47 protein-coding genes and 1 tRNA gene (1 of these 48 running past the window's edge) are annotated in these 57,671 nt (G+C 48.3%); 24 read left to right on the plus strand and 24 right to left on the minus strand.

The window, feature by feature from the left end; genetic code table 11:
- Positions 1-451 precede the first annotated feature (451 nt).
- The 3 genes from EKK48_29705 to EKK48_29715 all read right to left on the minus strand — a co-directional run bounded on the left by EKK48_29705 (position 452) and on the right by EKK48_29715 (position 3,190).
- On the minus strand, positions 452-1,606 hold the full coding sequence (locus EKK48_29705; protein RTL35069.1) for a DUF4238 domain-containing protein: 1,155 nt from the start codon (positions 1,604-1,606) through the stop codon (positions 452-454).
- A gap of 148 nt (positions 1,607-1,754) precedes the next feature.
- Complete coding sequence (locus tag EKK48_29710; protein RTL35070.1) at positions 1,755-2,285, minus strand: hypothetical protein; 531 nt, start codon at positions 2,283-2,285, stop codon at positions 1,755-1,757.
- A gap of 5 nt (positions 2,286-2,290) precedes the next feature.
- Positions 2,291-3,190 (minus strand): tyrosinase family protein, encoded by a 900-nt coding sequence (locus EKK48_29715; protein ID RTL35071.1) that lies wholly within the window; start codon positions 3,188-3,190, stop codon positions 2,291-2,293.
- 457 nt (positions 3,191-3,647) lie between these two features.
- Between EKK48_29715 and EKK48_29720 the strand changes: the two genes are divergently transcribed.
- Positions 3,648-4,738 (plus strand): IS3 family transposase gene (locus EKK48_29720; GenBank protein ID RTL35072.1). Its coding sequence is split into 2 segments (ribosomal slippage): positions 3,648-3,909 and positions 3,909-4,738, totalling 1,092 coding nucleotides; the frame shifts between segments, so codons are not numbered across the junction.
- On the opposite strand, the gene EKK48_29725 is transcribed toward EKK48_29720, so the two are convergent.
- On the minus strand, positions 4,718-6,694 hold the full coding sequence (locus EKK48_29725; GenBank protein ID RTL35073.1) for a S8 family peptidase: 1,977 nt from the start codon (positions 6,692-6,694) through the stop codon (positions 4,718-4,720). The genes EKK48_29720 and EKK48_29725 overlap by 21 nt on opposite strands.
- 11 nt (positions 6,695-6,705) lie before the next feature.
- Positions 6,706-7,683: an ATP-binding protein gene (locus EKK48_29730; protein RTL35074.1), complete on the minus strand. Its 978-nt coding sequence runs from the start codon at positions 7,681-7,683 to the stop codon at positions 6,706-6,708.
- A 378-nt stretch (positions 7,684-8,061) separates the two neighbouring features.
- Between EKK48_29730 and EKK48_29735 the strand changes: the two genes are divergently transcribed.
- Positions 8,062-9,111 (plus strand): hypothetical protein, encoded by a 1,050-nt coding sequence (locus EKK48_29735; protein ID RTL35075.1) that lies wholly within the window; start codon positions 8,062-8,064, stop codon positions 9,109-9,111.
- 616 nt (positions 9,112-9,727) lie between these two features.
- Here EKK48_29735 and EKK48_29740 read toward each other — a convergent pair.
- A tRNA-Leu gene (locus EKK48_29740) sits at positions 9,728-9,810 on the minus strand.
- Between the two features lie 94 nt (positions 9,811-9,904).
- A complete protein-coding gene (locus tag EKK48_29745) occupies positions 9,905-11,047 on the minus strand; it encodes a serine/threonine protein kinase (protein ID RTL35076.1) in 1,143 nt (380 codons plus the stop codon).
- Between the two features lie 278 nt (positions 11,048-11,325).
- Here EKK48_29745 and EKK48_29750 point away from each other — a divergent pair, with 278 nt between their 5' ends.
- The 3 genes from EKK48_29750 (at position 11,326) to EKK48_29760 (ending at position 16,872) form a co-directional block, all read left to right on the plus strand.
- Positions 11,326-13,713: a phosphoketolase family protein gene (locus tag EKK48_29750; GenBank protein RTL35077.1), complete on the plus strand. Its 2,388-nt coding sequence runs from the start codon at positions 11,326-11,328 to the stop codon at positions 13,711-13,713.
- A 180-nt stretch (positions 13,714-13,893) separates the two neighbouring features.
- Complete coding sequence (locus EKK48_29755; protein ID RTL35078.1) at positions 13,894-14,637, plus strand: tetratricopeptide repeat protein; 744 nt, start codon at positions 13,894-13,896, stop codon at positions 14,635-14,637.
- A gap of 165 nt (positions 14,638-14,802) precedes the next feature.
- Positions 14,803-16,872: a methyltransferase domain-containing protein gene (locus EKK48_29760; protein RTL35079.1), complete on the plus strand. Its 2,070-nt coding sequence runs from the start codon at positions 14,803-14,805 to the stop codon at positions 16,870-16,872.
- 75 nt (positions 16,873-16,947) lie between these two features.
- Here EKK48_29760 and EKK48_29765 read toward each other — a convergent pair whose 3' ends face one another.
- Positions 16,948-18,627, minus strand: a complete 1,680-nt coding sequence (locus EKK48_29765) for a WG repeat-containing protein (protein ID RTL35080.1) — start codon at positions 18,625-18,627, stop codon at positions 16,948-16,950.
- Between the two features lie 17 nt (positions 18,628-18,644).
- Entirely contained in the window at positions 18,645-20,312 is a 1,668-nt protein-coding gene (locus EKK48_29770) for a WG repeat-containing protein (GenBank protein RTL35081.1), read from the minus strand.
- A 169-nt stretch (positions 20,313-20,481) separates the two neighbouring features.
- Here EKK48_29770 and EKK48_29775 point away from each other — a divergent pair, with 169 nt between their 5' ends.
- The 4 genes from EKK48_29775 (at position 20,482) to EKK48_29790 (ending at position 23,828) form a co-directional block, all read left to right on the plus strand.
- The gene (locus tag EKK48_29775; protein ID RTL35082.1) at positions 20,482-20,712 is read left to right on the plus strand and encodes a hypothetical protein; all 231 of its coding nucleotides are present in this window, start codon (positions 20,482-20,484) and stop codon (positions 20,710-20,712) included.
- A 24-nt stretch (positions 20,713-20,736) separates the two neighbouring features.
- Positions 20,737-21,489, plus strand: a complete 753-nt coding sequence (locus tag EKK48_29780) for a hypothetical protein (GenBank protein RTL35083.1) — start codon at positions 20,737-20,739, stop codon at positions 21,487-21,489.
- Positions 21,490-21,516: 27 nt separating this feature from the next.
- On the plus strand, positions 21,517-23,037 hold the full coding sequence (locus EKK48_29785) for a HAMP domain-containing protein (protein ID RTL35084.1): 1,521 nt from the start codon (positions 21,517-21,519) through the stop codon (positions 23,035-23,037).
- Between the two features lie 230 nt (positions 23,038-23,267).
- Positions 23,268-23,828: a 5'-3'-deoxyribonucleotidase gene (locus EKK48_29790; GenBank protein RTL35085.1), complete on the plus strand. Its 561-nt coding sequence runs from the start codon at positions 23,268-23,270 to the stop codon at positions 23,826-23,828.
- Between the two features lie 319 nt (positions 23,829-24,147).
- Here the strand turns inward: EKK48_29790 and EKK48_29795 are convergent, their stop codons facing one another.
- From EKK48_29795 to EKK48_29805, 3 genes are read right to left on the minus strand one after another with little or no spacing between them, the layout of a single operon-like run.
- The gene (locus tag EKK48_29795) at positions 24,148-26,181 is read right to left on the minus strand and encodes a glycosyltransferase family 39 protein (protein RTL35086.1); all 2,034 of its coding nucleotides are present in this window, start codon (positions 26,179-26,181) and stop codon (positions 24,148-24,150) included.
- Positions 26,168-26,650 carry a hypothetical protein gene (locus tag EKK48_29800; protein ID RTL35087.1) on the minus strand — a complete coding sequence of 161 codons (483 nt, stop codon included), beginning with the start codon at positions 26,648-26,650 and terminating at the stop codon, positions 26,168-26,170. Before EKK48_29800 ends, EKK48_29795 begins: the two co-directional genes overlap by 14 nt.
- Positions 26,651-26,675: 25 nt before the next feature.
- Complete coding sequence (locus tag EKK48_29805; GenBank protein ID RTL35088.1) at positions 26,676-27,548, minus strand: acyl-CoA desaturase; 873 nt, start codon at positions 27,546-27,548, stop codon at positions 26,676-26,678.
- Between the two features lie 400 nt (positions 27,549-27,948).
- On the opposite strand from EKK48_29805, the gene EKK48_29810 reads away from it, so the two are divergent.
- Positions 27,949-29,097 carry a hypothetical protein gene (locus EKK48_29810; GenBank protein ID RTL35089.1) on the plus strand — a complete coding sequence of 383 codons (1,149 nt, stop codon included), beginning with the start codon at positions 27,949-27,951 and terminating at the stop codon, positions 29,095-29,097.
- A gap of 5 nt (positions 29,098-29,102) precedes the next feature.
- Here the strand turns inward: EKK48_29810 and EKK48_29815 are convergent, their stop codons facing one another.
- The 3 genes from EKK48_29815 to EKK48_29825 form a co-directional block, all read right to left on the minus strand.
- Complete coding sequence (locus EKK48_29815) at positions 29,103-30,665, minus strand: DUF2357 domain-containing protein (GenBank protein RTL35090.1); 1,563 nt, start codon at positions 30,663-30,665, stop codon at positions 29,103-29,105.
- Positions 30,628-31,566: a hypothetical protein gene (locus tag EKK48_29820; protein RTL35091.1), complete on the minus strand. Its 939-nt coding sequence runs from the start codon at positions 31,564-31,566 to the stop codon at positions 30,628-30,630. The genes EKK48_29815 and EKK48_29820 overlap by 38 nt, the downstream gene beginning before the upstream one ends.
- 182 nt (positions 31,567-31,748) lie before the next feature.
- Positions 31,749-32,942 (minus strand): aminotransferase class V-fold PLP-dependent enzyme, encoded by a 1,194-nt coding sequence (locus tag EKK48_29825; protein RTL35092.1) that lies wholly within the window; start codon positions 32,940-32,942, stop codon positions 31,749-31,751.
- A gap of 519 nt (positions 32,943-33,461) precedes the next feature.
- Here EKK48_29825 and EKK48_29830 point away from each other — a divergent pair.
- The 4 genes from EKK48_29830 to EKK48_29845 all read left to right on the plus strand — a co-directional run bounded on the left by EKK48_29830 (position 33,462) and on the right by EKK48_29845 (position 38,720).
- Complete coding sequence (locus EKK48_29830; protein RTL35093.1) at positions 33,462-34,691, plus strand: DUF4102 domain-containing protein; 1,230 nt, start codon at positions 33,462-33,464, stop codon at positions 34,689-34,691.
- A gap of 285 nt (positions 34,692-34,976) precedes the next feature.
- A complete protein-coding gene (locus EKK48_29835; GenBank protein ID RTL35094.1) occupies positions 34,977-35,348 on the plus strand; it encodes a hypothetical protein in 372 nt (123 codons plus the stop codon).
- A 160-nt stretch (positions 35,349-35,508) separates the two neighbouring features.
- The gene (locus EKK48_29840) at positions 35,509-35,715 is read left to right on the plus strand and encodes a hypothetical protein (protein ID RTL35095.1); all 207 of its coding nucleotides are present in this window, start codon (positions 35,509-35,511) and stop codon (positions 35,713-35,715) included.
- A 605-nt stretch (positions 35,716-36,320) separates the two neighbouring features.
- On the plus strand, positions 36,321-38,720 hold the full coding sequence (locus EKK48_29845; protein ID RTL35096.1) for a DUF3987 domain-containing protein: 2,400 nt from the start codon (positions 36,321-36,323) through the stop codon (positions 38,718-38,720).
- A 509-nt stretch (positions 38,721-39,229) separates the two neighbouring features.
- Here the strand turns inward: EKK48_29845 and EKK48_29850 are convergent.
- A complete protein-coding gene (locus EKK48_29850; GenBank protein RTL35097.1) occupies positions 39,230-40,285 on the minus strand; it encodes a hypothetical protein in 1,056 nt (351 codons plus the stop codon).
- Positions 40,286-40,408: 123 nt separating this feature from the next.
- Here EKK48_29850 and EKK48_29855 point away from each other — a divergent pair, with 123 nt between their 5' ends.
- Positions 40,409-44,119, plus strand: a complete 3,711-nt coding sequence (locus EKK48_29855; GenBank protein RTL35098.1) for a hypothetical protein — start codon at positions 40,409-40,411, stop codon at positions 44,117-44,119.
- A gap of 261 nt (positions 44,120-44,380) precedes the next feature.
- Here the strand turns inward: EKK48_29855 and EKK48_29860 are convergent, their stop codons facing one another.
- Together EKK48_29860 and EKK48_29865 are read right to left on the minus strand one after the other, a co-directional pair.
- Entirely contained in the window at positions 44,381-44,872 is a 492-nt protein-coding gene (locus tag EKK48_29860) for a hypothetical protein (GenBank protein ID RTL35099.1), read from the minus strand.
- A gap of 42 nt (positions 44,873-44,914) precedes the next feature.
- A complete protein-coding gene (locus EKK48_29865; GenBank protein RTL35100.1) occupies positions 44,915-45,145 on the minus strand; it encodes a hypothetical protein in 231 nt (76 codons plus the stop codon).
- 250 nt (positions 45,146-45,395) lie between these two features.
- Here EKK48_29865 and EKK48_29870 point away from each other — a divergent pair, with 250 nt between their 5' ends.
- The 6 genes from EKK48_29870 to EKK48_29895 all read left to right on the plus strand — a co-directional run bounded on the left by EKK48_29870 (position 45,396) and on the right by EKK48_29895 (position 48,390).
- Positions 45,396-45,941 carry a hypothetical protein gene (locus EKK48_29870; protein ID RTL35101.1) on the plus strand — a complete coding sequence of 182 codons (546 nt, stop codon included), beginning with the start codon at positions 45,396-45,398 and terminating at the stop codon, positions 45,939-45,941.
- 41 nt (positions 45,942-45,982) lie between these two features.
- Positions 45,983-46,384: a hypothetical protein gene (locus EKK48_29875; protein RTL35102.1), complete on the plus strand. Its 402-nt coding sequence runs from the start codon at positions 45,983-45,985 to the stop codon at positions 46,382-46,384.
- Positions 46,385-46,400: 16 nt separating this feature from the next.
- Positions 46,401-46,715, plus strand: a complete 315-nt coding sequence (locus tag EKK48_29880) for a hypothetical protein (GenBank protein ID RTL35103.1) — start codon at positions 46,401-46,403, stop codon at positions 46,713-46,715.
- 599 nt (positions 46,716-47,314) lie between these two features.
- Positions 47,315-47,608: a DNA-binding protein gene (locus tag EKK48_29885; protein RTL35104.1), complete on the plus strand. Its 294-nt coding sequence runs from the start codon at positions 47,315-47,317 to the stop codon at positions 47,606-47,608.
- Between the two features lie 12 nt (positions 47,609-47,620).
- Positions 47,621-47,893, plus strand: coding sequence for a hypothetical protein (locus EKK48_29890; protein RTL35105.1), 273 nt, complete (start codon positions 47,621-47,623; stop codon positions 47,891-47,893).
- A gap of 50 nt (positions 47,894-47,943) precedes the next feature.
- Positions 47,944-48,390 carry a hypothetical protein gene (locus EKK48_29895; protein RTL35106.1) on the plus strand — a complete coding sequence of 149 codons (447 nt, stop codon included), beginning with the start codon at positions 47,944-47,946 and terminating at the stop codon, positions 48,388-48,390.
- Between the two features lie 527 nt (positions 48,391-48,917).
- Here the strand turns inward: EKK48_29895 and EKK48_29900 are convergent.
- Positions 48,918-49,631, minus strand: a complete 714-nt coding sequence (locus tag EKK48_29900) for an integrase (protein RTL35107.1) — start codon at positions 49,629-49,631, stop codon at positions 48,918-48,920.
- 104 nt (positions 49,632-49,735) lie between these two features.
- The gene (locus tag EKK48_29905) at positions 49,736-50,044 is read right to left on the minus strand and encodes a hypothetical protein (GenBank protein RTL35108.1); all 309 of its coding nucleotides are present in this window, start codon (positions 50,042-50,044) and stop codon (positions 49,736-49,738) included.
- A gap of 920 nt (positions 50,045-50,964) precedes the next feature.
- On the opposite strand from EKK48_29905, the gene EKK48_29910 reads away from it, so the two are divergent.
- Together EKK48_29910 and EKK48_29915 are read left to right on the plus strand one after the other, a co-directional pair.
- Positions 50,965-51,753 carry a hypothetical protein gene (locus EKK48_29910; protein RTL35109.1) on the plus strand — a complete coding sequence of 263 codons (789 nt, stop codon included), beginning with the start codon at positions 50,965-50,967 and terminating at the stop codon, positions 51,751-51,753.
- 153 nt (positions 51,754-51,906) lie between these two features.
- Positions 51,907-52,155 carry a hypothetical protein gene (locus EKK48_29915; protein RTL35110.1) on the plus strand — a complete coding sequence of 83 codons (249 nt, stop codon included), beginning with the start codon at positions 51,907-51,909 and terminating at the stop codon, positions 52,153-52,155.
- A 70-nt stretch (positions 52,156-52,225) separates the two neighbouring features.
- On the opposite strand, the gene EKK48_29920 is transcribed toward EKK48_29915, so the two are convergent.
- Together EKK48_29920 and EKK48_29925 are read right to left on the minus strand one after the other, a co-directional pair.
- Positions 52,226-54,175 (minus strand): hypothetical protein, encoded by a 1,950-nt coding sequence (locus EKK48_29920; GenBank protein RTL35111.1) that lies wholly within the window; start codon positions 54,173-54,175, stop codon positions 52,226-52,228.
- Between the two features lie 23 nt (positions 54,176-54,198).
- Entirely contained in the window at positions 54,199-54,738 is a 540-nt protein-coding gene (locus EKK48_29925) for a hypothetical protein (GenBank protein RTL35112.1), read from the minus strand.
- Between the two features lie 106 nt (positions 54,739-54,844).
- Between EKK48_29925 and EKK48_29930 the strand changes: the two genes are divergently transcribed.
- Positions 54,845-55,051, plus strand: coding sequence for a hypothetical protein (locus tag EKK48_29930; protein RTL35113.1), 207 nt, complete (start codon positions 54,845-54,847; stop codon positions 55,049-55,051).
- Between the two features lie 6 nt (positions 55,052-55,057).
- Here EKK48_29930 and EKK48_29935 read toward each other — a convergent pair whose 3' ends face one another.
- Together EKK48_29935 and EKK48_29940 are read right to left on the minus strand one after the other, a co-directional pair.
- On the minus strand, positions 55,058-56,785 hold the full coding sequence (locus EKK48_29935) for a hypothetical protein (protein ID RTL35114.1): 1,728 nt from the start codon (positions 56,783-56,785) through the stop codon (positions 55,058-55,060).
- A 359-nt stretch (positions 56,786-57,144) separates the two neighbouring features.
- Positions 57,145-57,671: the 3' portion of a hypothetical protein gene (locus EKK48_29940; protein ID RTL35115.1), read on the minus strand. 340 nt of this gene lie beyond the right edge of the window; the window shows 527 of its 867 coding nt (coding positions 341-867); the start codon falls outside the window, past its right edge; the stop codon is at positions 57,145-57,147.

Consider the following 57,671-nt stretch of genomic DNA (forward strand, 5'->3'; position numbering starts at 1 on the left):
AACGATGCTAACGAGACGACAAATCCGGCGCCAGTTTCATCCCGTTGAAAACTGGCCGCGATCAGCGGTTCTAGTGGCAGCTTTCAGCGAAATACACATTGTCGTCACTGCGTACTTCTAATTGTCGTTGATCAACAGTAATTGGAACTAAGCCTGTCTGCGGTTATAAAGGTCCTAAGGCAATCAAGCTGAACGATGATTGGATTTTATTGCAGCCATACTTGGGTTATTACTTTGGACGCTTTTGGTTTCTGCTAAATCAGATTTGTAAATTTGTCGGTTCAAACCTATCGTTGACTAAAAGTGGCTTTTCTTGGGTTCATCCGAGATTAGAAGCCGCCCTCAATATGGTTGAGGAGTCGATATCAGTTCTCGATGCTTGAAATGACTTAAGCGGGACGTGAATTTATCAACCAGTGGGTTCGGTGGTTGTAACTTGAACAATTCGAACCTATTCATTTATTGTTTTACCGAATTCTTCTAATAACTGTTGTCTAATGACTTGATACTTGTCAGGACTAGTGCGGTTTTCAAACTGTATAACGGCTTTCCATTCTTTCTTTGTGTAGTCAGAAATGCAGCCACTGAACATGATGAGTTCAAGAAGATCTGTAGGAACTTGAGTCGACCTGTATTCGGGTAATTCATTGCCGCTAATAATTTTTTGCGCGAGTGCAAATTTGGTGTCAGAAAAATCTCCATCACATGAAAAAATCTGCTTGTCTGATTCTAGTGTAAGGAATTGATTAAACTCGCTTACCTCTCTGTGCGTGAGTAAGCGCACGTATCTATGGAACGGCTTTTGATCAATGTAAAAGCTGGTGTCATAAAAAATAACGCACACATCGGGAGCGAGCGGATACACCAATCGAGACGATCTTGAATTGATCCCGTCCCAATTCGCCGATGCGTCAATGTAGAAACCGGTCCAGTGAACTGGGCTGTCCGAAGTAAGAAGCTTCTTCGTAGTTTTGTTTAAGCCAACAACCATCGTCTTATTTTTAAGCGCTTTTGAAAACGTCTGAAGCCGATCTCTCAGATACTCTATTAGCCACTCGGTCAAAAAATCTTCATTTACCGATTCAAAACAAACCTCCGGTTGGTCATCGGCATCAAATAATAAGTGGATTGTCTTATCCCAAATTTGTTGCAACCAGTCGTTCCACTTTAATCTTGCACGATCACGGTGTCGAGTGTCACGCAAAAACTGCACCACAGCAAGCCTAATGAGTCTGTCGGCAATTTGTTCTGAGATTCGAGTGAGTTCTCTGGGAATTAAAATCGAGCTATGCAGACGCCGTGCATTCGCCAGAACCGGAACAAAGACCTCGTGAATTTCGTTTTCTATGCGTCCAAACGTTTTTTCAAAAATTTGATAGTTCTCTGGATCGTTAGGATTGAGTGTATCAAGAGTGTCATAAATATGCTCGCGTGTTGCAGCGCTTTTAGGGCTCGGTGTCGAAACATAACCACCTTCAAGCTTGTAAGCATAAATTTTTCTTTCGGAATTGCACCAACGTTCTAAATAGCATTTGGGAACAACATGCTGATCCCTTACCGTTTGAATTTTGTTTGATCTTTTTTCTGTCAAATCTATTTCCCGCAATCATGCTTTGCGACGCAGTTCAATGAAATATACGAGTTGGCTGGTTAGTAAAAATTTGTGCGCGAGGCAACGTCTTCAAGGTTCTCAGCCGTACGCTGATTAACAGTTAGTGCCTTCGTGATCGAAGTCCATAAATCACAAAATCATGTCAACTTTCGTTTCTTACGGTCGACTCAATTCTTGTGGCGTCCTTCAATCTAGTTTGTCCCGGCTTTCTCAGCAATAACGCTGAAGACTTTGCCACAGGGTTTCTCAAAATATTTGTGTGCAAGGAATTTACTCTTTGTCCTTCGCTCGCATTCTCCCTAATTACCGGAACTACGGTAACGACTAATTTGTTATCACTGTTTTTGCAACGCTCTAGCATCTCAGGAGGAAGGGAAAACACCGCACTACCTGTTTTTTTGTGGTTTGGCCGTGCATCAAATTCTCGTTCTCCTGGCTTCCATTCGCAGTGTCCTTCGTCTCCTAAACATCCACCAAATCCGAAGACGAAAAATGACCCTGCATAACCGTACTCCGCCAACTTCGCCGTATCATGATTAGCGTCTGCATTATTTAGAAATACTCTCGCTTCATAAGACGGTCCGGACTGATCAATCCCGTCAAATTCAATATCCATCAGCCCTGCGCCGACCGTCACATTGTTCAAATCATAAGTGAAGACAAGGTTATTCATGGAAATCACAAATCATTAGGATAATTGTACCCTAACTTTTTAATGTCGAGCGTATCTCGCACGGTCATCGGGAAAGGTGCTAAAACCGTATCCAGAATTGAATTTGGAACGGTTGAGTTACCGTGCTTATTCTGCCAAACATGCCAAATTTTGTCGATCATGCAGTGATGGGCATAGAAGATTGGATCGTAGGCGGCGTACGCGACTTGCGCCATATCACCACCAATCCATCCGTGTACGTTATTGTGCGCACCGGTCTCTAGCTTATTGGAAAAGGCTAGAAAATCTGGTTCATTTAAGTACTTAAGGACATCTGCAAGCGAGGGAAGCTCTTCGGGCTTAAGGGGATTGCGAACCGAATCTCGATCTTGAGGTCCTGAAGCGTTTGCTCCGGATATCGATTTTATGCGTGATTTTGACAAACTATATGTATCAGGCAAGAGAAAACGCGATGGAATGCCCTCTCTATGTGAGTCTTGGCTGGTCCAGTCCCAGTAGCTCAAGGCTAGTGTTTTAAAATCAGTTTCAAAAGCAGATCCATCAAGAAAGTGAAGCTCCAACCAATAGAGATATGCTCTATGCCACGGCAAGAATGTATCGTAGGGAAATTGTTGGTGGCACCATTCTCCTGGAACACCGTGGAAACCGGCTATGTGATTAAAGCCTCGACTATCGCTAATTGTCTGCAATTCAGCAAAGCGTTCATAGTAAACTTTGAACTCATCAGGGGTCAAAGCGACGATAGACGTTCTTGTACGCAAAACAACTCTCCTTAAACTGATAGCGGTAGTGGTATCAGAGCGGATTTTACGAAAGTGTAAATCGGCACTTCTGGCACCTCGATTGAGATAACCAGAGAAAAATTCATCTGCTGAAATTGAAGCTGCTTTCTTACATTCCACCATCCTAGAATAGGATAGACTGCTATACGTTTCTTTCCGGCGAGATGACTCGCCGGACCCGTCCACCGATCGCTTTGAACTGTTCCTCGACTTCGGCGTTGGATGCCCACTTCCCAACCAAAACTTGCTGTTTCAATTTCTTCTTTTGGCGCTCGCAAATTCATGTTTATTCGTTTTGCAAAACTGTTAGTTGATTCTGCCGGACCTTGCATATCCCATTCAAGATCAAGTCCTCGGTAAAGTGTTCTACGGACCGTATTCGGTTCAGCAAAATACGATAGCGTGACTCGAAGTTTTACTTTAGTATCAAGGTTCAAAAGCTGATTGGAAGGAATTGGCAAATCAAAGAATTGCAACTGCCTTTTTACATTTTTTGATGTGCCCCCGACATTCGAACCAGCGAAAAGTTGACAGCTGACATCCCTAATCCTAGACTAGAAGGTCTAGAAAGGACATCAGCATGAAGAAAAGTCGTTTCTCAGAAGAACAAATTGTAGCTATCTTGAAAGAGGTTGAACTCGGATTAAGTGTTTCCGAGGTCTCGAGGAAGTACGCTATCTCGGAACAGACGTTCTACAACTGGCGCTCCAAGTACGGTGGCATGCAGGTTAGCGACGTCAAGAAGATGAAAGCCCTGGAAGAGGAGAACGCCACGCTGAAGCGCATCCTTGGACAAAAAGAACTAGAGCTTACCGCGGTGAAAGCGGTGCTCGCAAAAAAGTGGTGACCATTCCGCAGAAAAAGGAAGCTGCGGAAATTATGATTGGCACCGGATACAGTGAGCGAAGGACCTGCGATGTGCTTGGTCTCAATCGTTCGACGTGGCGTTATGAAGCCAGGCCGAAGAACGATGACGAACTGCGCGCGGAAATTCGTGAGCTTGCGTTCAAGCATCGCCGTTTCGGCTATCGACGGATCACTGCAAAGATCCGCAAGAAAAAGTGCGTTAATCCGAAAAAGGTGTATCGAATCTACACCGAAGAAGGGCTGAAGGTGCGCAGAAAGAAGAAGAAACGTCTCGCGCACAAACGCGGGCCGATGACAGTTCCATCCAGCCCAAACAAACGCTGGTCGATGGACTTCATGAGCGACAGTCTCTACGACGGTCGGCGCTTCAGAACACTGAATGTCGTGGATGACTTTACTCGCGAGTGCCTCTCGATGGAGGTCGATTTCAGCCTACCGAGCGCTCGAGTGACCAGGACCTTAGAACGATTGTTTTGGTGCTATGGAAAGCCGGAGCAAATCACATGCGACAATGGGCCAGAATTTCGGAGCAAGCACACGCAGAAGTGGGCAGAGGAACAGAACGTCTCGCTCGATTACATCGAGCCCGGAAAGCCGATTCAGAATGCGTTTGTTGAATCTTTCAATGGAAAAGCTCGCGACGAATGCTTGAGCGAGAATTGGTTCACCAGCTTGCAAGAAGCGCGTGATATCACTGAACAATGGAGGGTACATTACAACACAGACAGACCGCACAGCTCTCTTAATTACCGAACGCCGATGGAGGTCAGGCTAAGTTGGAAGCTACCAAGTAAAGCTGTCTAACTTTTTGACTGGTTCGAAAAAAGGGGAGCAGGTCATTTTGTCTTTGTCTAAAAATGCGTTTGGCATGCTGCCCTCTATCACAACGGTGGCTCGTTCTCTAGCACATCTTTCAGCGTATTGAAAATTCGGCTCACCATATCCAAAAAGTGCTAGACGGTCGTCTTTGACGGGCGCTTGCGCCATCATCGTTTCAGACCATTCTGCAGAATGAACCATCAACGCTCGAATAGTCTCGGCTTTCAGATGTGGGTGGGTTCGACGAAGATTCGCAGCGAAAAACGCGGCATTAGCAGCCGCAGCGCTCGTCCCATGCATCAATACTATTGGTGTACGAGTAAAATTTCGCCCTGTGCTAATTTGGGTCAACGTGGGAACCATCGGGTCAGGAACTTTTCCATCAAAAGCAACATTGCCCCCTTCAAGCACTAACTCTGGTTTGATTGGATGCTGCGGATAACCGCATCTTGAGTGTGGTGAAACTTCTCCTGTCTGGGCCACAGATTTGTGCCCAGGATAGTCTTTCACTGGAACTTTTGTCTTGTGAGTCAGAGCGCCTACAGTTAGTGCGTTAACTGATTGGGCTGGATCATCTATCTTTTCACCCAAATTAGTTTGTGGATAACCATGGACATGGGGAACCCTGTCAGTTGGTGCATTTCCAATAGAAACGATGAATAAACGACCTAGCCCATTGTTGTAACATAGCTGATTAATTGCTGTGCTCCAGGATGTTTCGCCTGGAGCTTTTATTGGCGCTGTTACGGTCGTTACGAACACGCGAGGACGCTCCTCCTCATCTGATTTTTCAGCTAGGTCCACAGCTTCTACCGCAAGTTGAGGCCAATAATGTCGGTTCTTTTCACTGTTGCTGCCAATCCCGCGCTGATTGAAAATTTTGACTGATTGTAGCCAATGCTCTCCAATTACGGAATTTTGACGGATTGCACCGCCCATGTCTCGATACAAGGATAAGCCAGCCATCGAAGTGCCATGGCCATTGGTGTCTATCGGCGAAGCATCTTCAGGCAGTGCGGATGACGTCGTCAACACAAAGTCCTTTAACATTGGGTGATTACTTGCAATGCCAGTGTCTACAAGCACTACAGCCGGTGCCAATTTCGCTGGTTTGCTGACAGAAAAACGATTTAAATTCTTTAGTGCTGATTGATCGTCTAGCTCTTTAAGCGTTACGAGATCGCGTACCTCTGATGACGCCAAATCTATTTCATAAACACAATCGACAAGTTCCGTTAACAACAACAGTTCTGAGATGCTAAGTTTTAGAAAGAACCATATTCGTTCTGCTGCTTCAAATTCTTCAACAATAGTTTCTATGCCAAGGACCTCTATGGCAGTTTGTATTTGATTTTTCGAATTTATTGAATCTTGAGGCGCACATCGGTGTCCCCCCCTGCATGCAATCTCAAGCCACATGGGCTCAGTAGAGGATGCCTCGTCAATCAGGAGCCGTAATTCGTCATTTGATCGTTCTTTGACTCCAGCCAAGTCAATGTCCATAATTGGAACAATCAAAGGTTCATTTTTTCGATTGTTTTTTTTGGTTAGCTTATTTGGGTCTATGTAGTCTTTCAATTTTTTTTTCAAAAATTCCAATTGAGCATTTGGAGCATCTATAAGCACAACACCGGTTGTCTCGTCTTGAGACACAAGACGCACATCTTCATCTTTATCCGAAAGTGATGCCGCCGGTATAGTCAATCCATCGCGAGGCACAACTTGCAAGATTTCGCGAGTTGCATCCTGTAATCGACTATCCAAAGTACGCTGAGACACTTTGAGTAGGAGTGCAGATAGTTTTGATTGTAGAAATTCTTGATGGCTATCAGCATCTATAGGAGGTAATGCAAGTTTTTTACCGCGGCCGGCTTTCGGGTTACGAAAAGGGTGTCGACTCGTTCGCATCTGTGCACGCAATAATGGAAATTCGTCAGCCACTCACAACTTTCCTAATTTTTGACTAGTCTGATTTTCAGATTGTGAAATGACTCCAATAGATCGCTCTCTGACAATGTTCTACGTTTTTCTAACGCCATCGTCCGTATGGAGTCATCACAAGCCCGTGCACAATCTGCAAATGACATGCCCGATGCCACTTGTGCACAACGCATTGCTAAGTCTTCCGAAATCTCAAAAATAGCCAGCCGAAGTGCTATCAATTTAGCAACCTGAGCGAGTGTAGGAAGTGGAAATTCCACGTGTCTGTCAAAGCGTCGGAGTAACGCTTTGTCTAGAGAGTCACCATTGTTAGTGGCTGCTACGATTAAGCTGTTACTCCTATCCGCATCCATTAGTTGCAAAAATGAGGTGACTACCCGCCTCAATTCTCCAATATCATGCGAATCATCACGGGTTTTGCCCAAAGCATCAAATTCATCGAATAAGTACACGGCCGGTCGGGAATTCATTTCCTCAAAAATTACTTTCAAATGATTAGCCGTAGCACCAAGGAAGCGAGAAAATAGTCCGTCTAGTCGCACCGTTAATATCGGTAATCCTAGTTCACCGGCCAAGACATTTGCAGCAAGCGTTTTACCGCATCCTGGGTTGCCAAAAAAAAGCAATTTGCGGGTCGCTCCTACGCCCCAGCTTTCGAGGTCCGTACGAGCCTTATTCTCTCGAAGAACACGCATCAGGACATTTTTCATTTCATCCGTCAGAACGATGTCCTTTAGTTTTTCCTCGCTATAACCACCGTCTAGAAGTCCAGCCAGCTCTTCTCGAGGTTGAGCCAGATCGACTACGCGTCTTCCAGCAATGGGAACCTCTGGCGTTATTTTGGCAATAATGTTGCGGAGCTCTTCCGCCAGTCTAACGTGGCCAGCCTCCTTTTCACTGGAAGCTAATTGCATAGCGGCCTTTTCAAATTCGGCTCGGTCTCCTTCTGCGTAAGCTTGCAGAAGTTTTCGTAATAGTGAACCGCGCATATTATGCTATCCAAATCTAGGTGAGGCGACCTGATTATTCAATCTTACCGACTGGAGCGAACTTTCGCAAAGCCATGACAAGACCATATTTGGTTCACGGAATCGCTCAAATATAAGTTCTGGATACAAAGGTCGTTCTGTCCCTGCGTCTAACTGTATCTGCTAGGAATATCTCGAAGGTGGTCTAAATAATTGATTCTGAGAATTGTTCCGACATGAAATTTGATGCATCCGCCAGTATCTTTGAAACGAGCATTTTGGATGTTAATTTATCGCTACTTCTGCACAATGCACTTGTGTAGGGGGGGTAGCCTGCGTTTATAAAATTAAACTGGTAAACGCTTCGACAATTTTTTGATTTCTGAATGGGATATTGAAATGGAAATTGAAGCGCGAATTAGGGGCATTCATTACACCTCAGTTCTTAATCGGGAACTATCGATATTCGATGAGCAACAATTCCCTGAAGCGCTACGGAGTGGTTCTTTTTTACTTCAAACTAGTACAAGTCAGAGTTTTGCCTGTAGCGTCTGGCTTACGCCAAAACGTAGCCGCACGCATCCATTGGCGCGTGTATACGACACCCTGAAAGGTGTTGAAAGAAAGGTGGCGTTTATTCCTCTCGTAAAGGACGAGGCCGACGGTGATTGCGATTACTTGCAGTGGGATACGGTTGCGCTTATGGGGCTACTAGGAATATATGTAATACCTGGCTACTACTCCGATGCCGAGCTAAGCGTGAGAAACACAAAAAAGCTAACCAATTTTGTTTGGGACGCGTGGTACCTAAAGCAGCAAATGGAACTTTTAAAGAACTATCACTCCTCTGCCGTTCATTGGAACATGGAACAGTTCAATAAACTGGCTGCACTCGCAGATAAGGCTTTGAATGCTCATTCGATGCTAAGCACCAAATTTGGTATCGAAATGCGCTCTCTTAAATCTCTTCCGAGGAAAATTGAAGAGTTGAAACTTGGACAACAAAATTTTTTGACGCAAGGAAGAATGCGATCAAAATCTGCACAAATGCGTGAAACCTCAACTGTGCAACCAAAAGAATTTTTTCTGGGAAACAAGGCGGGCATTACTATCACTGACCTTGTTGGCGGTGTTTATCATTTGACTGCTGATGATTGTCTGATAAGAGATGACACAATATTTTTAGTTGAATCGAAACACAGTGAAACTGCTGGTCTGTCTTCATCTGAATCGATAAAAGAAGGTCTGATTAAAATGGCTTTGTTTTGCAACATTATTGAAGTGCGCTGTCTTGAGAGATTTTATAAACCTGTAGCTGTTCTACGATTGGCTTGTGGAGATGCCGTGAAATCGCTAAGTTCTGCCCAGGCACAAACAGTCAACAATTTGAAATTGGAGTCCGAATTGAATGGATTTTTACTCGATCTGACAGACTTGCACAGCCTTTAACAGCTTTCATCAACTCTTATTCTTATAATCAACTAAACCAAAAACATTAGATTGGGAATACACAGTCTAATGTTTTTGGTTTAAGGGAGGACCTACGTTGAGATTAGCGCGAGTTCGCTAAATCAATTCCCGTCCATAACATTTTCAATTGACACCAAATGTGGTGCTCGAATTCAAAGCGATGCGTTTGCGGTTTGCAGGGTTCATCGTCTAACTTCGAAAACCCTTCTGTGAATCGGCTAGCCGATTGAACTAGAGAAATACACGACAAATGGTGTCCAACTTGGGACAAATTTGTTGATTTGGGCTTCGAGTTCAATCGGCTACGAATCGGCTAGAACCGTCTTCCCTACCCCAAAAAAAATACCGGCAAAAGCCGGTATCTCAGTATGATTGGGCGAGCAGGGACTTGAACCCTGACCCTTGCGGACTAGATCCTAAGTCTAGTGAGTCATACGATTCACCTCTGAAGACACGAATTGTCGGATTTCGTCGACAACAGTGTTCGACTTTTGGCAAGAGCGCTGCGATCGAGGGGATGCAGCGCTGAGTTTTAAAATACGCTAATCTGGCTCCATGCGGACAAAAGAAAATCAAGTTTCGGTTTGTGAAAGACTGGTGGGCGAGGTGGGACTTGAACCCACACCCTTGCGGACCAGATCCTAAGTCTGGCGCGTCTGCCAATTTCGCCACCCGCCCACAGTTGGTTGCTATATGCAGCATACGCCAGAATACCACGCCTTTTGCTGCTGGTCATCCGTGTTGCCATGCGGCGGTTTCTAGGTCCATCTGGTCACGTGACCGTGTTCAGCGCCCCCGCCAATTCACCGAAGCCGTTGTACCGACCCTTGGAATCCTTCTCCAAGCACTTCATGATAATCGCCTCGAGTTCCTTTGGAACCTTAAGCTCATCTGCAAATGGTTTCGGCCGTTTGCCCATGTGTTGAGTTAGTGTGTCAAAGTCGTTGTTGCCCTCGAACGGCTGCATGCCCTTCAGCACGTGATACATGATGCAGCCGAGTGAGTATATTTCTGACGCCACGGTGTTTTCACCGATGCTGCCGCCGCTTCCGGCAGCGCCCTCATCGCTGTTTCCTGCGTCCGCGCTGGTCTTGCTTCCGCCTCCGCCCGCCCCGAATGCCACTTCAGGTGCTATATAAGCAGCGTGGCCGTAAATGCTCGCAGTCTTCGTCGCGTTGGTCTCCCACTCCAGGCTGCGGAACATTCGTTCTGCAACTCCGAAGTCTGAGATTTTGACCGACACCTGCTCGCCTTCCAGCGAAATAAAGATGTTGCTAGGTTTCAAATCTTTGTGCAGCCATCCTTGCTCGAATGCATACTGCAAAATTTCGCACGCCTTCAACATCGTTTCAATCACCACATACGGTGCCATCGGTCCGGTCTTATGCAGTATGGTTTTCAGACTTTTATACGTTTTCAAATTCTCGACAACAACATAAACCTGCGGCGGTGCTGCTTTCGTTTCCGCCATAATCCCTGAATCGAGAACTTTCACGATACCTGGATGCTGCAGCGACATTGTCTCCTGCAGCGCATCGGCAAATCGACGAATCCGCCGTGGTGTTCCCAGCATGTGTGGCTTGATCAATTTGATCAACACTTCGCCCCAGGTCTCCATATCATGCGCGAGATAGACCTGTGTCAGGTCGCCTTCTCCGACGAATCTCTTGATCTGGTAACGTCTGGCAAAACGGCTTTCATTCAAAACACCGGTGGTTACCTGCAGGTGCTCACGGTCAATCATCAGCAGCGTGCGATCTTTTGTGCACACCGCGCTGAGTGAATCCTTCGGATACTTGCGATTGCAAGCTGGGCAAACTTTTCCACCGATGAGGCTCAAATCGGCTTGCTCCACCGTTTCGTCGCGCTCGAGCACCGCTTTTATTTTCCGTAATCCGTCAGATGCAGATGACATTGTGTTGCTGCCCCGCTACAAGTGATGAGCCACGTCGTATGAATCTTATGCCTGTCCTTATGCCACACCTGGGCATAACCCTACGCATGTTATGCCCATCCATATGCGCGTTATGCCTGCTCCTCGCCGGTTTTTTGCACATTGCCAGGCATCGCGCCGTCACAAATCGCCGCAAACCCTTGAACCCGCCCCATCCACCTGCCAGAATAATTCGCGTTAATGTTGGCGTTGCCCAGTTTCCGCGCGAGACGAGTCAATCGTCGCGCCCCAGGAGTGTTATGACAGCTACTCGCGAAGATGCCCAGGTTACTATGTCCGGACCGCTCTCGAGCGACGAACTCAATAAGATGAATGCCTATTGGCGCGCTGCCAATTATTTGTCTGTCGGTCAGATTTATTTGATGGACAATCCGCTGCTCAAAGAGCCGCTGCAGCTCAAGCATGTGAAGCCGCGTTTGCTCGGGCACTGGGGCACCACCCCTGGTCTCAACATGATTTACGTGCACATGAATCGCCTCATCAAAAAGCATGATTTGAACGCGATTTACATCACCGGTCCTGGTCACGGTGGTCCCGGTCTCGTCGCCAACACTTATCTGGAAGGAACGTACAGCGAGTACTATCCGCTCATCAGCGAGGATGAGCACGGCATGAAAGCGCTGTTCAAGCAGTTTTCGTTCCCGGGCGGAATTCCCAGCCACGTCGCGCCGGAGACTCCTGGCTCGATCCATGAAGGCGGCGAGCTCGGATACGCGCTCGTCCACGCATTCGGAGCCGCTTTCGATAATCCCGATTTGTTTGTTTGCTGCGTCATTGGCGATGGCGAGGCAGAAACCGGACCGCTCGCCGCCAGTTGGCATTCCAACAAGTTTTTGAATCCGGCGCGGGACGGCATCGTTTTGCCGATTCTGCATTTGAATGGATACAAAATCGCCGGACCAACCGTGCTCGCTCGCATGGATGACGACGAGCTCACCCAGCTCTTCAACGGATACGGATACAAGCCATATTTTGTGGAAGGTGACGAGCCCGCCGCCGTGCATCAGATTATGGCGAAGACGCTTGACGCCATATATGGTGACATCCAGAAAATCCAGAAGGATGCGCGCGAAAACGGCGTCACTGAGCGCCCGCGGTATCCGATGATTGTCATGCGCACGCCCAAAGGATGGACTGGTCCGAAGGAAGTCGATGGCATTCCGGTCGAAGGCACATTCCGCGCGCACCAGGTGCCGCTCAGTGGATTGGCGAAAAATCCAGAGCATTTGAAGCAGTTGGAAGAGTGGATGCTCAGCTATAAGCCGCAAGAACTTTTCGATGAATCTGGAAAGTTCCGCGAGGAATATGCCGAACTCGCACCCAGAGGCGATCGCAGAATGGGAGCCAATCCGCATGCTAACGGTGGCGTGTTGCTGCGCGAATTGAAGTTTCCTGATTTTCGTCAATATGCAGTAAAGGTTGATAAGCCTGCCACCGTGGATGGTGAAGCAACTCGCGTCATGGGCGCATTCCTCCGCGACATCATTAAGCTGAATCCGACAAACTTCAGATTGATGGGACCGGACGAAACTGCATCCAATCGTCTCGGCGACGTGTTCGAAGTCACCAATCGCATGTCCTACAACCAGATTCTTCCCACTGACGATCACGTCAGCCGCGACGGTCGCGTCATGGAAGTCTTGAGCGAACATCTCTGCCAGGGCTGGTTGGAAGGATACTTGCTCACCGGGCGCCACGGATTTTTCTCATGCTATGAAGCATTTATCCACATCATCGATTCGATGTTCAACCAGCATGCGAAATGGCTGAAAGTGACGAAAGACATCGGATGGCGCCGCCCGATCGCGTCGCTCAACTATCTGCTCACTTCGCACGTATGGCGCCAGGACCACAATGGCTTCAGCCATCAAGACCCCGGTTTCATCGACCATTGCATCAACAAGAAGGCGAGTGTGATTCGTGTCTATCTGCCACCAGATGCGAATACTCTGCTCAGCGTTACCGACCACGCTCTGCGCTCGCGCGATTATGTCAACATCATCGTCGCCGGCAAGCAGCCCGGGCTTCAGTACCTGGATATGGATGCCGCCATCAAGCATTGCGCCGCTGGTCTATCCATCTGGGATTGGGCGAGTTCGGACCAGGGTTCCGAGCCTGATGTCGTCATGGCGTGCGCCGGTGATATCCCGACGCTCGAGACACTGGCGGCGGTATCAATCCTGCGCGAGCTTGTTCCGACGCTCAAAATCAGATTCGTCAATGTCGTCAATTTGATGAAGTTGCAGCCGACGAATGAGCATCCGCATGGGATGGACGAGTTCGAGTTCAATTCCATCTTCACTGAAGACAAGCCGGTCATCTTCGCTTATCACGGATATCCGTGGTTGATTCATCGACTCACGTATCGTCGCAAGAATCACCACAACATCCATGTGCGCGGATACAAAGAAGAAGGCACCACGACGACGCCGTTTGACATGGTCGTGCTGAACGAGATGGACCGATTCAATCTCGCCAGCGATGTCTTCGAGCGCGTGCCGAGTCTGAAGTATGAGGCGGCGCGCGGCAAGCAGTATCTGCGCAACAAGCTGATGGACCACAAGAACTACATCAAGACGCACGGCGAGGACATGCCCGAAATTCGCGATTGGAAATGGCCGTATTGATGGACCGCACGCGTCCCGCGTGCCCCGAGGTCGTGGAAACCATGGAGCGCATGCGTCCCGCGTGCCTCGAAGTCGTCGGCGCCCACCCGAAGTGGCAAATGTCCTCAACTGCCATTGACCTCCTTCGCAACTCCTGAATAAGATCGAAGCAGCCTTTGAAGACCGAAAAGGAGCTTTGGTATGGAACAAGAGGAACTGAGAGTCAATTTCAGGTGGGGCAAATCCCAGCTCGACCTCTTGAAGCATGTCGCGCAGACGATGGGCATCTCCTATCAGACCTACATCAAGCAAGCCCTTTTCAAACAATGCTTGAATGATCTAGTCAATGCGCCGCTGACGTTTGAGCATGTGAAAGCGCCCCTATCATTCGATCAGTTGTCGAAGCCGGAGCGCGAGCGTGTCGTCAGTCAGCTTCTGGAACGTGGACAGGTGCTGTACAGCATTGGAAAGTTCGAGCTGGCAGTTGCAGTTTATTCGCAGTGTTTGAAGGTCGACCCGCACTGCCGAAACGCTTATTACCAGCGCGCCAAAGCCTATCGCCACTTGAATAATCACAAGGAAGGGCTAAAAGACTGCAATGCGTTGATCGAGAGTTTCCCCGATTTTGGCGGTGGATATCACGTGCGTGCGCATCACTACGAAGCTATGGGAAAGTATGACAAGGCTTTCGCTGACTACAAGAGAACCGCCGAATTCGACTCGCGATGGGCTTACCTGGCTTTGATCCAGAGCGCCAGTTTGCATCTGCATCTCGGGAATACGGCTCAGGCGTTGGCGAATGCCAATGAGGCGATCACCCTGGATGCTTCCGACCCGGATGGGTATTGCTTTAGAGCGAATTTGTACGAGAAATTGGGAGATCAAACCAGCGCAGATGCTGATAAGGCTGCTGCGCTGAAGCTTTGCTCTACTAGTACTTCTTAAATAAAACTGTTGCAGCCGGGACGGCTGCACTCCATGGATTACGTGGATTCCTGGGGATTCCTGGGGATTTCGCTTTTCAAGCACCTGTGAGTGTTTCGGCTCAGCTGTGACAGTCAGGCGTATCCGGGGTAGGATACCTTTGTACAGCTTCACCAGGTGTCCAGTTTGAAGCGGATTTTTTGGCTCAGTTTTTTACTACTGTTCAGTGAAATTTTAGCTCTCCGGTGGCTGGGTATTGAAATCCCGGTCGTCAGGTCTTTTCCGAACCTGGTCATCATGGTCTGTCTGGTCGCCGCGTCTGCTGGTATGTCCAAGGCGACTGCGAAGTCGATTAGTCCCAAAGCGTCTCTTGCCATCGTCTGCGGTGCGTGTGTCTGTCTGCTCACGCCGCTTATTTTTTCGGTGCAATTAGGATTGCCAACCCTGTCGCTGAAGTTTGGTGGCGCCGATGAGGCATCCGCTATCTCGCGCGCGCTCGGGGTGCTTGTCGTGTCGGTGAGTTCGCTTTACGCTATTTTTTATGTGATAGGAAAATGGCTTGGAAAGGAATTTGAGGGAGCACCGCCCCTGGCGGCATATTCCTATAATTTGCTGGGAAGCATAGCCGGCACGTTAGCGTTCGCTGTCATCTCCTGGCTGGGATTGCCGCCGCCAGTCTGGCTCATAATCGCTGGTGCTGTCACTACTCTCGTCTACACGAAACCGCTGGTTCCGGTTCTGACTGGAATACTGGCTGCACTCGCTTTCACAGCCACGCACAGCTACTGGTCGCCTTACAGCAAGCTGGATGTGCTGCCGATTGATGCATCCGGCAGTCATGTGCTCGGACCGAATAACTACATTTTGAATTCCAACAATGATTATTTCCACATGGGCATGCAGGTTATGAATCCTGAGCAGGAGGAGCGGTGGAAAGAAGAGTTGAAGACGCGGGAGCAGAAGACCGACAAGAAGCTCTGGTCGCCTTTCGCCTGGGTGAAGCTGCCTTTCATGGCGACGCCTTACCATGATCGGGTGCTGGTGCTGGGATGCGGGTCTGGCAACGATGTCGCGTATGCCCTCGCCAATGGTGTGAAGCATATAACCGGCGTGGAAATCGACCCAATCATCTGCAAGTTGGGGCGCGAGCGCCATCCGAACAAGCCTTACGTCGACCCGCGTGTTGAGCTGCACAACGAGGACGCGCGAACGTTCTTGCGCTATTCGAAGGATAAATTCGATCTTGTCGAATTTGCGTTTCTCGACCCTGGTTCGACTATAAACTCGGCGTCGTTTCTGCGTGTCGACAATTACGTTTACACCGTCGAGTCTATTCGTGCCGCCATCAAAATGTGCAACGAGAATGGCATAGTCGCCATGTCTTTTGCAACTGGTGCAGATAGCCCAGTGACAGCGCGCCTGTATCAATCAATAACTGAAGCCAATGGCGGCGTGCCGCCAGTCGGATACACCAACAGCGAGATGTACAGTTGCTTCTTCGTTTTCGGTCCGGGAATGAAGAATTTTAACGCTGCAAATTTGAAGGGCGTAGACCTCGTGCCTTACAAACCACCGGGCGACATCCGCGCTTGCACCGACCAGTGGCCGTTCCTCTATCTCGCTTATGATCCGAGTGGTATCTGGCTTTATATTGCTGTTCTCGTCGTCGCTGTAGTGTTGCCTGCCCTGCTTCTTTTGCGCGGCGGTGGTACCGGAATTAGTGGCGCAGAATGGGCGAATATGTTCTTCCTTGGTCAGGCGTTCATGCTTATGGAGACAAAGTCCATCACTCATCTGTCGCTATTGCTCGGTGCTACATGGATTGTCAGTTCCGCCGTCATTCTGACTGTGTTGCTGTTTGCGTATACAGCCAATCTGATCGTCTCAAAGAAGCTGGCTCCGCCCGTGCATGTGCTGTACGCCTGCCTGGCAGTGAGCTTGCTCGTGCAAGTGCTTGTGCAAATTCCCGAGTCCAGCACGATGTCTTCGTCCGTGATAACTGCCATTTACTGCTTTATAGACTGCTTCCCGATTTTGTTCGGCTCCATGATTTTCTCGACCTGCTTCGGCAAAACCAAATTCTCGACGCAAGCGCTATCAGCGAATTTGCTTGGCGTCTCGATTGGCGGATTGACAGAGAATCTCTGCATCGTCACCGGCACTTCCAACCTGACATATATTGCGATACTGCTGTATGGAATGTCCTACATCGCGGTTCTGCGAGGAAAGGGGAAATGGACAAGTAGTGTTCATTGAGACTCGCATCTTGCGGTTCTTTGGCGATGCTATTGCGCTCACCGTGACCTTCACTCGGATTTGGGTCGGTGGTGCTCATTTGGATTTGGGTTTAACTTCGCCGGTTTGCTCATCAAAGAGAACGTCAGTTGTATACGAGGGCGAACTCTGTTTCTGGTCCTCCCAGATTGCCCAACTCTGTGCTCTACCATCTTTCGTTTGAATCACGGCATAAGTTCCGCCCGTGCAGGAAGCGCGCAGCGTATATACGTAGCGACCATCCTTTTGTGGTTTGCCAGGGGCGTCGGCATTCGCAGGCGTAGTAGGTGCTCTATCCCCTTTTCCAAGCAGTTTGATGAGATTCTCTTCGGGCATGCCGATTAAATCATAATCTTCCAGAAACTGTTTCCATTCTCCCTCTCGTGCGATAAGTCTGTTGTGCTCCCCCTGCCATAGCTCAGGTTCGAAGTGTCCAGTGAGGATGCTGGTTTGCTTTAAATAGTTTTCGGACGCGATACTTTGGTATTGAAAGCGATGACCCGTGCTGTCTATTGATTCCTGTGTCGGGCTGCTTATTCGATTTCCGCTTTTATCCAGATATACAACATTTGACTTGTCGAAGATGCAGCGCAGTAATCCTTCTCCAGTAATGTAACCAAGGTGCGCTTGCGGGGGCAACGTTAGCAGAGTCTCGCCGGTTGCTGAAATCAGTGTCTCGGGAGTGTTTGCATTTTCTTTCGCTATGTACGACAAAGCCGGAGCGCAACAGATTTCGACTGGAGTGGCTAAAACACTGTATTCTACCGGAACATTTGGCTGTAAACTTTCGAATTTGGGCGGAACAACAAACTCAAATTTACGGTTGACTATCCCGTATTCGAAAGATTTAGCAGTGACGTCGCGCGCAATCGCATAATCGCCCAGAAACTCTTGTACGTCAAGGTTTGGCGGCGATATGATCTTTCCACTTTTATCGATGGTCGCGCTGGGTGCCTTTTGAATGGTCACTGCAGCCATTCCGGAGTGAAACGGACCGGCGCTCTGGAATTTGCCTTTGATCACGAAGGCGCCGTTCGCATCGATGTATCGCGTGGGGGTTTCGTACTCAGCTTGCGGAACGTTGTAGTATTGATTTGAAAACATGCTGAAGTGGGTGAGCCCTTCACTCAGTCTCAGATTCTCTGTTCTAACTACATCGGTGAGGGGTAGCTTTTTTAGTCGTCTCTGCGCGCAGTCGAAGATGTAAAAGCCACTTCTTACGGGCGAATCATACTTGGCATTAACATCCGAAATGAATGCTTTGCCTTCAGATACTTTTCCAATTCGACCGTATTTAGCAGGCAATACGATGGTGCCGTCGGCGGTGCAAAGCCCGAACTCGTGGGCGTCGTTGTCGAAACGAAAGAGAGCATCTTTTGGTAGCGTCGATAGCATGAGCTTTGGATCGCGATCTGCTTGAGCGCCAAGCCAGAAAACCTGGACAAATCGCGTGCGCTTCGGAACCGTTACCTCCAGCTTCTTTCCGTCTCTGGTAAGGATTGTTCGTTCCTTTCCGTACTGAAATTTGTCGTCTCGATTTATGCTCCAGGCGAGAAACAGCCCGTGCCCCAAGTAGTCTATGCGCGAAAATTTCTCGGGCGAAACCGGGTGCAGTTTTTTATCGCAAAGCTGCACCACATTGAAATCGTAAGAACCTCCAATATCAGGATCAAGCATCCCGGGTTCGAATATTTGTGCTGCGGCCAGAGTCAGTAGCAGCTTTGCGAGTATTGGCATTTGGGTTCCTTGTCAATTCATTTGGATTTCGGTAAGACATTGAGTGTGTCGGATTCGAGTACAACGTTTGTTTTGTACCAGTCAGATACCTGCTTACCGTCATCTAGAAGGCTCCAGCTTTCGACTTTGTCATTCTTCATTTGAACGACGACGAATGATCCCCCGGTGCAGTGATAGGCCAAAACGTAGGTATATCGGTCCGTCGTTGGGTCGTATCCAACTCCAGTTCCCAGCAATTCGATTACTTTGGACCTGGGCATGTCAATCAAGTCATACTCTCGCAAGAATCTCGCCCATTCATTTTGTCGTTGCACTATTCTGTGATGATCTCCTTGCCATAGCGCTGGATCGAAGTGACCATCATGTAGGCTAGTAGATTTCAGAAAGCGCTTCGGCGCGATCTCGTGATATGTAATTTGGCGCCCCAGTTCATCAGCGCTCTCTGGCGCTGGATTCGGTATAGGCTCTCCATTTAAGTTAAAGTAACAGTCCTCGCCGGTTTGGAGATTCTTGCATTTAATAGCTTCCCCTTGTCGGCAGTTGAATTGGACCTGCGTAGTTAGTTGAAGTAGTACGGTTCCATTCGCCTTGAGGAGTTTCGGTTGTGTTTTGCTATTTTCGTAGGCAAAATAGAAATCCACCGGTTTCGAATAACGATCTTGGCATGTTGACAGAATTGGTGAATATGGTGAGTTCTGTTCGATCAAACATTTGTATTTCGGCTGCACTACGAATTCGAACTTGCGATTGACGATTCCGTATTGCGGTGGAGCAGTTTGAATTTTTCGCGCAATTGCATAGTCACCATAGAAGTCTTGTATATCCAGATTTTCAGGGGAAATTATTTTTCCATGTTTGTCGATAATGACTGACTGCCCGTTTTGAAGTGAAACGGTCGCCATGCCATTATGGAACGGACCCGCTTTTTGAAACTTTCCGATGATTGCGAACTGTCCGGTATCATCAATGTAGCCTGACTTTTCGCTCTCCGCCTCTTTGTGTGAGAGCGCAGAGCCCCCTCTCGTTTGATGAGTTCGGGCGTCAAAGGCCGTCAAACCTTCGCTTCGGCAGAAATACTCTGTGCGTATAATGCCTGTGAGAGGTAACTTTGTCAGCTTCCGATCAGCGCAATCGAAAACGTAGAATGAATCCGTTTTGATTGGTGTGAAAAAAACGCCTTTGTCTGCGACGAATGCCTTCCCGTTTGTTGCTTGTCCAATAGCACCATATTCTGCTGGCAAAACAATATCGCCATTCGCGTCACACAGTCCAAACGTGCGGTCCTTAGTGATAAATCTGAATATCGCCTCTTTAGGCAGTGCAGCGAATTCTAAATTTGGATTTTGCTCTGCAGCTTTTCCTAGCCAAAACACCTGTACTAGCTTCGTTCCGGCTGGAGTGTGCACATCGAGTATTTTTCCTTCTTTTGTGAACAACGTTCTCGCACTACCGTATTGATATTTGTCCTCGGGGTTTAAGCTCCAGCCGAGAAAAAGTCCGTGTCCGACGTAGTCTACTCTCGAAAATTTGGTGGGCAGAATCGGACGCAAACTAGAGTCGCAAAATTCGATTAAGCAATCATTGTAGGGGCGCAGTACATCTGGATTATCCGATGATTCATCTACGATTTGCGATGCTGAGAGGATAACGGCAAGTTTTACAAGACTGAGGGTAATGTTCGGCATTTGTGACTCCCGCTTAGTCGCGTTATCCAGACCGGCTGGCGGCAGGACCCCTGCGGGTCGTTCGCCGGCAGTCCATGCGCCGATACACCGATGACCGCTAGACCGATCGCCCAGTAAGATGTATACCTATCATAGAGACCACCGTCAAATGGTTTTGCGAGTGTTAATCATGAAATCGAAAGCCGCCCTCATGCTAGCCTCTCTGCTTGCGCTTTGTGCGCCTGCGCAGTCGAGGCAGCCCGCTTACCTGAGCGGTCAGACCGCGCACGACCGCATCACCGCGATGGCGGGGACGTTGCGCTGGAATCAGTCGCTCGGACAGGTCGAGCAATCCGCCCGCGAGCAGGGCAAGATGGTCTTCTGGGTCCACATGTTGGGCAGCATGACCGGCGCCACGTGAAGCGCCGGCAATAGCTTGAGAGCCGTGTCGCTCTCGCAGGAACCAGCCTTTTCCGCCCTCAAAAACTACTTCGTCTGCGGAACGAAAGACATTACTGATGAGCCATACTGTGGCGAATCAGGACGCCACGACAATTTTGGCAATGCCGTTGTTACAACGAACGGCGCCGGGCCGCACAACATCCAGCTCTTCATGCTGTCGAGCGACGGCACCATCCTCAATGTTTTGCCCGGATACTGGGCACCTCAGGACCTGGTGTACGAAATGGGGCTCGCCAACGAGCTCAACCGCATCTGGATGAGCAATCAGTACAGCCGTCAGCAGAAGGACCAGCTCTTCCGGCAGATGCACCTCGCCCACTTCAAGCAGCATCCGAGGGATATGACCGCGCGCAGCCATCTGCAGGGATTCGACGCGCAACACGAAGCCGAAACGCGGCTGCACACCTCCGACTTCATCAAGAACGCTGCCGCCATCGAGCACCCCGCCGACCCGAGACACAAATGGTCGCCGGCGAATTTCAAGACCACCGACGAAGTCATGCATGAGCGGCTGGCGTCGCATCCGTTCGAGAAGTACGAGCGATTCAACGTCGCCGCCTTCTCAGACTACGGTAAGCAGCGTTACGACAAGCACGAAGACGCCATGCGCCCCGACGGTCATATCGACATGGAGAAAGCCGCTAATATTCCTTCGTTGGGCAAGGCGAAGCACAAAGCTGCCTCCGATGAAGACGAAGACGACCGCAAGCATTGGGGCAATACCTTCCTGCGGTAATAGCCTGAGCGCGTGGCATAAGGTGTCATGCGCATGAACCTGAAAATTTCGCAGATGGGCTTGATCCTGGTGGGCATTCCGCTGGTATTTGAGCTCATTTTCGTCGGCATTCTCGCATATCGCATTCAGCAAGCCGAAGTCGAAATCAAGAAACAAGCCGCGACCAAGGAAATTATCTTCGTCACTGGTACTCTCGGTATTCTCGCAGGGCAGGCAGCTGCCAATCTCGCGGGATATTCGCGCATGCCGAGCCGCTACTTTCGCAACCGCTACCGCGCCAGCGTAAAGCAATGGACGGAGCGATTCGCCGAGTTGGAAGGGCTTCTCGCCAACGACCCGAAGCACCTCAAAATCTTGCTGGACACCAAGCCTAATTTCGAAAGAGGTCTGGTGCTGATGTCCAAGATTGAAGAATCGGTCGACAACGGCGGTGAAGGAAAGATCGTCAACTCGCCCATGCAGCTGATTGACGTCAAAAATATGATTGACGGATTGTCGGGGCCGGTCGGCGTGATCATGGTAGACTACCTCGCCCTTGCTGCTGAAGGTCCAGCAAAGGAAGACCGCGCCAAAGAGCAGGTCATGAATACGATCATGATTGGAGTTGTACTGAATATCGTTGTAGCTTTGTTTCTAGCGAGTCTTTTTACGCGCGGAATTGGCAGAAGGCTGCGGCGCATTTCGGAAAATGTGTCCCGTGTGCCCAAAGGAATCCCGCTCAACAAGCCGCTTCAGGGGACCGACGAAATTGCGCAGCTGGATAAGTTCTTCCACACGATGGTGGATGAATTGGAGGAGTCGCGCAAAATGCAGCGATATTTGATCGCGATGGTCAGCCACGATCTGCGATCTCCGCTCACTACTGTTTCGGGATTGCTAACACTGCTGAATGCCGGTGCATGGGGCGAACTCACTGAAGAAGCGCAGCAGAAGGTGGGAACAGCAGAGGCGGACATCCATCGGTTGATCGCGCTGACCAACGATCTGCTCGACACGGAGCGACTTGCATCAGGAAAGCTTGAGTTGACGTTCGCCGAAGCCAATATCAGCGAAACCATTCACGAGAGCATCGAATCTGTCAAAACATTCGCCGAGCAGCATCACGTGAAGTTGGAGGAGCCTGAAGCGCGCGAAGTGACGGCGGAATTCGATAAAGATCGCATCGTTCAGGTGATGGTCAATCTTCTTTCTAACGCAGTAAAGTACTCTCCAGTAGATTCGAAAGTGGTTGTGAACTTTGATTGTGATCGGCAATGGCTCAAGGTAGTTATAGAAGACCAGGGGCGCGGGGTTCCGGCGGAGTTTCAGAATATAATCTTCGAGAAGTTTCAACAAGTCACTGAATCTGATGCGCGCGAAAAAGGTGGCAAAGGATTGGGACTTTCAATCTGCAAAACGATCATCACTCAACATGGTGGCACAATTGGCGTTGAGAGTGAAAACGGCAACGGAAGCCGGTTCTGGTTTCGGATTCCAATGAAGCAGCGCGTCGCCTTCAACCACACGATCAGCCTCTCTGATTCTGTTTCGATCGGCTCATCAACCTGACCGACTCCGCTTCTGTGTCGATCTGCTCATCGACCTGACCGACTCCGCCTCTGTGTCGATCTGCTCATCGACCTGACCGACTCCGCCTCTGTGTCGATCTGCTCATCGACCCGATCGCCTCCGCTTCTGCCTGTCCGACGTATCTGATCGTTTCAATTCCTCTTCAGAACCTTCAATTCGGGCAGCTGCGGTGTTACCATCGGGTCCTTGCACTGTTCAGGAGACTTATTATGGCTATCATCGCAGTCGACATGGATGAAGTAATCGCTGATGCGCTCGGACGACACATAGAGCGCTACAACGAACACTTCGGACTATCCGTCACGCGCGAAGATTGTCTGGGCACGCATCTGCGGCATCTAGTGCCGCACGAGCACAAGCAGCAGGTCGAAGACTTCATTTTCGCCGAGGAGTTCTTCGCAGACCTGCCAGTCATGCCAGACGCACAGGAAGTATTACTGAACCTGCATCGAGAGCACGAAATTTTTATCGCATCTGCGGCGATGGAAGTGCCAACGTCATTCACTGCGAAATACGAGTGGATGCAAGAACACTTCCCCTTTATCTCTCCGATGAATATTGTATTTTGCGGCGACAAGAGCATTCTCAATGCCGATTATTTGATCGACGATAACGCCAGACACTTTAAGCGCTTCCGAGGTCAGGGCATTTTGTTCGACGCCCCACACAACGTCAAAGTAACCGGATATCCGCGCGTCAAAAGCTGGAAGGAAGTTGAGCAATACTTCGCCAGCCGCACCGTAAAATCAACGGTATCGAGCTCCCGTTAATACGCGCGTATAGAGCGTACCCGATGGAGCGCACCCGTCCCGGGTGCAAGAATCGTAGACACGTCTTGTGACAATTTGAATGCATATCTCGTGTTTTGGCTTGAACACAGGGTTCCAGGCGATCGCTGTAGCACTTTTGTAGTGCTACATGCGTCGTTTCTGAGTGCCTGTCTGCGATACGGGGAGAAATATTCTCTCTGTCCCTTACTTCAAGGTAATTAAATACATGACAAACGATGCCCACCAGTTGGCACTTCATACGCATGGAATTAATTACATCGGAGTAAGTGGCAACGACAGAACAGGTGCAGCAAGTTTGCTATCGCACCCAGATCTTATTGCCACCACTGTAAGGAACGGTCAGCGGTCCAAATCCGAATCTGTCGGTCATGCTGTCTTTCCAATCCAGTCGGTTGAATGATTGTTCGAGGGTTGGTGGCTTATCCATTACGAAGCCCCTGGTCTCGTACATACTCCATTCCCCACGTCGTGAATTGAGTTTGAGCTGCAGTTGTGGTTGAGCAAGCAAGTCTGGTTCAAAGTCTTTTTTGACCAGGATGAAGACGCGATGATCTTTTGGATCCGCTGACGCTGGTCGATTGGTCGTCGATTCAGTGATCGGAACTTCGGTTCTTTTGTCGGCATCCTTTGCCGGGAGCAGCTGCGACAGGTGGTAGAAAAAGAACACGGGACCCTTGCGATAGTAGAGCAGAGACGGCATGAACTCTTTGTATTGGCATACTTCTGCATCTGTGTCTGCGACTGATTTCACGAGCTCGTGCACGCTTGCATATGTTTTCTCGTACCAGTATTCAAACAGAACCGGAGTAAGAATCGCGAATCCGACACATGTGCTGGTCGCAAGTCCGAGAACGGAGCGAGTAAAGTGTTTCTGCCGATAAGCAAGAAATTGACGCACCCAGCCGATAGCCAGAACCAACACTCCAAGCGGCGCGACGATGCGCATCCAAACGTCGACATCTTTGACTACAAACGCAGCGATTACACTAGCGATGAAACTGATTACTCCGAGTCCCGCTAACATCGGGCTGACAAATTTTTGTGTCTTTGCGGTTGCAGAGTTTTCTGCAGCACTCATCGCGATAGACCGCTGATTATCGATTGCGCTGGTCGCGATAGAGGGCTGATTATTGATCGCGCTGGTCGCGATAGAGGGCGGATTCTCGATTGCGCTTGTCGCGGTAGACGGCGGATTCTCGATTGCGCTCGCTGTGTATGGCGACTTCGCCGCGCTTATCCATGAGTCGATGCTGAGAGAAATCATGATGACGAGCGGGCACCATATCGGCAAGATATAGCGATCGAATTGTGTTCTCGACAAACTGAAAAACACGACCGTTACCAGTACATATGCTGCCGAGAAAATCATCACGCTGGAGCGATTTACACTCGTGGAGGCGCTGCAATCTGCCTCTGTATCCGACGCCTGCCCCTTGAACTTTTGCTTTACTGCAGTGAACGCGTCAGCCAGGGCAGCGGGCAAAAATAGTGACCAGGGAAATGCGCCGTAGACCAACGCCGGTAGGTAAGTCCACCAGTGCGGATGTTTGCCACTGTTCGTGTTTCCGGTAAAGCGTGAAAGATTCTCGTACAGCAAGAATACTTTCAGGAAGAGCCCGTGCGTTGCCTGGCTCACCGCGATGCACCAGGGCAAGAGCAGTGCAAAAAAGATCGCCAATCCGGGAGCGATGCGCAGTTGTTTCAGGCAATCAATGATTTCTTTCAGGCTTGATTTTTGCAAAATCAGATAGCCGACCAGTCCGCCTGCGAAGAGTACAATCGCCGCCGGACCTTTCGTTAAAACCGACAGTGCCAGCCCTGCCCAGATGAGCGGCCACCAGCGTTTTCTGTTGGTGAATAGAACCAGGATCATGGAGCAGAGCATGAATCCCATGAAGCTGCTAAAGAATGCATCAATTGATGAACGTCTGCATGTTGCCACCATTAGCGGGGACGATGCCAGTATTAATCCTGAGAGTAGCCCGGCTCTGGTGCTAGAAAGAGCCCGCGTCGTGAAGTAGCAGAAGAAGACGAGGAGCGTACAAAGCAGCGATGACCAGAGCCTTCCCGATAATTCGCTCACTCCGAATAGAGTGTAAGCCGAGTTGATCAACCAGAAAGTCATGATCGGTTTGGAAAAATAGATCTGGTAATTTAGCTGCGGAACAATCCATTCGTTGGCTTTCACCATCTCCCGACAGGCTGCTGGATAGTAGGATTCGCCGCCTTCGAGTATGCCGAAATTTCCGAGTCTAAAAAAGTAGAGAGCAACACAAACCGCTAGTAATAAGAGCGGTGCCTGCCAGTTTTTCTTTGAGCTACTTTTCCACATCGAATATGTTGTCGAGCATGCGCGATGCACGCTTCACTTCCTCAAGTGTGTGTCCATGCAGGAAGCAATCGGGATTGCGGATTTCTCCGCATATGCATCCGTGTTCGCGCGCTTCGGCAGAACCGAAGGGCAAGTGATTCCATTTGCGGGCTTCCTCCGCATGCTTTATCAGTATCACAAGCTCGGGATTCTCTTGCTGCGCGGCTTTCTGAGCCCGGTCGCAAGTGTCATTGATCTTCGCTATATCGAGAGCTGCGGCGCATACACCGATTTTTGTGATTTCGTCTTCGCGAAACGAAAAGCGAATTCCTTGCATTCGGGTCTGCGGGTCGTTGTAATTCGGACCGAAGTTTAAAAATACCAGCACGCCGCCATTTGGGGATGCGCCTGTAACCAGCCCCAGCATGCCGTAGAGTTGATGTTTCGGATCTGCCGTAATCTGAACAATGTCGCCGGGGCTGAATGTCATTTGATTCGTCAGCTCGCAGAGTTTGCTATCTAATTACTGATTCATCAGCTCGCAAAGTTTGCATCACTGATATTGTAACTGGTGCTTGCACTTGCACTGGGACAGGCACGGGCACGGGCAATGGAACTGGGACAGCTCCAGTCGGCGATACATTGTCTTCCAGCGTGAAGCGTGAATTCACATTGCTCGCCAAGCGCAGACTCTCCAGCATTTTGATTACCATGTAGCTGAAGTCGATCTCAAACCATCTGAATCCGGAGCGGGCGCAGCCAGGAAACGCGTGATGGTTGTTGTGCCAATTGTCGCCCATTGTGGGAATCAATAGCCACCAGACGTTGACGCTGTCATCGCCTTCTTCGTAATTTTTGTAACCCAGATTTCGCTTGTGACAAACGACGTTGAGCAGAAAAGGAACTTGCTGGCAGACTAATCCAGCCAGAACACTGGCGAGCGCAATCTTCCAGCCGAAAAACAACCACAGCACCAATCTAGACCCGAATCCGATTGCGGAATTAGTCAGATGGCTCCGATGCCAGTTGTTGCAGCGCTCCAGAAAACTGTAAACGGGATCGTTGATCAAATCGGGCGCTTGGAGCTGAGGATTGATGTGCTCCGGATACTTTTTGTGGAAAATCCAACCTGCATAAGCTTGATAGTCGCCGAATCGAGGACTGTGCGGATCGAGCGGCGTGTCGACATATCGGTGATGCGCACGGTGGACAGTTGCCCACCAAATCGGGGAACTCTCGAACGCGAGATAGCCGCCCAGTACGAAGAAATACTCAACTAACTTGGGGCACTTGAACGTGCGATGCGCTAACAATCGGTGATAGCCGACCGTAGTTCCTAAAATGTGCCAGACGTAAAAAATACAAAACCAGAGAACAAATTCAGCCATACACCCTCGTAAAGGGATAAGGCTTATGTGCAACGCACATTGAAAGCAGGATTATCCCAACAAAAAGCCTGCATCTCCGTTGATTGTACCTTATCTGGCGCTCATTCAAACATTGCAGTGGGCATTTCTCGTTTTTATCCACTCTGCTTGGTTATCGCTCTTTGCATTGAGTAACATACGCCAAATATGGCGCTTTTTCGGACTCTGCCGAAGCAACCCGCTGTATCCAAAAATCCGCAATTTTTGCAACATTTCAGGCACCGAAACAGCGTCGATTTATGTGCATAATTTTTCGTTCGTTTGCTCATATCTACACCATTTTTACACTTTCAACCGCTACGCTGGTATCAAGATCACAAGCTTTCGTTGTCACTGCTCGATCTCTGGTTTTGGGTGTCCCATGTCTCAGCTTCGGCGCGTAGAAGTTTCTGCGTTTTTGTCTTTCATATTTTTCTTTTGCAGCGCCGCTGCTTTTGCAGATCCTGAATCAGTCAACGTCCAAGAGGCAGTTCCCGTGCCGTTGGCGACAGACGTATCGGTTAGTGCATTCAGTAATGCAACAGTCGGTCCTAGTACATTGAGTTCTGGTGCATTCAGTAATGCAACAGTCAATCCTAATGCATTGAGTCCTGGTGCGTTTAGTCCAAATCCATTTAGAGAATCAGCTCCTGCTGAGAATGATGCTCCAGCGAAATCGAAAATTTCGGCACTGAAGTCGGTGGGTAATAAAAGCAAAAGCCTGGCGAACTTTGTTCTTGATTTGCGCGGATTCGATTGGTCCAAGGAAGGCGCAGATGTCTTGACCGACACCGAATTAAATCCGAAAAATGAACTTGCGCGAGAGTACATTCTTCGTAAACAGTGTGATGAGCGCGAGGTGAAAAAGAGCGCTTTGCTTTTGCAATTTGCGCTTTATGCCGATCGCGATTTGAATCGAACTCTTGCGACTTTACACGAGCTTGAGCGAGTGGTTGGAAAGGAAGAAGCCAGGCGTTTGGCCGATGAAATCATGCAGCTGAAACCACAATATGTAGAAGTTTCTGATCCTCGTTTGCTTTTAGATTTCGAGCAGAAAGCTGGTTTATTGACGAAGATTCTCGAGTGCTCCGCCAAGCAAGATCCTGTGCTGTGCAAGCTTTCAGCTCGCATGGGCAAATACAATCACCGCAGCAAGGCAATGCGCACGACGGCTAAGGTCGTTTATTCATCTCTCGGGATAGCCAGCTTCACACCAACCCTGGTGGCGCCAATTGCCGAGGCGGCGCTGTTGTCCTTCATGATGGCGACCGGCGGACCTGAACAGGACAAGCTTCTGAAAGAAATCTATATTCAGAAAGCAATGGAGAGTCGCTGTCGCTTGTTGAACGAGCAGGCGCATCTGGTGATGGAAGGAATTGATCTGGCCCGGTCAACCCAGAACCGACGATTGCTTGTCTGCACGCAGTATTTGCTGCAACAAATGACTCACGACGATGGGCTCGTAACAGCAGTATTTCCGCAGTCTGCTACCTATTGCGTATCGAGTACGGTTATAGAAAAGACTCCGTAGTTTGCCTAACTCAAAAATCGCTTGAGCACAGTGCAGATCGCATTGTGCACAGCATCGCCATAAGCCGGATGCGCAGACAACGCTTCAACGCCGGGAGCAATTTGCATATTTTGACCCGGATAAAGAAGCGCCGCATATTGAATCTGTTGCTCGTTACCTGGCTGTTTTAGCGACTCTACAGAAAGCAGAAATTCGTCGACATCTTCTTTCAACGGTTCAACAGAGCTCTTCAAGGCGACCTTGTATTTCGAATCAAAGACAAGAATTATCAGAGGTTTGCCCGGTGCTTCGATTGCCACTGCCAGCGCAATCGGCGCCTCGATCTGCGCACTGTTTTCATTTTTGTGGATTGGTCGCCACGGAATCAGATTGACGACCGTTCCAGTGGTCTGATTGACCAACTGCACTGCCGCCTGTCCGTCGTTCGTTACGTGAATGAAAGCGCCTTTCCTGTACGATTTCACCCAGTGGTGGCTGACGCACTGAAATCCCAATTCTGCGCAGGTTTGAAGTAATGCGTTGAAGACTCGCAAATTCACCCAACGCTGATAAAGGAACGGAAGCTTATTTAGTGGTGCCGTGAGCGCTTGCTCTTCCAATGTGATCGATGACTGCTGGTTGAGCGCCAGATAACCCTCAAAAACGGTACGATAGGCAGGGTTTTTTAAAAGCACCATTGTTACGCGATCGGCAGAGCCGATGGACCTTTTCACTTTGCTGAGGAAAGTCGCTCGCATGCAAGCCAGACGAAATTCACTGCTCAGCATTTCGATCTCGTTTGCCATCGCAGGCGGTGCCGCTTCTCTTCGCACTTTGTCTTGCAAGCGAGACAATTGACTGCGCAGCGCCTGAACATATGTTTTTACAAGTTGATTCTCGTATGTTTCGAAAGACTCTTTGAATGTCGTGTCGAACATCTGATAGAGCTTGTCCAACTCAACCATATTCCCGGGCATGGAAATTGCCTGGGGCAGCCGCGACATTTCTGGACGTCGCATCTTATCCGTCGGGCGCACTTCCAATTGTGGTAGCAGAATCTGGTTGCATTCACGCTCTATCAGCGGAAGCACTTGCAGCAAGCCTAGCTTGTCCTGCGTGCCTCGAATAGCACTTTGTAATCTAAACCATTCTTCTTCGATAGACGATCTCTGCTGTTCTGACGGAACAATGCCCAGTTGCGCGCCGCAATATTGCAGATTCATCGCGATAGAATTGGGCAACATGACCGTCAAGTCATTGATCATGGCGGTGAAGTCAGTTTCGCTGAAAAATTCCGGAATTACTGCGACCGTCTGGTTTTCGCGAATGTCTCCGCAGAAAAGCGACAGCGCATAATATCCAGGAGGGCTCGCCGGCCAGATGGAGTAAGCATACATGCCCGCTGAGTCAGTCAGCACCGGCAGTGATACCGTGCCCGACAAAAGCGCGATTTCGGAGAAGAGCTCTTGCGGAACATCGATAAAAATTTGGCACTGCCGTCCCTCGATCGGACAAGCGATTCTTGTTCCTGATTCGTCGTAAAAGTTAAGTCTAGAAGAAAGAGACGATACCATTGGTATGGAAACCATAGCTGAGGTGCTGAATCTTGTAATTGCTCTTCGGGAACCGGTTTGCGGTTATCTCATTGAGCCTTTGCAGCATGACACCAAATCTGATATCAGTACCTCTCACTCGCGGCAATATCTTTTGAATGATTTGATCGTCGAACGCCATTTCCCACGGTACACCAATTACGGAAGCTTCAGCGATGTACTTGTTGATTTCGTCGACGATACGGATGGAGAACGGCATTACTTCCGCGACTGCGTCCCATATTGCCATGAGCACATCGCGAATTTCCGGCACGATGATACGCGAGGCGATTTCATCTCTGTTGTGGGTTACTTCGATAACCTGAGCGCGGTCATAAATCTTGTCTGCGAATCCCTGTGTCGTTTCGTCGACGTTGACTGTGCCTATGAAGTAAAGATTTGGCGGCAAGTCGACCACGTCCTGCCCCGACATCGTCACCTGCGCTTTTCCAGCTGCGGTCAAAACTTCCATTCCAGACAAAAATTTGGCGAAATAGTACTCGACGCGGGCTAAGTTCATCTCGTCAAGAACCAGGTGGAACGGCTCGGGCTGCTTCCCGACGCTGATGGCGTTTTTGTATGCGCGCGACGCCTGTCTGAGGAATTGGCTGAAGTCTGTATCGTAGTACTGTTTGCTGAGCGGGTTGTAGTATCCGAGCAAGTCTTCGTTGGTCGTCCAGTTGGGCGCGACCGGCACCAGGCAGTACTCCGCCTTGACAGCGTCGGCGTACATGCGCGTCAACAGCGTTTTACCGCTACCGCTGACGCCCGACAGGATTACAAACCTTCTTGTCTTCAATGAGAGATGGTAGCGGCGCAAGAGGTCTGGGCTGTAAACGGCGCCGGTTAAATCGATGAATTGGCGAATCCAATCGAAAGTCGGTTCTGCGTAGGACATTGACACTGTGATCTCCCTGCACTTTGGTGCCTGAACGCACTTGGCTCCATAGGGACTTCAGAATAGCACAGCTTTGGACGCTCGCTACAGGGTGTAGTCTTGGGCGGCAAGACTTTTGAGAGTTGAAAACAGGGGGAAGTCAATATGGAGTCGTGCTCTGTACCAGAGTCGGATGAGCAGCCCTACATTTTTCGCAAATATTCGCAGAACCTATCTATTTCACTTTCATCATTGTAGTAGTGAATAGAAGCTCGCGCGATAGGCTGAAGATTTCTTTCTTCCATGTCCAGTCGGGTTCCATAAACTGACGATGAGGAGATATTGATTCGTGCTGCGTAAAATTTTTCGACAAGGTCTTTTGTCGGTATTCGCTCAGACATAAACGTGACGATACCGCATTTTGTTTCGCCTATGTCGGTAAGCGTCACACCATCTACAGTGGCAAGCTGCTCTCTCAATTGTGCGGCGAGGGCAAAAATACGCTTCGCAATATTCGGCATTCCCAGTTCAATCGCGTAGTCGATAGCTGCCTTTAGACCCAGCTTCCCTGCATAGTTTTGCTCCCAGTTCTCGAATCGACGAGCATCGTCGCGAACTGTATAACTATTTCTCGCCGCCCATTCTGCCGCATGAAGATCCAGGAAGATGGGCTCTATCTCTGCCAAACGTTCCTTTCGCACGTAGAGAAAACCTGTTCCTCTTGGACCGCGCAGATACTTTCGCCCGGTGGCTGAGAGAAAATCACAACCAATCTCTTCTACGTCGATAACCATTTGACCAACAGATTGGCATGCGTCAAGAAGAAACAGTATGCCGTGCTTTCTGGCTATCTTTCCGACCGCTTCAGCGGGATTTACTAACCCCCCGTTTGTCGGAACGTGAGTCAGAGCAATCAGACGAACCCTTTCATCTATCAATGATTCGAGGGCTGATACATCGATTTGCCCGAATTTGTCGTTGGGTACGACAACGATTTCGACGTTTCTCTTCCGTGCTGTCTGGAGAAGCGCAATGTAGTTGCTACCGTATTCAGCAGCACTAGTAAGAATTTTATCGCCCGGTTGAAATTGAAGCGAATAGAAGGCGAGATCCCATGCACGAGTGGCACTCTCAGCAAATGCAATCTCTTCAGGCGAACAATTCAGCAGCCGTGCGACAGATGAATAAAACCCTTCGATCTCATCATGTTTGGCGTGCTCAGCCTCGTAACCACCAATCTCAGCTTCCAGTGCCAGGTAGTTAGTAACTGTTTCCAACACAGGCTTCGTAATTAGCGCGGAACCTGCATTATTGAAGTGAATGCGGTTTTTCGTTCCGGGCGTGTCTCGTCGCAGAGCCTCGACGTCCAGTGGGTTTGTTACTTGATTATTGCCCATAGATTCTTTTGGAACTCCCGCTTAACAACGAGGAACAGCGCCACCGTCAATGGTGACATAATCCGCCAAATGACGCGATAACTTTAGCCGCTGTGCTCAAATTTCTTTGCTTCAGGCACAGTCGAAATACTCACCGTGGTCACCGCCTAGACTTGCCCCAGGTGAGTACACTGTTAGTACAAATTCCTAATGCCCGCCCCAATAAAATCGGGACTTTATGACGTTAAAGTCTAACAGGCATTGTGTTTTAAACTTTGGGCCATGGTGGACTCGAACCACCAACCAATTGCTTAAGAGTTTCGTGCTTTATTAAATCGCTTGGGTTTCAGAGTTTTTGTATGGTATCGCAATCTGTCGTAAATTCTCGCATTAAATCGGCGAGCTATTGATTCTGTGGCGCATAGCGGGTAATTTGGTGATTGTAAAGTGTCGCAATGGTTTTTAGTGGGTTTTAGAACTGCTGCTTACTTTTTGCTTACTTTTTAAAAGCCCCTACCCCAAAAATAAAGAGGTCGCGATTTGCCTCATATCAAGCTCTCCGCACCTGAGTTAAAATTAATACCGTTGCCTGAAAGTGGTCAAGTGTTCTATTGGGATTCTAGTGACAGGGGCTTCGGAGTCAAAGCAACTCCGACCGGGTTGTTTTTTGTAGTTCAGCGGCGCTTGAAAACAAATGACGGGCCCGGCAAGACTATTCGAAAGGTAGTCGGCCGACACCCGGAAATGCGATTGGAGAAAGCGAGACAGCTTAAGACGGAGATTTATGCTGAAATCGGTAAAGGTATCGACCCGCATGCTCGTGAAACTGAACATATTCACACCCTCGAAGAGGTTTATGCCGCGTACAGGCAATCTCGCACACTGCGAGCAAGTACGCTCAAGTTATACGACGGAGCGATGACACGCTGTTTCGATGACTGGCGGAATTTGCCCATCACCGAAATATCGAAGTCCATGATCGAAGCTCGTCACAAAGAAATCTCCAATCGCAACGGCAAAAGAGGCCAAGGTAAAGCTCATGCGGACCAGGCAATGCGATTTATTCGAGGTTTGTTCAACTATGCGTCAGACTCGTTCCCTTATTTCGAGAATCGCCGAAACCCTGTTCAAAAGCTTCGCTGGAATGGCGACAACAAACGCGAAAGTCACATCTCTGAAGTAGATCTACCTGTTTGGTTCGATGCGGTGTCAAAGTTGCGCTCGCAGATGATCGGCGATTACTTTCTGATTTGTATATTGACCGGCTTAAGACGAACTGAAGCTGCAACGCTTAAATGGTCCTACATCGATTTCACCAAGAGGTTGTTGACCATTCCATCCGACAAAACTAAGAACGGTCGCAGGCATTGCTTGCCCATTACGCCATTGATCATTGAAATTTTGCAGAGGCGTAAGCAAGCGATCAAAGCCAGCAAGCTTCAGCAGATATCAAACGATTACGTGTTTCCGAGCAACGGTTCAACTGGTCATCTTGTTGAAAGTAAAGCATCAGTGACCAAAGTCATCGAGATCTCAGGTGTGAAGTTCATGCCTCACGATTTACGCCGCACGTTTGCGACAGCTGCTCAGAGACTGAAAATCGACAAAGTTAGCATCAGCAAGCTACTCAATCACGTTAGCGGCGACGTCACTGTCAGATACCTGGTGACTGATCCGGAAGATCTCAGACCGGCGATGGAAGCAATTTCTGACTATTTTAATCACAAATTTAATTCCAAAAACTTTGCTAAGTCAGTCGAGTTTCGGTAACTGAGTTTTCATGCTGGTTTTGCACCGAAATACGTTCCCGAAAACGGTGACGTAGAATCTATCAATTCTACGTCAAACCAGGACCAGTTCAGGGTTTTGGTCTATTGACTAGCTCGTTTTTCGCTGCTAATTTCGTTGTATCGAGTTTGAAATTGTCACATTGAATAAGCAATCGCTCTCAGCACGTTGGAGCGATGGAGGGGATCATTTTGCGAATAACAGAGAAAAATGTTTTGGCTACGCCAGATGTGTATAAAGAGAAGTTCGGCTTACAAGGCATGGATAGTGGCTAAATATCGCCAGCTGGAGCGTGACATCGCCAGCGGAGCTGTTGTTCCAAGGCAGAATCGGAAGCCTCGACGAGATAATGCAGCTTCGCCTGTTCGAGTTATCGCCTTGCCACGCGCTACTACTCGGAATGTAATCAGGGTAAATGAAGTTGATAGCGCCAATCCAACAGATTCGAATGAACCAACTGAGCCTGAGACAGCAGCCGCCATTTCGTTTGATGATCACTCGGTCTTCAAAGCTATCTTACAGTCAATCACGCAAAGATTAGCGAATTTGACGAGTGAAGATGCACGAGAGATTCTCAGGAAAGAGATTTCTTTTCAGCGAAACTTACTCGAAAATTTTGAGCAATACATGGGGCTTTAGTTGAGTTTCTGTACATTATTGTACATGCGAAACCCGCTCCCTGACTTGTTTTTGACTTGACAGCAAATTCAGAAAATCGTATGGTCAATTGAAGTCTTCGCAAGTTTCGCAAGTTTCGGAACAATCTCTATACTTCAAATTCCAGTAAGGAGAAAAATCGATGAAAACCTTTGAGAAAAACACAAAAGAGTCATTGAGATTTTTCGAACATCACGGTGTACGCATGTCGCATGACACGCTCTGCAACCTCGCCGCGAAGGGACTTATAAAGGCTTACCGAAACACACCCAGGTCGCCGCTCTTCTTTCATGAAGATGACCTGAAGGCATTTCTCGAAAAGCGAGGTGTTAGTGAAATAACAGCTTAGAAAAGAAAACCGCTGCAAATGTGGTTGTAACACACGCAGCGGAAGAACGCTCAAACAAGAGGACAAACGATACCTCAATTATAGCGAAAGGAGAACGGCTGCGCAAGCCGCGCTTCTCGCAATTTAATTTTCGTCTTCTTGATTTGAGCCTGGCAATTGTTCCACCCAATCAAGGAGACCACCTATCAATGTCTGCGAAATCAAGACTGGCTGCTAATAAATTTGCGGAGAAAGAATCCGAACATGGCATTCTGTGCGATCAGGATCAAAAACCGCTGCTCGAATATCTCGAAAGCAAAGGCTATCCAGTCTGGGTATGGATTAAAAACATTGACACCATTGACCAACTAACGTCTGTCACCTACGGTCCTAAAACTTTTAACTATCTCGGTGACTGTGAGGGCAGATCGATTGTCAAATTCATCAAAAAGCTTCTTCCTTCTACCAAAACGATAATCGATCCAAGTTGGGACTGGGAGCAGATTTTTACTGAAGGCGAGCTTAAGATCGAGGATCTAGATGGACATTTACGGAAGTGCGGCTTGGAGAGTGAAACTAGCAATGCTGATGAAGCCGAAGACGAAAACAACATCGCCAATGATGAATTGTACGAGGAAGAGGAAGAGGAAGAGGAAGACGACGAAGACGAAGACGACGAAGATGATGAGATTCCTCCAGATCCTTACGAGCAAAGTACTGGTGTGCATGTCGCTGATTCGGATGATGAAGGCAGCAATGAACTCAAAGCTCCCCTTTTTGAGTTGCCTAAAAAGTTGAAGAAGCGAGACTGCTTCATCACAACATGCGTTGAAACCAACATCAATGGTAATGATGAAGTTTGGGGCTACGATCCAAAAACACAACGGCGGATAGGGCCTTTTAGGGATAAACAATCCGCTCCGCTAAAACAAGCACAAGCATTGGCAAGGCAACGTAATGGAAGCATCGCAATCTTGCTAAGAGAAGCGCCAGACTTAAGTGTTATTCGCCTGCACAATTGCGTATCTAAAGACAATAAAATCCGCAGAGAGGCAGCAGATGTAATCGATCTGTTTCAGCCAAGCACCTACATTGAGTACTGCCCAGAGATCGATGGTCTTCAGGCAATAGTCGCTGGCAACGCAATCGAGACAGGCGAAAAGATCATCCTAGACACCAACTTGAAAATCTCTATCGGACACAGTCGATTTGTAAGTGTGAGCGGCAAACGTATCGCATCCGAGCGAAATGAGTTGGAGAACGAACAATCGGCTTTGGACGAAATCTATCTGCGATATTTCAGCTCTTATGACCCGGCGGGAGAAGGAACAGACCTGCCCGCAAATGTCCTTTTAACTGATGTGCTCCAACATATGCCAGTCAGTCGAGAGTGGTGGCATTTGGTTGCTCAAACTCTGTCTCTCAACGATCAGCCATACGAGATGTTTCGAAACTATTGCCTGCGCGAGGAGGGTGCCAGTGAACCTCATATTCAAGAATTATGGGAGCGCGCCATCGCCGACAGAGCACAAAGGGAAAGGTTTTTGTACTTTCTCTTTAGAAAGGCAAGAAAGTGCGGGTACATACCAGATAATCTCGAATCTTCGAAGGGCGCGATAGAACAACCTTTTCCAATAGAAGCTTTGGGGCCAATATTGCAGCCAGCAGTCGAAAAGGTTCATGAAATAGTCCAAGCACAACTGCCCATCTGCGCGTTGTCATTTTTGAGCGCAGCCAATTTCTTGGCTCAGGCACATGTCGACACCTCAATCTTCGGTCGCCGGATACTAACATCGGTATTCTTTCTCTTAGTTGCTGAAAGCGGCGATAGAAAATCTGCGGTCGACACATTAGTGTTCAAGACAATCAAAAATTATGAAAAGTATGTGCTGAAAGAAGAATATGAAACGCTGATGGAGGAATACAAAGCTGAGTTGGCAGCATGGAAAGCAGAGCACAAACGAATCGATAAGATAAAAGATATCCCCGTGGAGGAAAGAGCTGCTCTATTTAAGGAGCTAGGAAAGGAGCCATTAAAACCTCTGTATTGGAGTCTCACCTGCAACGGAGATATGAGTTGGCAAGGGATCTTCCGATCACTTCGGAATGGTCAGCCCAGTCAATCCATCACATCCGATGAAGGGGGCGGACTTTTTGGCTCTTATGCAATGAAGCCAGACAATCTGATCCAGTTCTTAGTCAACTTGAGCCACTTACATGAAAGCGGTGAGGCTAGTCGTAATTACGCAGGTGACATCGATGGACCTGAAACAATATTTGGCAAACGACTGATGATATCGATTATGTTCCAGAGGATTATTTTGAAAATGATTCTAGAGAATGAGATTTTCATCAAGCAGGGATTTCTGGGAAGAACAATCATCAATCTCACAGAGCCAACATTCGGGCGTATTTTTAAGAGGGAAGACGCTTCTACGGATGCATCGATGCAGCGATACTACAAGCAGTGCGACAAGATTCTTGGCTTGGAGCTTCCACTAAAGAAGAACAGTAGAAACATACTAGAACCAAGGCGGCTGCAGTTAGATGAGAACGCGCAAAATGTGTACGATGAATTTCACAATACCCTTCAACAACAGATTGCACCTGGAGAAAAGTATTGCAGAATAAGACCGATGGCTCAAAAAGCACACGATAATGCGGTCAGGCTTGCTGCCACGCTCGCCTTTTTCGAAGACCCATCTTGTGAGCTTATAACCGCAGACTATATGAGTCGCGGCATCAAGATCATCATGTGGGCATTGAGTGAATGGTTGCGCATCGATGAACTTGGACCATCAAAGATACAAGCGACCAACAAAGAAAAAGAACAAATCCTTGAACTTCTACAGACTGGTCCAAAAACCAACCCTCAACTCGACAAAGCTTTCAATCATCGCGGAAATTGGCGAGCAGAGATCAAATTGATGGTCAAAACGGGTGAAGTGGAAAAAGGAACGGTACCGAACGGAAAAACCATCATTTACTCAATTCCCGCAAAGTCCCGCAAAGCTCCCGCAGTCTGAAAGCCAATATGGCTGAGCGTTCCCGCACTTCCGCACTTCCGCAGCAATGGTGGATTTGTTTAATTGATGGATATCTCTAAGAAATTGGATGCAAGTGATCTATCAATCGATGGATTACAGTCATCGTACAAAGTCGATTATTGAATCATCAGGATTGATGATCGATTCAACAGCACTTCATAATCTCGATAAATCGATTATTCAACTTATGAATACATTGATGGATTCTCGATCTTTCTCTAGAATCGATTAAATCGATGTATGTTCGAATAGTACAATCCATCGATGAAAAAGCCGATCTGAATAATCGATGATTCAATGTATATGTCTGGTAAAAAATCGATGATCACATAATTCATCGATTCACACATCGATGGGTGCGGAAGTGCGGAAGTGCGGGAATCAAGCGCCTGTTTACTTCTTCAACAAACGGAAGGTTGCGGAAATTGCGGGACTTATTCCTCCGACTTCAAATACTCCACTCTATTGAATAAAGAAACATTCGGCAGCTAGATGCGTGTGACCTGCCCTTGATTATGAACATCTGGTTTAGGTCTTGGTCTTGACTGTTCCAAGAACGGAGGGAAATCATCATCACCTTGCCCTCTCGTCAACCAAAGCACAGTTTTACGATTTCGAGAACGAACGTCATAAATAATCACTCGTGGAGTGCCGCTTATTTGAACTCGGAATTTGACTTTGTAACCATCTACATCGTTCGGAAAAATTGACCAATGGGCCGGAATGATTTTTGTGCCAATGTAGAAATCGGCTTCGTCGTCTTCCACTTCTAGCTTTGATGTCGATACAAACCTTCCTGTTCGAGCTGACTTGAATACACTGCCGGAAATGGATGGAGGGGTTGAAGGCGTTGTTATTTTGTTGACCTCTTCAAGCCGTATTGCCTCAGCTTGATATTTCAAAGCATCTTGCTTGCGTCCGCGCTCTATCAGATCATCTGCAAACATCGTTAGTAAAGTTATGCGGCGCTCTCCCCAATCATCGTCCGTTTGTTCTGGTGTGCTGTGATAGATAAATTGAAAAACGTTAGTTGCATAGGCGATTTGTTTCGGTGTGAGCTTGCCTTTGAGTGCTAGCTTGAATGCTTTGGCAGAGTGTTGGTAGGCTTGCAGATCGTCGCTGTCGTGGAATGCTGTTTGCGCTAACCTCGCCCAGTAGAATGGATCTGCCTCGGGATTTTGCTGAGCCTTTGGTTTGCGCGGTTTAGGGGGTGGACTTAGAGGCGGTGGTGGCACTTGTAATGAAGAGGGCACCGCTATTTGAGAATGAGTACTGGTTGTAAATCTCGGCACTGGCACATTCGACACTATCGGACTGTCTAACGTTCCGGCAACACCTCGTTTCGCCAGCATCAGATTATTAGAGAACGCTTGTTTCTCGTTCTCGTTGTCGGCTTGAGCCAGCGCTTTACTGAAGTGTTCTTGCGCGGCTTCGTAGTCACGGTGCTTAAATTCCCAAACGCCACGAATATTCTCCCGGTTATCGGCAAACACTGGGGGCATCAACGAGAGAGCAACAAGGCAAGCTAACAGTCGCAGTATCATGTCTCTTCCTTACTGTTGAGCTAATCATTGATACCAGTGCATTGATACCCAGCGGACAACGTATTTCAACAACATAGCCAATTCCTCATACTTGTAAAACAGAAATCCTTTGGAAATAGCAGCATGGCTAATATCTCTCGCAATGTCGAAATCAACATCAAGGAAGGCTCGAACCCGCTTCGAGATGAATTTGCGTTCCTTAAGAGCGGCCGAGTCTCGCTAAACGTCGAGTTCACTGGCAACAGCGGCTTCGACCAAATCAGATCACTGCGTTCAGACCTCAGCTCACTTCAAGGAACCCTTCAAAACATCGAGGGCTCACTTGGCACCATTTCGAGCAAGATGACCAATATCTACTCGCAGATCACTAGTGGCGCTCGATCAGCCTCTCAGGCTGTGAACGGTTTGAGCCAGGCGCAGCAACAACTAGGAAGCGGAAGCACTGCATCAAGCGGCTTCGTAAAGCAGCTTCAAGCGAATCGGAGAGAAATCGAGGCAACGGCTCGCCTTCTTAACCGACGTGGAGTAAGCGCATCGAACTTTACCAGCCAAGATTCGGCTGTTGAAGCGCAGTTTCGAAGGATTGAAGCAGCGCAAAATCGAAATGCGGCGAACCCCGTCAGACAAGCATCTACGATTCTAAGGTCTGAGTCGCTCATCAAGAAACTAGAATCGAAGATCGATCAAGTACCTCCAGAAGAAGCCTTTGCTGCGCTTTTCGGTGGTGAATCTGGCCGTCGTCGCAATCGCCTTGAGCGCGCGGATCAACTAATCGCCCAAAATCCAGGGTTGGTTGGTCTTGAGTCGCGGCTCAAGGACCGCGCTCTCAGCGGTGACTTGGGCAAAATTTTTGACTTTCGTAGATTACGTTCACCGGAAGCTGCAACGCAGATCGCCTTCAGTGCTCTCGAAGGCGGCTCTCCGATCAGCCGAGTTTCTAACATTGGTGCATCGACCTTAGGAGCGGCTTTTGCTGGCGGTCCTGGTGCTCTCTTTGCTTCGACAGTTGCCACAACACTCGTTGAACCGCTCATTCAAGCATTCGAGTCAAAACGCGAGAAGTTCAGGGAAGCAGGGGAAGCTTATAGTGAAGCGATTCTTTCAATTAGCAGCACGTTGCACGAGTCGACGCAGCTCGTTTCTTCACAGACCGGTATCGCTCTCGGTCGTAATCAAAATATTGAAGGACAACTTGCCTTCAGAGAACGTCAAGCAGAAGGCATTCAGAAGGCTGTCAGATCTGAATTGCTGCCACTTGGCATAGGCGGCGCATCTGAAGCATCAATTGCTCGTTCAGTGACCGGTGCGCTTGCGCAGCGCGGCTTCGAACCTGACACTCGAACCATAGCATTAGGAGCACGAGCATTGGGTGGAACGGCTGCGGCTCTCAATCCATCACTGCTTTCTACTGGCAGACTACCGAAAGACATTGAAGACATATTGCTCGCACAAGGCAAAGGACGAAACACGTCTCTTGGTCAGCTTCTCCCAGAGGATTCATATCGAGCAATCCAGAACGCCCGCTCAAACTCTGACCTTCAAAAGGCATTCCAAACCTTGCAATCGTTCGGCGATGCATATTCCAAGTCAGGCAATCCGGTCGCAGTCAAGCAAAGAATCAGTGGACAAGAAGAGCTGCTGAACTCCGTCGGTGGTAATGAGCAATTAGCAGCTCAGACTGAAGCACTTCGCTATCGCGAACAAGTCTTGACTAGCGACAAAGATCTAGCAGAAGCGTCACGAAACCTTGGTCGTGTTTTCGGCTCTTTGGAAGGCGCCTCAATCAAGTTTCAGACTGGCTTAGAACAACTTGCGGCAAAACTCACAAATACGACTGTCGACGTTACCGGCTTCAAACCAGGCGGCGAGATTCCCGGAGTTGCCAAAGATATAATAGCCAAACTGACTGGCCAAAATTCTCAGGTTCTCGGACCAATTCTCGATCTCGTTACTCGATTGGGTGGCGGCAACAGTTCACCTCCACCGTTTAAGTCAGAGCAAACTGACAGCGGTAAACTCAGTTCAAGACTAAAAGCTCTCGGTCTTGATTCAGAGCAACAAACTTTCGATACGAAAAAGTCTCCATTTGCTCAGCTTGCTGGAGTCGAGCAGTCTATCAAGGAATTCGCCGGCAAAAAAGATCTAGCCGACCAAATTCCCTTTCTACAAGATCAGAGAGCGCGGCTGCTACAGGAAACCAGTAGTCTCCAAGCAAAGACACTACCTCCAACAGATGAGGGGAATCTGCGGCGATTAGGACTCGAAGGACGCTCCGATCAATCGCAGATTCGTGCTAGACAAGACCAGCTCAAAGCGACAAAATCGCTTGAATTAGGAGCATCGCCCGAGCGACTTGCAGAACTGCAAGGACAAGAGAAGCTGATCCAAAATCAAATTCTTGAGTTGAGAGCAAAAGGACTGGGGTATGCTCAGCAAGAGGCGGCGCTCTACGCCAAACGAGCCGGTGAAATTCGAGGCACTACCGATTTCAATACAGTCGCCGGACTTACAGAAGGCACAAAAGGCATTGCCGATGCGCTCCGTTTGCAGTTTGGTGCAGCAAAACGCGGCGGTGCATCGAGTCAACAACTTGGAGACATCTTCGCGCAGCGGCTAGCTAATGAAGATCTGGCGGCTCGTGCTCGCGGCGTTGCCATCCAAAATCGAAATGCCAATGTCAATCGAGAAAGTTTCGCCGGCCAAGAACGGGAGATTGAGAACAACAGATCCGGCAGAACAGCTTTCATTGAAGGTCGAGAAAGCCTGATTCGACAGCGACAAGCGGCGCTACAAACCGAACAAGATCCAGATCGCAGGCGTATTTTGCAGCAGTCAATTGAACAAGGGCAGAAGCAGAATGCAGTCGATAGAGTCGCGAATTTCCAAGATCAAAACAGGAAGGCAGTACTCCCAGCGGTTCGTGACAATGCTCAAGCTCAGTACAACATCACGCTTCGAAGCAGCGCAAACTTGATTGGTGACGAAATCGCCAAGCGGCAACTTCTCAACGCTCAACTTTCAGCATCAACAGTCGCTCTCCAGAACTTCAAGTCAGACTTGAATGCCAAAAAGAGCAGCGGTGTTGCAAGCATCGCTTCACAATTAAAAGAGCTTGAAGCGCAGGGGGTGAGCACGTCTGGGAGATTTGCACATCTGACTGACAGTCAACAAAAGGATTTGGAGCTGCGAGCAAAGGTCGATCAAGTGAATAGCGAAGCCCGAAAGTTCGGACTTGGCGAAGTCGCCAGCGATTTCGGTTTGCAAGACATTCCTTTCAATCCGGAGATACAAGGCAACACGCAGTTCAACGCTGAGGCAAGATTCGGCAAGGCTTCACTCCAAGATCAGAGACGCACGACAACACAAGATCTTCAAAACCTCCCCGATACCTTCCGACAAAAACGTGCGGATCTAACAATCAGAAGCAAAGCCTTTGAAAACCAGCTAGGAAACCCAGAAATCGGACCGGCTGTAGGTTCACCAGTACAGATTGAAGCACCTAAACCAGTCGAGGCGTCTCCATCTATCAATACACCCTTGACGTCTACTTTACCGAAGTCGGTTTTCGATGACAAAAATGTATTCAACGAACCGTCATTCGCCGCTCTTACACCGCCTCAATCTCAAGTAACCCCACAAGTAAACGTTCCCCCTCTCCCAACAGCGAAAGATGCTCCCGCTCTCACAATCCGGTCGAACAGCGCAGGCAACAACCAGACGGGCGGCGATAGTAGTAAAGACTTAGGACCAATAAAAGCATCTGTTGACGCAGTGACGACTTCTGTAAACAGGATGTCTGCGGCGGTTGAAAACCTGGCTCAAAAATTCGCCTAATTGTCGTAGCGGACCCCGTGCATGCGCGTGAGTGACTTAAAGTTCATCACTTCAGTCGGTCCACAAAAGCCCTCTTTCTGTGTCAAATTGAACATCTTAAGTGTCCAGTTGATCACAGGCACTGGCGTTTCTTCATAGAACGTCTTGAAACTGCAGCCGCCAACGTATTGTGAATAAAACACATGGCGTTTTATCAGTGGTGGTATTTTTTCTTCGTCTCCGTTGCCTTGAAGCTCGTCGAAATATGTCTTGAAAAATTGTCTAGCTTTTAGGAGACACCAATTCGTCTACATAAAGTCCGGCGCCCAGCCAGAGCATCTCAAACACAAATTCTTTTGCTGACGGCCAATGAGCATCTTGAATATCTTCGTAGGTCAGTTGCGGTTGCGAAGACAGTTCTAGTACCAGATTCAAAAGCTCTAAGAGAATGTACGGTGCAGACCGGCTTGACTTATATTGCCTCTTTGTCCAATCTTCGGCGCTTTCGCCTTCCTGACGAAACAGCCGGCGATGCTCAAGAATACGGTTAGCACGCTCCTTGTATTTCTCTGGCTCTTCGCCTTCCATGGCAGGTACTTTGGCATGTTCTGAGTATTTCGCTCGAACCTCAGTGAGTCGATCCAGAATCAGATCTGTTGCCTTCAATGTGAAGACTGTTCCGTGAATGGCGACCTCTCTCGCGCCAAAATTGTGTTTCCACAGCTTGACTGGGTTTTCTCTAGGATTTTCGTATGGATTTTCAGGTAACGGCATTCAAACTAACCTCGGTGAGAATAAGTAGATAAACAGTCAGCATTACTGGTTCAGCAGTCGCGCGGCTTCCCTGGCTGTTTTGTAGGCAACAATGAAATCACCCAACGCGATAGGGTCTCGCTTACGATCTGCATATTCCGGCTGCGAATAGAACTCGACCAAGCGACGGCTAACTTCGGTGCGGTCACCACCAACCAGTAGAGCGATAAACGAAACACTTAGATCCGCATATGCGCCACGAGACGAGATTCGCCGCCGTTTGTACTCGTGCATGACCATCTCAATTCTTGTCCTACTAAACCCGATGTCCAGAGTCTAGAAATTCCTTTCAATTGATCAAAATCGGCTCGGTATTTTTCGATCAATATGAGGTAAAAATCGGTCACGGAGATGCAATTTCTCGCGGCCAAACCCTCAAAACCCAAACCAAGTCGAGGTCTTTCTATATTTTGGGTTGGCAATGAAGAGTGAGCAAAATACTACAAATCGCTGATCATGAACATGCGCGGAGAAAATAAAAAAGATGGCTAGACGGAAGGCAACTAACTTGGAACTGGTATCAGAGGCCAAACAGCTCACGGCTGCTCAGTTGAGTGATCTGCAAATCGCTCTGGCACGATTCGACGGTAACCTTGTTCTCGCGCAGCAAGAGTTTCACTTGATGCATTCAGCAGTTCGTGTGACGACTGAGACTGTGGCGGCTGTGCTGGCTAAGTATCGTACTGTGATCGAGCAGAAGAAGTTGCAACTATCTGAACTCAACCCCTTACTCAGCAGGTCATTTCGTGACCAAATGTGTTGGTTGATTTTTAAAAATGCGGCTGAAATCAGGCCTCGTCAATGGAGAAAAGACGCCACCGGCGCTCTGCAGGCCATTGAAACCGACGATACCCAAACAATGCTTGAGGTTCTGAAATTGTTGGCCCGAAATGACATCGACGAAGCGACCATTAAAGTCGACGACTCGGCTTTTCCCGCAGCTCGGAAGATGATAGACGGCAGCGGCAACACATATTGGCAGACTGATATGAAATCTGGCGTCAAGTTCAAAAAGAGCGATTACGCATAAATTCCGCACTGAAAAACAAATCCTAGGAGATCAAGAAACAAATGGACGAAGTTAAGAAGCTGCTCAATGAGCAAATAGGAAGTAATAAGATGCTTAGTCTGCTTGTTGAAATGCAATCGATAAGTAACAACCAGTTACTCGAAGCAATCGAAGAGCAGCGGCAGGCAATTGCCGCTTACATGCTTACTGTAAAAACGCAAGAAGAGTGTTTTAGAAAGGAGCAGGAGGAGATCCGGCAATTGGCGAAACTAAACCAAGCGCAGCTCAAAGCATTTCTTGATCAGTCGAACAAATTGCTCGGCAAATCAACTGATGAAGTTGTTGTTGGACTGGCCAATTCCCATCTTAAAAGCAAAACGCTGACGGAAGAGGACAAGGCGAGGCGGGACCGAGAAGGCAGTGACTTCTACAAATCACACGCAGAACGGATCGTCAGCCAATAAAAGCCAGGAGCAACAAATGAACAAAGACGAACTTGAGGCTTACAGACAAGTACTAGACCTCCAGAAACAAACACTAGAAGGCTTTGAATCCGTATTTGCCGGATATAAAGAGATCCTGGATGCTAGTCGAGAGGTTTTCGAACTGCAAAGGCAGGCGTTCAACTTTTATATCGAGCAGTTCGACAGGCGCAAAGAGGAACTAGAGCATAGCCATACTGAAACCCGGCAATTGGCACTGCAAAGTTCAGCTCAATTGAATGCGTTCATCACTCAAACAAACAAATCACTCGGCATATCGCAGGTCGAAACGGACAGCCATCAATACAAGTAGCCAACCGGCGAACTGCTACAAAAGGTGCGAATCAATGGAAACGCACCTCTTACCAATCAAGTACATAGAAAGGATCGCCAGAACCAACACCCGGCGATACGACAATAAACCACCAGGCAACACCGGCTCGAACGGCGGCTCCTCTTAAATACCATCCACACACACCAAGCGATTCATAGATAACAACGTGATCTGATTCCACGGTTATTACTGGTTAGAGAATCCATCACATACGTATACGCATCAACTAGTCGCTTCGAATAATCGTTTGGAATACTCGGTTAAGTACTCGCTCAAATGATCTCTCAAATACTCGGTTAAATACGGGCCTCTATTTAAAAACCGACACCTGATTCCCAAAACCAAAAAAAAACGCATTAATGGCTATTATTGACTATTTTGTGTCAATAATTCGTGACCAGGCTGTTAACCCGCTCTACGTTGAGTTTCGATCCAATAATAGTCACTAAATACGGTGCACGCTTCTATGGCAGGTGAAACCGGCTCAGCAAGCCGGTTCCAGGCGTCATCTCGTTTTAATTGGCACTTAGAGACACTCTATGTTATTCCGTGGCACTTTCCAGTGCTCTACTCTCTAAATAAGTAGAGGAATCCGTGTGGCGGCAACTTTGAAAAAGAAGAAAAGAAAGGAAGAACCCGTTGAGAATTCAGAGTTCTGGCGCATCCGCGACTTCTGCCACGAACTGGGAATCAGTTTGACGGAGTTTCACCGGATGCGAAGAGACGGGCTCCTGCCACCGAGTTACCTGATCGCAGGTAAGCCAAAAATGCGACGGTTCTTGCGGAGCGAAGTGATCATGTGGCTGAAAGGCGAGCTATCGCTGCAAGAGATATTCGAGGAGCCGGACGTCAATCCTCCAGGTACAGAATAAAAGGAGCAAACAATGCCAATTTACAAAACACATGAAGATTGGAGTTGCATGTCTGCATACAACTTGATCATCACTCTCGCTTGGGCAGCAACCGAGCAGCGTATCGATCCCAATTCAGAAGCAGTCAAATCAATCCTTGAACAGCTCGCCAAGCCGTTCGAAGGCGAAAAAGAGAGTTGCACGGAGTGTCAGATTGGACCGACTCCACAAGAGCGATTCATTGAATTCTTGAAAGACGAAAGACAGTGGCAGACTAATGCTCAACACATGTGCGGCTATCGGTAGCAGAAACACAACAAAAAAAAACTGGAATCAACAAAGGAGACACAACAAAAATGGCTAAGCAGCTAACACCAAATGGAAGTTCGAAAATGTACATCGTCGTTTGCGACAAACCCGGCTTGAGATTTACACACGAGGCATCGAGCCCCGGATGGCTGAAACTCAAAGAAGACGAAGCACATGGTCGTCTACGACGAGTAGCCCCAGACATCAAAAATCCGAAAGCGGGAGATCTTATGACTGTAGAAATGCTCAATGAGATGACACACCGATTCGATGAGCACGGCGAGTACGTGACCACTGATAAACAGCTTGCAATTGCAGCTTTCAATGCGGCACGAGGGTCAGATCGATTTGCTAGGCTCCATTCGACAAGCCTGCCAATCGAAGATAAGCATCTGATCGAGATTGGACGGCACGAAACCGGCTACCGTCCGCCACAAGCGTATGGCCCTAAGAAGTGGCAAGGTTATGCTCAAGACGAGCAGTTCGGCTACTAAATCCAAAGCTTGATTCGCATACTTCCCGTCTGCGAATAAAGACTGAACCGCCTTCCGTCTTATTCCGGAGGGCGGTTTTGGTTGAAGGGCAAAAACAATACGAAAAGTAAGATTCACGATGACAAAAGGACATCGGTTAATCTCTCCTGGCAGATTTCTGGGTCAAATCGCTAAGGTAAATGCGATGCCCTCACAGATTACCGCCATCCAGAAAAGGACTAGAGCAAACAAGCCGAAGTTGGCATACGGTGATACGTTGTACTTCGCCTTCTCGGCTTCCCAATCAACTTTCTTTTCGCCTGGCCAGTAAAGATCCTTACTCATGATCTACTCCTGTTGCTGATTCAAGCGGTAGTTCGTGCTCTATCAAAACCAGATCAGCCCACTCGCAGCGCTCCGAATCACAGGAAGGATTAGTGCATTTTCGATGCAGGATCGAGCCGGTCTCCTTCGCACCTTCCGGCTTACATCGCCAGCAATAGTAGATCCAGAACTTCCGCTTTCTGTTCTTCGAGCGCGGCGATAGCTTAAACATCCTTACCAAATCCGCGAAATCTTTCGGCTGAGAGCTGGGTGTACAGCGTCGTATGCTGAATGTTGCGATGCCCGAAGTAGGCTTGAATTGAGCGGGTGTCATAACCCTTATTCGCGAGCTGATAGCCCTTCGCGTGGCGCAACATGTGCGGATGAACCGGGAAAGTTATTCCGGCGACTTCGCCGGCTCGGGCTACTAGAGTACGAACATGTCTTGTGCTGATCGGTCCGCCCCGCTCGGTGCTGAATATGAACGGTGAGTTCGGATTGTCTCGGCGCAGTTGTCTGAGTATGCGAAGCTCATCACCTTCGAGGAAATGCACTGATGCGTCGCCGTTCTTTACTCGGTTCACATGCAGCTTGGCTGAGGTGAAGTCAACCTGCTCCCACTTCATATCTGTAAGCTCACTCACTCTGAGAGCATGACGGTACGCAATAAGAATGAGCGCGCTATCCCTATTTCCATATCTGCCAACCTTCTTTGCTGCATCTCGGAGCTGTTGTACTTCCTCTGGCAACAAGTATTCTCTCTCTCTTCTATCGCGGTTTCTCGGCTTGCTCGGTGGCGCGTTCTTCAACTTAGCCGTATTCAGTCGTTGGGAGGTGCGGTACGTGATCCCATCCGATGGGGCTAAAAGAGTCAAATGTCTAACGGTCTTAGCCGTGTTGGGTCCTTTTGGGCTGAGTTTCCGGTCAATGGTTTTCATGGCATCTACTCCTGCGAATTGTTAGCGGCATCTGGTTAGTAAATGAAAGCAAAGAAAAGGCGATCCCCCAATCAACATGTCTGTGGAGGATCGCCCGGATCAAACTATATAAGTACGCGGCGAAGTGCTCGCTCAGTTTCCTTCACTCGACGCCATGCGGCACAAATTGCGGACTGCGGCGCCGTGTCTTTCGAATTCTCAATGAACTCCTTTTCACCCTGTGCATATAGACCGGCGGCTTCCAGCAGCACATCAAAGTCGAAGTCAGACAATCGGACAATAGAATCGCCGCGGTTGATAATTACAAAACCATTCGCGCGGTTGCTTTTGATACATGAAGACGCGGCTCTATTAGGATTCGCATCCTTCTTGCTGGTCTTACCTTTGTTCAAACGAATAGTGAATTTGCGCATGTGAGAACCTCCATGCAATCGCTGGCGGCAACTGCATCTGTGAGTGAAGTGATATCGAGAAACGTATCAACAATATACCAATGTATCCACAATCGATCACGTATTGCACACTACCAAAACGTAGATCCTGTCGCTATTTTGATTAATTCTCTAACACTGCCCACGGTATCAATTATTGGCTATTATTGAACACTAATTATGCCGTCTACAATTCAGACATGCGAATCAGACTAGTTCGCGCTGTGCATGTAAGCCGCTCGTGTTATGCGAAGCGGCTTCCGTGTAATTAGAGAGCATAAAGTCTCTTGGGCATCGAAAGCCACTGAGGAATAGCCATCCTTATCAGAGGATGGCTTAGCCGATTGAGTTGCTACAATTACTAACGAATCTTTGGCTTAAAGACTCGCTAAGCAAAAGCCATCCTTAAAACGAGGATGGCTTTTGGTTGTTAGCTGTCGAATGCTCTATAATTTAGATGCTTTGTGAGCAGCAGGATGACCGTCTATCAAAGGGCGGTCATTTTGTTTCGATCCTCTTTTTTTATTCGTCTTTTCAAACAGCGACGGGCGTCTGCCTTCGAAAAATCCGCCCCGATTTTAGACCTTTTGGCACCATATGTAGTATCAATATGAATGAACGTAAAAATTCGGGAACCTAGAAAAAATCCCGGTTCAGGATTTCGATAAAACTGGTCCAAACCTAAATTCTTAATTCATTACTTTGACGCCATTGATCAATCCGAGCAGATATCTAAAGGCCGCCTTGCAACCGAAAGAACGACGTGGGATTGAACCATGCAAGCCATACAATCGGCTTTGTTTCATCAGCTGGATTTCTTTGATTCGCAAGATACAGTAAATGCAGTCGCACCGCACTTCAGGATTGAAAGAAAAACAATACAGACAGAGGGAGCATTAGTGATGAAAACAGATCCGTTGGCAGATCTCGAAAGACTGGCGAATCTTAAAGAGAAGATTCGGAATGCACACATTGAATACATGATCGCTATATCAGTTCGAAAAGTCGCTTACTCCAAAATAATTCAAGAATCGGAATCAACCTCGAACGAGATAATCACTGAGCTGGCATTACGAAATGCCCAATATGAGCTGATGGAAACACTGAATTCCGAAGATTTTGAGCGACACAAGGCAATGTTTCAAGCACACAATCACAACTGGGCGGTAAGAGAATTAACAGCGCTTAGAAACTGCTTTGCGGGTGCACTGTTTGTGGATTTGGACAATCTCATTAAGGGCTTATCCAGCATCGTCAACAAACAATGTGCAGAAGCAAACATTGGCATCGAACCCGTCAAGCATAAACAGGCGGGACGTGCCATTACAAATAACGTCAGGCTCGGAGCCGCTATTTGGGCAGCAGGAAATAATTTCAGACACTTTGAGAATTGGCCCGGTACGCCTGACGTGCAGCCCGAGAGAACGGCAATCGGTTCAATTAACATCTTAAGGGATTTACTTGATTTCGAATGTTTCAATTGGAATGTGTGTGGAGAGGTTCTAGCTCTCATCGCTAAAGGTCGTAGCGTTGAACAATTGTTCGAAGACTTTCAGCAAATCGGACGAGATCTTTGTGATGTGCCACTCCAGACGCTCGATAAGCACACCGAGAGGCTTCTCATCCAAGTCAAGAGTGAGGGGTTGGTAAACGAAGAACATCAAAAGATGCTCGCGGCGAACTCGATTTAGATAATTCAGACCGGTCTAAAGCAAGCAGATCGCTTAATCGCGGTCTGTTTTCTTTTAGGCGTACACATCTGCCGTCGCACATCTGCACAATTCCACATTTAGAACTTAAATGTCTGCCGGTACGATGGAAATACTTACCAGAGGTGTTCCAACATGCATTATCCAGCCGTTTTCTGTCTTTATGAGGTTGAGCCTCGCTTTTATGCTTGTCTCGTCGCTGGCCAGTTGCAGCCGCGAGAATCACTAGACACCGAATGTATTATCGAAGCTGACGATGGCGCTCATGTCATCGAGCTGATAGAGAAATTCCCGGCTCTGGCATCATGGCACCTTGTAGCGCTGGAAGATGTTTATCCCAAGGCTGTTTTGCCTCAGTACGCTACCGTGAAGTCGACGACCTGATATTCGACTTGATTGATATCCTCATAGCGCGTCCAAGCGAAAGTACTCGTTTGAGCCGGCAGTTTACCGGTCACCTTTCGGAGGACACTGCTCCTGTTTCAGGACTTACGGTATAGATGTTCGCATAGATTTTTGATTTGATGTCAGGTCCGAACTTGTATTCGGATGTGTTCTCCTGCCCGGTGTAAGCCATCAATGGCCCAGCAGCTTGCGGACTCAATTTTTGATAAGAAACTGAGCCGTCAACGTCAGGAACATTCATCCCCAGAAATTTGTATGAATCGATTGGCTTAATGACTGATGATTGCAAGAATTTTGCGGGAAAGCCATTCTGATCTGTGAAGACAAGCTTGTCGGTAAAAATCACAACCGGAGCAACATCTTTTGAGTCTGACTGGTCGATAACATTTCCACTCGAATGGAGGTTGCTAAAAGTTTCAGCCGTGTTTTCGTAGGAGAAATCTCCAACAGTCAAGAAAGTTTTTGACTTTGCTGCGTCCTCCATCTCTGTCGTGATTGACTTGCCGTCAATCGGAAATGGCGTGACGTAGTTGACTGACATTACAGCGGCTTTTCCTTTTGACCCTTCAAAGATGCGTAGGTCCGTTATATTAATCACCAGACCGCTCCCAACAAGATCTGTGTATGTGTAAGTCGGATCTCCAGTGAAGCAAATGGTTTCATCAGTTGTACTGTGTGCACCCACGACTGTGGTTGAATGACACCCGGCATCAGAATAGGCAACCGAACTAGTAGCAAGAAGTGAAATAATCGGTGATGTTGTTACTGCTGCATTTTCGTAGATAAGCGCTCCGACTTGATTTGCATTGTTGTATGACGATGCGTCGACAAGCGGGACCTCAAATGTAGTTACTTCTTCACCTTCAGTATCAGTCGCTGGGTAAACAATCAAACCACTAGCAGTGCCGAAGGACGAACTTTGAATTATCTTCTGATACTCGCGTCTCCCACCGAGAACTACGTCCGGCTCACCGGAGTAAGGCAACGGACAGCCAGTTGAAGCAACATACCGATCGAATACGAAAGCAGCTCCTGTAGAAGCCGACGAATTGAACCCAAAACACAGATCGAGTTTATCGCCAAAGAGTTGAACTTGCGGAACGAGGATATCTCCGCCGCCCACAGGTGACGCGCTAGCTTGAGGTTGATCAGATCCGGGAATCAACGTGTACAGAAAAGCTGACGATGCAGAACAAGATATGCTGTGAACAACTCCCGAGAAGTCAAAGGTTCGTCCGTAGGTCGATGTTGTACCGGGTTGGGTCGACGGCAACGACGCGAATGCACTGCCTATCGTGTTGAAAATTTCCTTCGAAGAGAACCCAAACTTGTAGCCGCCGTTAATGGCATCAGGCACGATTTTGAAATTCTTGTAGAGAACCGCTACTGTACCTACCGCTTGGTTTGATCTGACATTCCAGAATGGATCGTAGTCAAATGCATTAATTGACAGATGTAATACCAGATTTTTTTTGTTGTTTGCGAAGCAGGCACCCAGAACAGCGCTGTTTTGCCAATTCCTCGAATGCGAGTTGGCCAGTGTGATCAGGTCTTCAACTTCAGCCTTCAGGCTACAAATCTTCGACTTAGTAGCATCGTAAAGATACAGCACATGAACTCTGAAATTCTCGGCATCAGTTTGCTCCGATGGCTTGTTCAAGAGCAGAAAAATACTTTTCCCGATCTCTTCGTCTTTTGCTCGATAAGCTTCTTCTATCTGAACTGCGTTTGATGTACCGAGCGCGGCTACGGCGTCTAAAGGTTGAGGATTGCCGCTGATTATGTTTTGGAAGACCTGTCCACTTGGGGCGACAACAGCCGGACGGGACGAATCAAGCGCAGGGTTTTGAGCGAATAAGCTAGGATTTTCCGCTATTGTGTAGCTCTGTCCGAGAAATGTTCTATTTTCTGTAGCGCGCTGTTGCTCAACTTTGCTCAAGTACTTTTGGAACTTGAGCCGCAAGAATTGCTGTACTTGGTTATTGAAATAAAGAGACATCAGGGTGGCTTCCTAGCACAAAATCAGTGTGCAGGGAGTATGGAGATAGTCTTACTGAACGCTATTCCAAAAAACTGCCTTGCACGCTCTTCCGCTTCGTCAAGCTGAGATTCAGATAGCAGAGTTTTGAGTCGCTCGAATATATCGGCATCATCTAGCAAATTTGTCCGGCCTAAGCTCACGACGACTTGATACCACATCCAGGCGGATGAAGCGTGAGCCGAAAACCTACCGCTTTCACTGGCAATCAAACATGCCTGCGCCATGATGCAAATAAAAACCGCAGCGTCTTCAGGATGTGATTTATAGAGTTGGCGAAGAACTGATTCACCATCCGCGGCCTTCGCGGCTTCTTTGAAGTAAACGGCGGCCACCATATGCTCGATTGGCACATTCAATTCGCCGCGCTCATAAATACGCGCAAGCCTCAAACTAGCCAACAAGTTGCGCTCCTCGCGTGCCATCTGGAACTGGAAGAGGGCTTGGGCAGTTTGTCCCTCACGCTCTAGCTTAAGTGCTTTCAGGTAGTGTTCTTCGCCGTTCGGAATCTTTACGCTCGTCATTAGCCCATCCATCAAAGGTCTCCACGGTTCGAAGAATAGGAACTATTGACCGGATTTGCTGAAACGGAGATCATGTATGGTCAAAGACATCAGAAAGGATTTGTGAATGAGTCACAAGAAGTTCGCAGGCTCACCGGTAAAAGTCGGCTTTACTATCGTCAAACACGACGGCTGCCTCTGGCATCTCATCAATATCGACGAGAGCAAAAAATACCATTGGCTGGAAGTCGTCGAAAACAAAGATGGCACTTACTGCTGCACACATCCGAATCGAACGATGATCAGTGACTCGCCGCTGAAAGACGTGTCTTAGAGACTTCTAGGGACGCTGAGGCGCTACAGCAAATACAAATTCACCAGCGTCATCACCACCAAATGAACCGAAGCAGGGATGAGGACTTAAATCTGATACGTCTCGTAAAAGGTGCTCGAATGTCAAATACTGTTCACTTGGTCCTTCGTTTCGTAATGCTTCGAGAATGCGGGTAGCAAATGGTGAATGATTTGAATTAAGTGAATCCGCATCTGAAACGTTCTGGTCGGCACTTGCTGCTAACAATTTACGAGTCTTGCGAAAACCACAGTCGGCTAAAAATTGTTCCAGAGGCTGTTTAGTTCTAGTTCTCGGTCCTCGCGATTTTTCGCCCCTGCAATGTTTGGCTATCGAATCAAGAAATGTGCCACCTTTGCATACGTCTAGACAAACAAGCACATGCTGGCAATCGATATGATCAAGTGATTGTTGGAGCCACGGGAAATCAACACAAGAGAATGTGTTATCGGCTCTTGAGTTGGAAGCGATTAAATATCCAATGCCATGCTTAACGTCCACCATCCCATGTCCGGCAAAGTAAACTAATAATTGATCTGCTGGCTTATAAGTAATTGCAGCGTAATCGTCTAAGACCTGTCCAATCTGCTGCTGTGTAGGATTTGAAACGACTTTTACTCGCCAACCGTACAAATGCTGAAGTTCATTGCTGATAGATTGTGCGTCACGGACGGGATTGTCTAATCGTCCAAAACTTGGATCCTGATAGGTATCCGAGGCAAAGAAAAGAGCGTAGTTGGTTCCAATCATAGGACTTGCAGTCGCCGGCTTGACAAAGGTTTCATCCCTTTTGAGATCTCTCGTGGGAACAACCGACGTGCTCGGCGCAGTTTGGCTACGATTAGCTGTTGAACCAACTGAAGTAGCTGGGGCCGTTTTACTCGTAGGAAGCGACGCTAGTAAACGCTCTGCCTCGGGATTGCGGTGACCAGCAGAAAAACTAATAGCCTGTTGATATTGTTGAGCCGCCAGACCGAAATCACCACGCATCTGAAGAGCCTGACCCAGACCAATGTGGTTCTCTGGCAATAGCGGTTTTTCTTTTAGTGCTTGCTCCCAACCCGATACAAGAGCATCGCGTACATCTGGATCATCTGCTTTAAATGCAACTGCTTTCTCATACGCTGCTATCGCACTACCTGAATCACCATTCATTTGAAGCGCTTGTCCCAATTTCAGTTCAATTTCAGCGCTGTCAGTTGCGCGTGCAGCGGCTCTATATTCTGCGATTGCCTTATCTGTTTGGAATCTCACGCGGTACACATCACCGAGCTTAATGTGGATTTTTGGATCATCTTTTAGTACCAGCGCGGCGCCGTATTCAACAATCGCGCCAATAAAATCTCCGCCAAGTCGAGCTTGATCACCAAGCATAACTCGATCCGCAAAGGATTCAGGGTCTTTTCCCATAATACGGATAATGCCTTCGACATTACCTTGCGTAGTCATGTTACTGGGGCTCAAGTAGAACGACTTGTGAAATTGTTTCAGAGCTTCGGGGGGATTGTTTCTGAGCCGTAACCCGTAATTATTTAGCGCGATGGCTAAGTTGTCGCGAGCGAGCTTATAGTTCGGGTCCAGCTTCAAAGCAGCTTCGAATTTTTGAATTGCCAACGGAAAATCAGCTGAGTTGATAGCTTTAACGCCATCATTGTTTAACGAAATTATCTCTCGGTTTCTAAAATACTTCTTGGCTCGCGCGTTACCAGGATTCAATCTCAGTGCGGCTTCGTACTTCTGCTTCTCTGTCGTGTCGTCGCCATTTTTGCCAGCGGCTTCAGCTTCGTCGCAGAGCTTCTCATCCGTCGAAAGCGAAGAATCGGCAACTAGCAGCAGTTTCGGTGGAGAGACTTTCACAGTGTCGGCTTTAGAAGCCAGACTGACTGACAAGGAAATACCGAGTTGTACGGCAATTAGGAGTGCAGCCCTAGTTCCTGTAACTTTGCTCACAGGCTCGTTCCTCAAAGCTCAGCCTTTCGTATTGTACCCGTGAGTGGTGAGCTAGCACATGAAATGAAGAATCGACACGCCAATAAGCCACCTACTGCTCCTCTTTGAGTTTTCACCGAAAGGATTCACTGAGCAGGAAATATTCTCTCCTTCTGGTTGCCGATGAACTTGGTGCTCACGCCATTCGGATGTGTAAATATGCGGACGGTATCATCAGCGTTTGAAGACAAACGCAAACCTGATTGCCGCTCAACTTCCCAAGCTCCGTTAGTTTCGAATGTATATAATCTGCCTGTCGGCAATTCAATCATTCGTGTGCCCGTTGGAAGAGTCATCGTCAGCATACCGCCTGGCTTTCTCTCTGTGAAGATGTATTCGCCGTTACCGGTCGGGATATGACGCTGAATCAAGCCATTGTCGAATTCTTTGACTACCGTGCCATCTGCTTTTGTTGTCACCATGCTGTCACCGATTCTGGTTTGAAAAGTGCCTTCGCCGAGATCCGTCATGACCATGTTTTTGCTGGCCAGAGTTTTTTCAGCTATCTGAGCAAGTTTGCCTTCAGCCATGCGTGTTCCTAAAGTGAAGCCGGGCCCTAATGTGGTGGAGCATAAAAGGAGTTCGAAGGCAGGTTTGCCCAGTTCGTGAGCGA

This window comes from Candidatus Melainabacteria bacterium, from assembly GCA_003963305.1.
In the GTDB taxonomy this organism is placed as follows: Bacteria; Cyanobacteriota; Vampirovibrionia; order Obscuribacterales; family Obscuribacteraceae; genus PALSA-1081.

Coding starts and splice junctions, on each gene's coding strand:
- EKK48_29710 (RTL35070.1), bottom strand. CDS start 2,285: ATGAATAACCTTGTCTTCACTTATGATTTGAACAATGTGACGGTCGGC.
- EKK48_29790 (RTL35085.1), top strand. CDS start 23,268: ATGGCTATCATCGCAGTCGACATGGATGAAGTAATCGCTGATGCGCTC.
- EKK48_29915 (RTL35110.1), top strand. CDS start 51,907: ATGCATTATCCAGCCGTTTTCTGTCTTTATGAGGTTGAGCCTCGCTTT.
- EKK48_29910 (RTL35109.1), top strand. CDS start 50,965: ATGAAAACAGATCCGTTGGCAGATCTCGAAAGACTGGCGAATCTTAAA.
- EKK48_29730 (RTL35074.1), bottom strand. CDS start 7,683: ATGCGCGGTTCACTATTACGAAAACTTCTGCAAGCTTACGCAGAAGGA.
- EKK48_29840 (RTL35095.1), top strand. CDS start 35,509: ATGAAAACCTTTGAGAAAAACACAAAAGAGTCATTGAGATTTTTCGAA.
- EKK48_29750 (RTL35077.1), top strand. CDS start 11,326: ATGACAGCTACTCGCGAAGATGCCCAGGTTACTATGTCCGGACCGCTC.
- EKK48_29815 (RTL35090.1), bottom strand. CDS start 30,665: ATGGTTTCCATACCAATGGTATCGTCTCTTTCTTCTAGACTTAACTTT.
- EKK48_29850 (RTL35097.1), bottom strand. CDS start 40,285: ATGATACTGCGACTGTTAGCTTGCCTTGTTGCTCTCTCGTTGATGCCC.
- EKK48_29785 (RTL35084.1), top strand. CDS start 21,517: ATGCGCATGAACCTGAAAATTTCGCAGATGGGCTTGATCCTGGTGGGC.
- EKK48_29825 (RTL35092.1), bottom strand. CDS start 32,942: ATGGGCAATAATCAAGTAACAAACCCACTGGACGTCGAGGCTCTGCGA.
- EKK48_29865 (RTL35100.1), bottom strand. CDS start 45,145: ATGCACGAGTACAAACGGCGGCGAATCTCGTCTCGTGGCGCATATGCG.
- EKK48_29775 (RTL35082.1), top strand. CDS start 20,482: ATGAAATCGAAAGCCGCCCTCATGCTAGCCTCTCTGCTTGCGCTTTGT.
- EKK48_29860 (RTL35099.1), bottom strand. CDS start 44,872: ATGCCGTTACCTGAAAATCCATACGAAAATCCTAGAGAAAACCCAGTC.
- EKK48_29880 (RTL35103.1), top strand. CDS start 46,401: ATGAACAAAGACGAACTTGAGGCTTACAGACAAGTACTAGACCTCCAG.
- EKK48_29745 (RTL35076.1), bottom strand. CDS start 11,047: ATGTCATCTGCATCTGACGGATTACGGAAAATAAAAGCGGTGCTCGAG.
- EKK48_29715 (RTL35071.1), bottom strand. CDS start 3,190: ATGGTGGAATGTAAGAAAGCAGCTTCAATTTCAGCAGATGAATTTTTC.
- EKK48_29765 (RTL35080.1), bottom strand. CDS start 18,627: ATGCCAATACTCGCAAAGCTGCTACTGACTCTGGCCGCAGCACAAATA.
- EKK48_29870 (RTL35101.1), top strand. CDS start 45,396: ATGGCTAGACGGAAGGCAACTAACTTGGAACTGGTATCAGAGGCCAAA.
- EKK48_29810 (RTL35089.1), top strand. CDS start 27,949: ATGTCTCAGCTTCGGCGCGTAGAAGTTTCTGCGTTTTTGTCTTTCATA.
- EKK48_29890 (RTL35105.1), top strand. CDS start 47,621: ATGCCAATTTACAAAACACATGAAGATTGGAGTTGCATGTCTGCATAC.
- EKK48_29900 (RTL35107.1), bottom strand. CDS start 49,631: ATGAAAACCATTGACCGGAAACTCAGCCCAAAAGGACCCAACACGGCT.
- EKK48_29930 (RTL35113.1), top strand. CDS start 54,845: ATGAGTCACAAGAAGTTCGCAGGCTCACCGGTAAAAGTCGGCTTTACT.
- EKK48_29795 (RTL35086.1), bottom strand. CDS start 26,181: ATGTGGAAAAGTAGCTCAAAGAAAAACTGGCAGGCACCGCTCTTATTA.
- EKK48_29920 (RTL35111.1), bottom strand. CDS start 54,175: ATGTCTCTTTATTTCAATAACCAAGTACAGCAATTCTTGCGGCTCAAG.
- EKK48_29800 (RTL35087.1), bottom strand. CDS start 26,650: ATGACATTCAGCCCCGGCGACATTGTTCAGATTACGGCAGATCCGAAA.
- EKK48_29895 (RTL35106.1), top strand. CDS start 47,944: ATGGCTAAGCAGCTAACACCAAATGGAAGTTCGAAAATGTACATCGTC.
- EKK48_29770 (RTL35081.1), bottom strand. CDS start 20,312: ATGCCGAACATTACCCTCAGTCTTGTAAAACTTGCCGTTATCCTCTCA.
- EKK48_29735 (RTL35075.1), top strand. CDS start 8,062: ATGGAAATTGAAGCGCGAATTAGGGGCATTCATTACACCTCAGTTCTT.
- EKK48_29855 (RTL35098.1), top strand. CDS start 40,409: ATGGCTAATATCTCTCGCAATGTCGAAATCAACATCAAGGAAGGCTCG.
- EKK48_29755 (RTL35078.1), top strand. CDS start 13,894: ATGGAACAAGAGGAACTGAGAGTCAATTTCAGGTGGGGCAAATCCCAG.
- EKK48_29875 (RTL35102.1), top strand. CDS start 45,983: ATGGACGAAGTTAAGAAGCTGCTCAATGAGCAAATAGGAAGTAATAAG.
- EKK48_29805 (RTL35088.1), bottom strand. CDS start 27,548: ATGGCTGAATTTGTTCTCTGGTTTTGTATTTTTTACGTCTGGCACATT.
- EKK48_29905 (RTL35108.1), bottom strand. CDS start 50,044: ATGCGCAAATTCACTATTCGTTTGAACAAAGGTAAGACCAGCAAGAAG.
- EKK48_29925 (RTL35112.1), bottom strand. CDS start 54,738: ATGACGAGCGTAAAGATTCCGAACGGCGAAGAACACTACCTGAAAGCA.
- EKK48_29820 (RTL35091.1), bottom strand. CDS start 31,566: ATGTCCTACGCAGAACCGACTTTCGATTGGATTCGCCAATTCATCGAT.